The 57671-nt window shown below is 54.9% G+C and carries 44 protein-coding genes (1 of these 44 running past the window's edge); 19 read left to right on the forward strand and 25 right to left on the reverse strand.

Features of this window, described 5'->3' with window-relative positions:
• Positions 1 to 283: 283 nt before the first annotated feature.
• From TH25_RS21420 to TH25_RS21435, 4 genes are read left to right on the forward strand one after another with little or no spacing between them, the layout of a single operon-like run.
• Positions 284 to 1702: an FAD-binding oxidoreductase gene (locus TH25_RS21420; protein WP_220151476.1), complete on the forward strand. Its 1419-nt coding sequence runs from the start codon at positions 284 to 286 to the stop codon at positions 1700 to 1702.
• The gene (locus TH25_RS21425; RefSeq protein WP_114090314.1) at positions 1699 to 2223 is read left to right on the forward strand and encodes a TRAP transporter small permease; all 525 of its coding nucleotides are present in this window, start codon (positions 1699 to 1701) and stop codon (positions 2221 to 2223) included. Before TH25_RS21420 ends, TH25_RS21425 begins: the two co-directional genes overlap by 4 nt.
• A 9-nt stretch (positions 2224 to 2232) precedes the next feature.
• Positions 2233 to 3510, forward strand: a complete 1278-nt coding sequence (locus TH25_RS21430; RefSeq protein ID WP_114090315.1) for a TRAP transporter large permease — start codon at positions 2233 to 2235, stop codon at positions 3508 to 3510.
• A gap of 37 nt (positions 3511 to 3547) precedes the next feature.
• Positions 3548 to 4552: a TRAP transporter substrate-binding protein gene (locus TH25_RS21435; RefSeq protein ID WP_114090316.1), complete on the forward strand. Its 1005-nt coding sequence runs from the start codon at positions 3548 to 3550 to the stop codon at positions 4550 to 4552.
• A 278-nt stretch (positions 4553 to 4830) separates the two neighbouring features.
• On the opposite strand, the gene TH25_RS25145 is transcribed toward TH25_RS21435, so the two are convergent.
• Positions 4831 to 6756 carry a DUF2207 domain-containing protein gene (locus TH25_RS25145; RefSeq protein ID WP_181847759.1) on the reverse strand — a complete coding sequence of 642 codons (1926 nt, stop codon included), beginning with the start codon at positions 6754 to 6756 and terminating at the stop codon, positions 4831 to 4833.
• Positions 6757 to 7013: 257 nt separating this feature from the next.
• Between TH25_RS25145 and TH25_RS21445 the strand changes: the two genes are divergently transcribed.
• From TH25_RS21445 to TH25_RS21455, 3 genes are read left to right on the forward strand one after another with little or no spacing between them, the layout of a single operon-like run.
• Positions 7014 to 9173, forward strand: coding sequence for a hypothetical protein (locus TH25_RS21445; protein WP_114090317.1), 2160 nt, complete (start codon positions 7014 to 7016; stop codon positions 9171 to 9173).
• Positions 9170 to 10864 (forward strand): toxin-antitoxin system YwqK family antitoxin, encoded by a 1695-nt coding sequence (locus TH25_RS21450; RefSeq protein WP_114090318.1) that lies wholly within the window; start codon positions 9170 to 9172, stop codon positions 10862 to 10864. Before TH25_RS21445 ends, TH25_RS21450 begins: the two co-directional genes overlap by 4 nt.
• Positions 10861 to 11385 carry a DUF805 domain-containing protein gene (locus tag TH25_RS21455; RefSeq protein WP_181847761.1) on the forward strand — a complete coding sequence of 175 codons (525 nt, stop codon included), beginning with the start codon at positions 10861 to 10863 and terminating at the stop codon, positions 11383 to 11385. The genes TH25_RS21450 and TH25_RS21455 overlap by 4 nt, the downstream gene beginning before the upstream one ends.
• Before the next feature lie 143 nt (positions 11386 to 11528).
• On the opposite strand, the gene TH25_RS21460 is transcribed toward TH25_RS21455, so the two are convergent.
• The 3 genes from TH25_RS21460 to phaR all read right to left on the reverse strand — a co-directional run bounded on the left by TH25_RS21460 (position 11529) and on the right by phaR (position 13556).
• On the reverse strand, positions 11529 to 11924 hold the full coding sequence (locus TH25_RS21460; RefSeq protein ID WP_114090320.1) for a helix-turn-helix domain-containing protein: 396 nt from the start codon (positions 11922 to 11924) through the stop codon (positions 11529 to 11531).
• Between the two features lie 172 nt (positions 11925 to 12096).
• Positions 12097 to 12540: a hypothetical protein gene (locus TH25_RS24805; RefSeq protein WP_147253064.1), complete on the reverse strand. Its 444-nt coding sequence runs from the start codon at positions 12538 to 12540 to the stop codon at positions 12097 to 12099.
• Positions 12541 to 12923: 383 nt separating this feature from the next.
• The gene (phaR, locus tag TH25_RS21470) at positions 12924 to 13556 is read right to left on the reverse strand and encodes a polyhydroxyalkanoate synthesis repressor PhaR (RefSeq protein WP_114090322.1); all 633 of its coding nucleotides are present in this window, start codon (positions 13554 to 13556) and stop codon (positions 12924 to 12926) included.
• A 320-nt stretch (positions 13557 to 13876) separates the two neighbouring features.
• Between phaR and TH25_RS25540 the strand changes: the two genes are divergently transcribed.
• Entirely contained in the window at positions 13877 to 14902 is a 1026-nt protein-coding gene (locus tag TH25_RS25540) for a hypothetical protein (RefSeq protein ID WP_258549264.1), read from the forward strand.
• Positions 14832 to 15947 (forward strand): alpha/beta fold hydrolase, encoded by a 1116-nt coding sequence (locus TH25_RS21475; protein WP_258549265.1) that lies wholly within the window; start codon positions 14832 to 14834, stop codon positions 15945 to 15947. The genes TH25_RS25540 and TH25_RS21475 overlap by 71 nt, the downstream gene beginning before the upstream one ends.
• A 6-nt stretch (positions 15948 to 15953) precedes the next feature.
• Here the strand turns inward: TH25_RS21475 and TH25_RS21480 are convergent, their stop codons facing one another.
• Positions 15954 to 16937: a nucleoside recognition domain-containing protein gene (locus TH25_RS21480; RefSeq protein ID WP_114090324.1), complete on the reverse strand. Its 984-nt coding sequence runs from the start codon at positions 16935 to 16937 to the stop codon at positions 15954 to 15956.
• Between the two features lie 229 nt (positions 16938 to 17166).
• On the opposite strand from TH25_RS21480, the gene TH25_RS21485 reads away from it, so the two are divergent.
• The 5 genes from TH25_RS21485 to TH25_RS21505 all read left to right on the forward strand — a co-directional run bounded on the left by TH25_RS21485 (position 17167) and on the right by TH25_RS21505 (position 21933).
• Positions 17167 to 17625 carry an Lrp/AsnC family transcriptional regulator gene (locus tag TH25_RS21485; RefSeq protein ID WP_114090325.1) on the forward strand — a complete coding sequence of 153 codons (459 nt, stop codon included), beginning with the start codon at positions 17167 to 17169 and terminating at the stop codon, positions 17623 to 17625.
• A gap of 192 nt (positions 17626 to 17817) precedes the next feature.
• Positions 17818 to 18990 (forward strand): acetyl-CoA C-acetyltransferase, encoded by a 1173-nt coding sequence (locus TH25_RS21490; protein WP_114090326.1) that lies wholly within the window; start codon positions 17818 to 17820, stop codon positions 18988 to 18990.
• A 248-nt stretch (positions 18991 to 19238) separates the two neighbouring features.
• A complete protein-coding gene (gene phbB / locus TH25_RS21495; RefSeq protein WP_114090327.1) occupies positions 19239 to 19961 on the forward strand; it encodes an acetoacetyl-CoA reductase in 723 nt (240 codons plus the stop codon).
• Between the two features lie 161 nt (positions 19962 to 20122).
• Positions 20123 to 21295, forward strand: coding sequence for an AI-2E family transporter (locus tag TH25_RS21500; protein ID WP_220151477.1), 1173 nt, complete (start codon positions 20123 to 20125; stop codon positions 21293 to 21295).
• Between the two features lie 98 nt (positions 21296 to 21393).
• Complete coding sequence (locus tag TH25_RS21505) at positions 21394 to 21933, forward strand: DUF2478 domain-containing protein (RefSeq protein WP_114090328.1); 540 nt, start codon at positions 21394 to 21396, stop codon at positions 21931 to 21933.
• Here TH25_RS21505 and mobA read toward each other — a convergent pair.
• A complete protein-coding gene (gene mobA / locus TH25_RS21510; RefSeq protein WP_181847763.1) occupies positions 21909 to 22616 on the reverse strand; it encodes a molybdenum cofactor guanylyltransferase in 708 nt (235 codons plus the stop codon). The two genes, TH25_RS21505 and mobA, sit on opposite strands and share 25 nt — an antisense overlap.
• A gap of 74 nt (positions 22617 to 22690) precedes the next feature.
• Complete coding sequence (locus TH25_RS21515) at positions 22691 to 23641, reverse strand: NAD-dependent epimerase/dehydratase family protein (RefSeq protein ID WP_114090330.1); 951 nt, start codon at positions 23639 to 23641, stop codon at positions 22691 to 22693.
• Positions 23642 to 23900: 259 nt separating this feature from the next.
• Between TH25_RS21515 and TH25_RS21520 the strand changes: the two genes are divergently transcribed.
• The 4 genes from TH25_RS21520 (at position 23901) to TH25_RS21535 (ending at position 29758) form a co-directional block, all read left to right on the forward strand.
• A complete protein-coding gene (locus TH25_RS21520; RefSeq protein ID WP_147253065.1) occupies positions 23901 to 27239 on the forward strand; it encodes a response regulator in 3339 nt (1112 codons plus the stop codon).
• 9 nt (positions 27240 to 27248) lie between these two features.
• The gene (locus TH25_RS21525; protein ID WP_114090332.1) at positions 27249 to 28175 is read left to right on the forward strand and encodes a diguanylate cyclase; all 927 of its coding nucleotides are present in this window, start codon (positions 27249 to 27251) and stop codon (positions 28173 to 28175) included.
• 131 nt (positions 28176 to 28306) lie between these two features.
• Positions 28307 to 28714 (forward strand): response regulator, encoded by a 408-nt coding sequence (locus tag TH25_RS21530; RefSeq protein ID WP_114090333.1) that lies wholly within the window; start codon positions 28307 to 28309, stop codon positions 28712 to 28714.
• Between the two features lie 258 nt (positions 28715 to 28972).
• Positions 28973 to 29758: an endo alpha-1,4 polygalactosaminidase gene (locus tag TH25_RS21535; protein ID WP_114090334.1), complete on the forward strand. Its 786-nt coding sequence runs from the start codon at positions 28973 to 28975 to the stop codon at positions 29756 to 29758.
• 18 nt (positions 29759 to 29776) lie between these two features.
• Here the strand turns inward: TH25_RS21535 and pelG are convergent, their stop codons facing one another.
• The 14 genes from pelG to gstA all read right to left on the reverse strand — a co-directional run bounded on the left by pelG (position 29777) and on the right by gstA (position 50993).
• Positions 29777 to 31153, reverse strand: a complete 1377-nt coding sequence (gene pelG / locus TH25_RS21540; protein ID WP_114090335.1) for an exopolysaccharide Pel transporter PelG — start codon at positions 31151 to 31153, stop codon at positions 29777 to 29779.
• The gene (pelF, locus tag TH25_RS21545) at positions 31153 to 32676 is read right to left on the reverse strand and encodes a GT4 family glycosyltransferase PelF (RefSeq protein ID WP_114090336.1); all 1524 of its coding nucleotides are present in this window, start codon (positions 32674 to 32676) and stop codon (positions 31153 to 31155) included. The genes pelG and pelF overlap by 1 nt, the downstream gene beginning before the upstream one ends.
• Positions 32673 to 33791 (reverse strand): tetratricopeptide repeat protein, encoded by a 1119-nt coding sequence (locus TH25_RS21550; protein WP_114090337.1) that lies wholly within the window; start codon positions 33789 to 33791, stop codon positions 32673 to 32675. Before TH25_RS21550 ends, pelF begins: the two co-directional genes overlap by 4 nt.
• A complete protein-coding gene (locus TH25_RS21555) occupies positions 33788 to 35194 on the reverse strand; it encodes a hypothetical protein (RefSeq protein ID WP_114090338.1) in 1407 nt (468 codons plus the stop codon). Before TH25_RS21555 ends, TH25_RS21550 begins: the two co-directional genes overlap by 4 nt.
• Before the next feature lie 24 nt (positions 35195 to 35218).
• Positions 35219 to 35821, reverse strand: a complete 603-nt coding sequence (locus TH25_RS21560) for a GNA1162 family protein (RefSeq protein ID WP_181847765.1) — start codon at positions 35819 to 35821, stop codon at positions 35219 to 35221.
• 16 nt (positions 35822 to 35837) lie between these two features.
• Complete coding sequence (locus tag TH25_RS21565; protein WP_114090340.1) at positions 35838 to 37391, reverse strand: porin family protein; 1554 nt, start codon at positions 37389 to 37391, stop codon at positions 35838 to 35840.
• 94 nt (positions 37392 to 37485) lie between these two features.
• Positions 37486 to 41433, reverse strand: coding sequence for a tetratricopeptide repeat protein (locus TH25_RS21570; protein WP_147253066.1), 3948 nt, complete (start codon positions 41431 to 41433; stop codon positions 37486 to 37488).
• Positions 41434 to 41491: 58 nt separating this feature from the next.
• Positions 41492 to 43744, reverse strand: a complete 2253-nt coding sequence (locus tag TH25_RS21575) for a polysaccharide deacetylase family protein (protein ID WP_114090342.1) — start codon at positions 43742 to 43744, stop codon at positions 41492 to 41494.
• A 266-nt stretch (positions 43745 to 44010) separates the two neighbouring features.
• Positions 44011 to 44832: a formate dehydrogenase accessory sulfurtransferase FdhD gene (gene fdhD / locus TH25_RS21580; protein WP_114090343.1), complete on the reverse strand. Its 822-nt coding sequence runs from the start codon at positions 44830 to 44832 to the stop codon at positions 44011 to 44013.
• A 26-nt stretch (positions 44833 to 44858) separates the two neighbouring features.
• Positions 44859 to 45083 carry a formate dehydrogenase subunit delta gene (locus TH25_RS21585; protein ID WP_114090344.1) on the reverse strand — a complete coding sequence of 75 codons (225 nt, stop codon included), beginning with the start codon at positions 45081 to 45083 and terminating at the stop codon, positions 44859 to 44861.
• A gap of 157 nt (positions 45084 to 45240) precedes the next feature.
• On the reverse strand, positions 45241 to 48120 hold the full coding sequence (gene fdhF / locus TH25_RS21590) for a formate dehydrogenase subunit alpha (protein WP_114090345.1): 2880 nt from the start codon (positions 48118 to 48120) through the stop codon (positions 45241 to 45243).
• Between the two features lie 4 nt (positions 48121 to 48124).
• Entirely contained in the window at positions 48125 to 49681 is a 1557-nt protein-coding gene (locus tag TH25_RS21595) for a formate dehydrogenase beta subunit (RefSeq protein WP_114090346.1), read from the reverse strand.
• Positions 49678 to 50157 carry a formate dehydrogenase subunit gamma gene (locus tag TH25_RS21600; protein WP_114090347.1) on the reverse strand — a complete coding sequence of 160 codons (480 nt, stop codon included), beginning with the start codon at positions 50155 to 50157 and terminating at the stop codon, positions 49678 to 49680. Before TH25_RS21600 ends, TH25_RS21595 begins: the two co-directional genes overlap by 4 nt.
• A gap of 221 nt (positions 50158 to 50378) precedes the next feature.
• Entirely contained in the window at positions 50379 to 50993 is a 615-nt protein-coding gene (gstA, locus tag TH25_RS21605; protein ID WP_114090348.1) for a glutathione transferase GstA, read from the reverse strand.
• Positions 50994 to 51094: 101 nt separating this feature from the next.
• Between gstA and TH25_RS21610 the strand changes: the two genes are divergently transcribed.
• Positions 51095 to 51976 carry a LysR family transcriptional regulator gene (locus TH25_RS21610; protein ID WP_114090349.1) on the forward strand — a complete coding sequence of 294 codons (882 nt, stop codon included), beginning with the start codon at positions 51095 to 51097 and terminating at the stop codon, positions 51974 to 51976.
• A gap of 22 nt (positions 51977 to 51998) precedes the next feature.
• Here TH25_RS21610 and TH25_RS21615 read toward each other — a convergent pair whose 3' ends face one another.
• The 4 genes from TH25_RS21615 to TH25_RS21630 all read right to left on the reverse strand — a co-directional run.
• On the reverse strand, positions 51999 to 52886 hold the full coding sequence (locus TH25_RS21615) for a LysR family transcriptional regulator (RefSeq protein ID WP_114090350.1): 888 nt from the start codon (positions 52884 to 52886) through the stop codon (positions 51999 to 52001).
• A gap of 186 nt (positions 52887 to 53072) precedes the next feature.
• Positions 53073 to 54803 carry an OFA family MFS transporter gene (locus TH25_RS21620; RefSeq protein WP_114090351.1) on the reverse strand — a complete coding sequence of 577 codons (1731 nt, stop codon included), beginning with the start codon at positions 54801 to 54803 and terminating at the stop codon, positions 53073 to 53075.
• Positions 54804 to 55177: 374 nt separating this feature from the next.
• Positions 55178 to 57208, reverse strand: coding sequence for a sensor histidine kinase (locus TH25_RS21625; protein ID WP_114090352.1), 2031 nt, complete (start codon positions 57206 to 57208; stop codon positions 55178 to 55180).
• Positions 57201 to 57671, reverse strand: partial view of a sigma-54-dependent transcriptional regulator gene (locus TH25_RS21630; RefSeq protein WP_114090353.1) — the 3' portion only. The gene runs 1050 nt beyond the window's last position; the window shows 471 of its 1521 coding nt (coding positions 1051-1521); its start codon lies beyond the right edge, outside the window; its stop codon occupies positions 57201 to 57203. The genes TH25_RS21625 and TH25_RS21630 overlap by 8 nt, the downstream gene beginning before the upstream one ends.

Below are 57671 nucleotides of genomic sequence, written 5' to 3' on the forward strand. Positions count from 1 at the left end.
TTTGCGCAGGCTCAGCAAGGGCAAAGCCCGCTGCAAAATCTGGCCCCCGCAACCAATAAAAAGCCCTGCCATCTTTTGATGGCGGGGTTTTTTATTTATTCCGGTGTTTGCTTTAAACTGATGATCTTCCTGCGTTATGAGGCTGTTCCGGGGGAAGGTCAAAAGACGTAAAGATGTGCTTCTCTGGAGCTGGATGCATGCCTGACATGTTAGTTCGTTGACATTAATATGACAAGCTGCAACTATCGGGCAAAACTAATGTATTAGAGGAGGAATACGGCGCATGGACGGAGGAGTCCCCAATCCTGCATGTCAGTCAAAGGTGCTGGCCGCGATGCTATCTGGACTGCCCGAGATCGCGCGCGCCGCGCTGGTCGATCCGGTGCCGCCACGTAACTGGAACGATTGGTCAGCCCTCGCGCCGGAAGCGCCTGCCGCGTTGTTTTGCCCGCGTTCTGTCGAGCAGGTTTCGGCGATCCTTGCCGCCGCGAATGCCGCACGGGTACCGGTGGTGCCGCAGGGCGGTCTGACCGGCCTATGCGGCGGGGCACGGCCGATTGCGGGCGGCATCGCATTGTCGCTCGAAAAAATGGTTGGCATCGAGGAAATCGATGAAGCGTCGGCCACGATGACTGTGCTGGCCGGGACACCGCTCGAGACCATCCAGAAGGCTGCCGCCGAGCGCGGGATGTTCTTCTCGCTGGACCTTGGCGCACGTGGGTCCTGTGCTATCGGCGGCAATGCCGGGACCAATGCGGGCGGTAATCGGGTGATCCGCTATGGGATGATGCGCGACCTCGTCCTTGGTGCCGAGGTGGTGTTGCCTGATGGCACCGTCGTTAACGCGCTGTCCAAGCTCATCAAGAACAACACTGGCTACGACGTGCGTCAGCTTTTTATCGGGTCGGAGGGCACGCTTGGGGTGATCACGCGATTGGTGCTTCGCCTGCACCCGGCGCCCGGCTGTACCCATGCGGCGATTTGCGGCCTGCGCGATTATGGCAAGGTTGTTGATCTGCTGCGCGGCGCGCGGCGCCAGCTGGGACCGATGCTCTCGGCCTTCGAGGCGATGTGGCCCGACTATTGGCAGGTGGCCTGCGCCGTCCCGGGAGTGCGCGACCCGCTTGATGGGACCCACGCCCACACCGTACTGATCGAGGCACAGGGCACTGACGAAAATATCGACGGCCCGCGCTTCATGGCTTTTCTCGAATCAATGTTTGATGAGGGGATCATCGACGACGCGGCGATTTCGCAGAGTCTCTCGGATGTGCAGTCCTTCTGGGGCGTACGCGACGCCTGTGCCGAGTTCAAGACCACGCTGGGCCCGCACCATGCCTATGATGTCGGTCTGCCCACGGGCCAGATGGACGCCTTCGCCGACGCCTGCCGGGCCGCCGTGGCAAAAGCCGTGCCGGGAGGGCGCTCCGTCTATTACGGGCATATCGGTGATGGAAACCTGCACCTTCTGGCCTGGGTGCCAGGGGCAGATCCGCAACCCGGCGAGATGCTGGACGAGGCGGTCTATGCCACCGTACGCGCCTTTGGCGGATCGGTCTCGGCCGAGCACGGGATCGGCACGACCAAGAAGAAATACCTTGAATTCTCTCGCACTCCCGAAGAGCTCGATGTGATGCGGCGGGTCAAACACGCGCTTGATCCCAACGGCATCCTGAACCCAGGCAAGGTGATCGACACATGAAGCTGCTTCGCTTGCTGGAAGCGCATTTCGAGCGCGCGATCCTTGCCACCATCCTCTTTGCACTGGTCACGATCCTCGCGGCACAGGTGGTGTTTCGCTACGTCCTTGGGTCACCGCTGGTCTGGTCCGAGGAACTGGCCCGCTACCTGTTGGTCTGGTGCACCTTCATCGGGGTGAGCCTCGCCGTTCGCGAAGGCCGCAATATCTCGGTCGATCTGCTTCCGGTGCTCTGCGGACCGCGCTTTCTGCGCGTCTTTGCTGTGTTGGCACTACTTGGCGCGGGCCTCTTCTTCGCCCTGATGGTCTGGTATTCGGTGCCGCTCACCGAACGGATCGCAAGGATCGGACAGGCCTCACCGGGGCTGGGGATTCAGATGTGGCTGGTTTACCTCGCGGTGCCGGTGGGCATGGGGATGGCTTTTCTGCGCGCCCTGCAAGCCCTTTGTCTGCTGATCCGTAACGGCGCTGTTCCCGGCCATGAGCAGACGGATAACCATACCGTCATCAACGAAGACGTTTAGGGGACCCTGATGCTTGCCGCTTATTCTCTTGGTTTCTTTATCGTCGTCTTGCTGCTGAGCATTCCGGTCGCCTTTGCGCTCGGCTATGCGGCACTGCTGCCTGGCTGGTTTGGGGCTCCGGCCAATCCGGGGCAAGTGGTGCGCTCGATTGTGACCGCGCTTGACAGCTTCCCGCTTCTGGCCGTACCGCTGTTCATTTTGGCGGGCGAGATCATGACGCAAGGCGGGTTGGCCCGTCGTCTGTTCAGCTTTGCCGATGCGGTCTTCGGCCGCTTTCGTGGTGGCTTGGCAATGTCTACCGTGGCGGCATGTATGCTGTTCGGAGCCATCTCCGGCAGCTCGCCAGCGACGGTGGCCGCGATTGGCTCTATGGCCGTGCCGTTGCTGGTGGCGCGCGGCTATGATCTTCGGTTCGCGACCGCGCTGATCACGGCGGCAGGCACGCTAGGTGTCATTGTTCCGCCCTCGATTCCGATGATCATCTATGGCATGTCCGCGCAGGTCTCGGTCTCGGCACTGTTCATTGGTGGCATTGGCCCCGCCCTGGTGATTGGCTCGCTGCTGATGCTCTATGCTCATTTTTATGGTCGCAAGCACGCCGCGCGTATCACCTCTGATGCGGGAACGGTGAGTACAGTGAAGGCCTTCCGCGAAAGCTTCTGGGCCCTCGTTGCGCCGGTTTTTGTGCTTGGCGGAATCTATGCAGGAGCCTTCACCCCAACCGAGGCAGCAGCCATCGCCTGTGTGTATGGCGGCTTTGTTTCGATGGTGATTTTCCGCGAACTCTCGCCTTCCGATCTGGGGCGCGTGCTGGTCAATACAGGTCTTACCATCGCACCGATCTTGATCATTGCAGGGACGGGGGCAGCACTCGGTCGCGTGCTGACACTTCTCCAGGTGCCCGCTGCCATTGGCGAATTCATTGGCGGCGCGATTGACGAGCGGATCATTCTGCTGCTGCTGATCAACCTGATCCTGCTTGGCGTTGGTATGGTCATGGAAACGCTTTCGGCAATCATCGTGTTGACCCCGATCCTGCTGCCTGTGCTTGCGCCTTACGGCGTTGATCCAGTGCATTTCGGGCTGATCATGGTGGTCAATCTCGCGATTGGCTTTGCCACACCGCCGGTGGGGGTGAACATCTATGTCGCGAGCGGCATCACCAAGCTTTCGGTGATCCAGATATGCCGTGGTCTCGTGATCCCCATCGCCTTGCTCATCGTCGGCCTTCTGGTCGTCACCTATTGGCCGGGGCTGACGCTCTGGCTGCCAAGTCTCGCCGGCTGATCGCCGACGCGTAAAAACCTACAGGGAGGAACCAACAATGAACCTGAAGAAGCTTTCCATATCGGCACTGTTCGTGCTTGGCACGTCGATGTCCGCCTCGGCGGCGGATTATACGATGATCCTCGCTCACACGCTGAACGACAAATCGCATCCGCTCTATCAGGCGTTTGACAAAATCGAGAAGGATATCGAGGAAAAATCCGGCGGCCGTATCGACGTGCAGCAGCAGGGCGGCGGCGCATTGGGCGGCGACCGCGAGCTGATGGAATCCCTTATGCTCGGCGACATACAGTTCGTGCCGATTTCGACCTCGGGTGCGGTCCAGTTCGTGCCGGAATTCGCAGCCTTCGAAATTCCTTATGTCTTCCCGACCGACACAGCGAAGCTCCGCAAGATCCTCAATGACAGCGAGTTTTCGGCCTTTATCGATAACAAGCTGGCAGAGAAAGGTATCAAGTTCGGTTTGTTCTATAATGCCGGCTTCCGGCAGCTTACGACCTCCGAAGTCGCGGTGCATACGCCAGAGGACATCAAGTCGAACAATCTGCGTATCCGCGTGCCCGAGAATCCCTATTCGGTCGCGACCTGGAAAGCGATTGGCGCCGCCCCGACCCCGATTGCCTTTCCCGAGCTTTATGGTGCGCTGCAGCAGAATGTGGTGGACGGCCAGGAAAACCCCTTTGGGCACATCCTCTCGCAGCGTTTCTACGAGGTGCAGAAATACCTGACCACAACCAGCCACATCCTGCTGGCTAACGTGAACCTCATCAACAAGGAGTGGTATGACAGCCTGCCCGAGGACCTGCAGCAGGTGGTCGACCAGGTGCTGGTGGATGCTGCCAACTTTGAATGGGACGTGCAGGACGAAATGCTGAGCAAGCAGCGCGCACAGATCGCCGAACATATGGAGATTATCGACCTTAACGAGGACGAACTGCAGCAGTTCCGCGACGCGACTGCGCCGCTGCAGGACATGGTGCGTGACAAAATCGGTGACGAGGCCGTGGACTCGCTGCTCAGTGCGATCAATGCCAACAGCTAAAAAGACACAGGTGTGGGGCGGCACGTTTGGCCGCCCCACACCGTCGCCCGCTCCGCGCTTAATTTCAGGTTGGGAAAAGGGGCGGAAGGTATGAAACCGCTGGATTTTTCGGATGCATAAAAGGCGTTCATTCTGAAGTACGGCAAGGGCGGAGCCCGCAGCAAAATGTGACCTCGGACATGAAAAAAGCCCTGCCATTTTTTTGATGGCGGGGCTTTTTGCGGGCTTTTGGGGGGCAGATATTGTTGGACCCGTTGGGGGAAATTACGGGGGCTGCATTACCAGCCGCCGCCACCACCACCGCCGCCCCCACCGCCGGAGAAGCCGCCGCCGCCGGAAAATCCGCCGCCACTGCCAGACCCGGTGGTGGAAATGCAGCTCGTCAGATTGGTGGAAAGGGACTGGCAGGCATCGAAAATCTGGCTGCCGCTGTCACCTGTAGAATAGAAGGAAGAATGTAGTCCCAGCGGGATGGTATTTCTGAATCTGTAGAGATCATCGGATCTTAAAACGCGATCAAATGCGGTGCTCCATTCAGAGTCCATCTTAAGGGCGACAGCAAACGGAAGCAGCCCTGGCAGGGCTTCTCTTTCGCTGCGATTGGCGTGACGGGCCTTGCCCATGCGCTCAAGATAGCGTTTCAGTCCCTTGATCTCTGCCTCACGCGCCTGCCCTTCTGGCGTGGGATGACCGATGCGCAACGCAAATACCCAGAACAGGATGGGGGTTGCAACAAGCCCGATGGCAGCAAGCCATCCCAGCGCACCTTCCACCAGGCCGACAAAAAGCCACATCAGGCAGCCGGGGATCAGCCCGGCGCCCAAGCCACTACCGAGAGAATTGCATAATGTTTCAGATGATCCTTTGGCCCCAAGGGCCCCCATCAACAGACCAAGCCATATCACCGCAAGCGGCGTATAGCGCAAGAGTTCCGCGCCGTCATGAAGGCTGGTCAAGGCTATTGCCGAGGCGAGAGCGGTACACAAAATGGCAGCGGCAAGTTTCCATTTGCCATGCCAGATGTAGTATTTCCGACCGTGTTCCTCGCGCAGGGCGTTGCTGAAATTGTCAAAAACACGCCGGAGCTTTTTCCGGTTTTTACGCTCGACAAGGATATCTCCCCCTTCTGCCTGCAGGCCTGAGATAAGGGCTTCTTCTTCGGGGGCCAGGGTGAGGGTGTCCGGTTTGGGGGCATCCTTGTTTAAAATAATCCGCCAGGCTTTTCCGACGGGTTCGATGGTCATCAGGCCGCGTAGCCCGAGATTGAGGATGGTTGCAATCATGGCGGAATGACCAACCATGCGTTTTTGCGCAATATACTGGACCTGTGCGGGTGTTACGCCTTGGGGGGGATTCCGGCGCTCGATGACACGTGGTTCTTCGCCATGCGTGTGCGATGTGTGTTTGATCCACCGGGCGCTTAGGAACAAAAACCCGCCGAGAATGATCAGGCCGACGACAGAAATTGTCCCGCCCAGGCTCCCGCGCAGCGTCCACCAGAGCCGTTGCTGCCAGCCTGGTTCGCTGATGAAGCCCTGGGGAAAGGTAACAGCAACGGTCAACCCCTCTTTGGGCGCAAGGAACTGGTAGGTTGATATGTCAACTGTGCCGTCGCCAGAACTGGAACTGCGGATGGCATTGGAGTTTGTTGAACCATATGGACCGGTAAATCCCTGTAGACTGGTTGCTGCCGCACCTTCTGGCAGGTGAATGGTGGCCGATGCCCGGTCAATCGGTAAGGCCCAATAGGAACCTGTAACGTTCCAGTACAGTTTGTCCTGATTTTCAAGCTGTCTGATTTGTGGGCCTGTGCGATAGGTCAGCTCAAAGCTGTGGCGGCCCCTCGGGATACTGGTTTGGGAATCGCCCAGATAAATCCGGATATAGCCATCGCGGCGTGCCACGTGCATTGGCACCGGTTTGTCGTCCAGTTTGGCGGACAGCACTTCCAGGGCACCGGCATTGATGCCGCCTTCCGGTGTTTCTCCGGCGATGGGCAGGTCGCGATAGATACCGTGATTTATCCGGTATCCTTCCGACTGAACTTGCAGAGTTTCGGTAATGGTCAGGCGTCCTGTGGCGCCGACGACGATGTCGCTGTGAAACTGCTGGATTTTTTCGCGTGCGGATGCAGGTGTGATACAGGCAAGAAGCAGCAGGAAGCCTAGCAGTGACGCCGTCGTACCATGACTGAGATATTTCAAAATTCGATCTATTTTAAGTTTATTGGAAGAATGAATTTTTTGAAAAATTGCCCAAGATCCCATGATGAATTACCGACAGTTTTTTAAGACGATTTGTTCCATATGTACTGTTAAGACGATATTATATAACGAAAATTATTCATAAACAAATTTTCCGGTCAAGATGACATGTTCCGGGAAGATTTCCGTAAAAACAACTTAGGGTACTTGTCTCTGCGTGCTGCTTCCTTCATGTTTCGATGATTAAAGGAGATAGCATGATTAAAAGATGTTTCTGCTGGTCGGCCCTGTTTGTCACCGCCATGTCCGGGATGGCCCAGGCCGAGACCATTGTATTCAATCCGCCCGCCGGGAGCGAGCGAACCTATCATTTTGAAGTTTCCATGAGCTCCGGGATCGTGAAACCCGACGGGTATGTTGATCACGAATCCTTTTCGACGCTGACACGGTTCAAGGTTGCGGGGCGTGAGGGCGATAATCGCGTCAGTCTTGAGACCTTCCCGTTATATTTTTCCTATAGCGATGGACCACGGACAGTGAGCAGCGCGTTGGGGGATTTTCCCGACGATCTTGCCAAATTGATGCGCGAAGGGTTTGTCGTTTCGCTGGATACGGAAAGCCACCAGATTACGTCGTTTGCGCCGCGCGGGGATGGAGAAATGCCTGGTGCTATGCGCAATATGATTAGTAATCAGCTTGCCCAGCCGATGACGCCGGTTGCGATCACGGTAGAGGAAAACTGGCACACAACCGGTAAAATGTCGGGCATCGACAATGTTGATATTACCGTGAGCAAAGTGACGCCGGACAAGGTTTATATTCGTTACGAAGGTCATGCGGATGACTTGAAAATGTCGGGGCTCTCGGTTGTTGCGCGCAAGACCGGCTGGGTTGAAAGTGCGGTTCTGACTGTTGAAAACCGTTCGCCGAGAGGAAAAGACAAAGAGCGTTTTCTGCGGCAAACCATTGTGATGACGACAGCAGAATCGCCCTATCCATTGCCTGATGCCCGTTTTAAAAGAGACCAGAAATGGAGTGACATGAAAACCGGGCCGCTGCCGTCGATTTTGGCGCAACCGGACCCTGATCTGGTTTTCCCGGATGCGCCGGGGACTGTCGATAAATATAACGACATTCTGGTAGCGGAGTTTGATCACGATGTTGGCGGCGGCTTTCATATTGGCCGTTTTGCCGTTCACGATTTGCAACTTTTTGATCAGAAGACGGCATTGGATACGGCCTTTATCGCCGATTACCCCGGGACATATGCAGTTTCGGATAACGTTTCCAGAACGATGTTCCAGGCGCGTCCGATCGGTATTGGTGATGCGCGTGATAACCTGCGCAAGGCAACCGAAATGCGGGCCAAGGTGGACTGGTTCCCTGCCAGCCCCTTTACCATGACATTGCATCCGAACAAGGACGGCACGGCCCATGTTGCGCAAAATGGTGCGTCGGTCCGGCTCACGCCAACCGATGACGGATATGAATTGCTGGCATCTGGCAAGCCCTGGGATTATTTCGCGTTTTCTTTTCCGGAAGGAAGCAAGGTTAAGGCGCGCTTTTATGCCGATGATCGTGGGCCAGACTGGCTCTCATCGGAGGAAAGCCTGGCCCGTCGACTGGCACAACCCAATTACAGCGCCGTCAGGATTCCGCTAAAGACCGATAAAGTTCCGGCGAAAATTGATATCCGCGTTTTCCGCTATACTGAAGACCCGAAGGTCAGCAAAGAAGTGGTTTTTCTGACCAAGCGCGGCGCGCGCCTGGACCCTGAGATCGAACCCAAATTACAGCCGCTTTTTGCCGAAGGTGCACCGCCGGCACTGGGCGATGTGACGCCCGATGGCCTGGATCTTGCGTCTCTTCGTTTTTCGCTCGCGACAGAACAGGCGCAGTATTGCCGTGCGGCGCTTGAAAAACCTGCATCGCTGGCGAGGCATGATCTGGTTTTCAAAAAGACACAGCCCGACAGTCAGCCCGGCGTCACCGTGTGGGAAATGCAAACCGATGATGGTATTCGCCAGCATTTTTATGGTCACGACCCGGTTACGGTTGTGCTGAACTGCGATGCGAAGATTGAATGGCAGGAAACCGCTGTGAAACCGGACCCAGAACGGCCCTGGCAGATTGATCTCGAGGCTTTGGGTACTGCATCAAGCATGACAATCGCGGAATTTAACAGGCGTTTTCGCATTGTTGATGCCGATGGCACGGCACTGGCACTGGTATCCCCCGGGGAGGCGCCTTTGTCGCCGACCGACACACTGGCGTCCGCCCTGTTTGAAGATGGGCATATTCGCGCGGCAGGAAGACCGGCCCGTATTTTGAAGGCAGTTGAAAAAGACCAGCAGGTCAGCCGCCGCATCGAGGCCCGTTTCCCTGATTTGCCCGAACCGTGGGAGGACGCACAATGAAACGCATACTGGCACTTCTTTTTGTTCTTGCGGCGAGCGGCGCACAGGCAGCGACTGTCAATTATGATCTGGAACCGGCGAAAGACGGTGACTATCGCTATACACCGCCCAAGCAGGAAAAAAAGGACGGCGTTTATGTCATCGAGATTTATGACGCGAATGATGATCTGTATGCCCGTGTCTGGAACACGGCCCCGACGCTTGATAAGGGGCACAAGGTTGACAAATACGAGATTTATTATCCCTCGGGTGCGCTGAAAAGCCGAACGCCGCTAAATGATGCCGGGCAGCCGGACGGCGAGGAACGCACCTTTGATAAAGAGGGGAATCTTGCCGCCGTCACGCCCTATAAAAATGGCAAAAAAGACGGTACCGAAACCTGGTACTGGATTGATGGCAAAAAGCGGGCTGTTAAGACCTGGAAGGATGGTGTGCTGAACGGTCCGTGGCAGGAATATTATAAAAACGGCCAGTTGGAAGTTGAATCCACCAATGTTGCGGGCGGTAGCGACGGTGTCGAACGCAAATATTATGAAAACGGCCAGCTTTCTGCCGAGGTCCACTGGTCCGAGGGCAAACGTGACGGCCCCTATATGGATTATGACAAGGACGGCAACCTTCTGGAGAAAGGAAATTATGTGAATGGCGTGGCCGATGGCGATGTCATTGAATATTTCCCGTCTGGCGAGCGTCGTGCCGAACGTCACTATGTCATGGGGCGGCCGACCGGCAGCGCAAAGCGTTGGATGAAATCGGGGCAACTGGTGTCCCAGACCGATTATGCCGATGACGGAAGCGTTTTGAAAAAACGGAACTGGTCGGCGGAAGGCGAACTCACCTGGCTGGAAGAACCGGTTGAGGTCGAGGGGCAGGGCCCGGCGCATAAAACGGTCGAGTATAGCGGGAACATGGTGGATACCGAGATCAGGGCGGATGGATATATGCTGCGGACGGTTTATGTCGGTGACACCCTGTGGGACCGGGTTGAAATGGTCGATGGCAAGTATCAGGGGCTGTATGTTTCGACCACCCGGATTGACCAGATCAAAACCCGGGTTCACTTTATTGATGGCGAGGAAGATGGCCTTTATACGCGTTCCTGGCGCGGTAGAGAGCTTGACCGAGGGTATTATGATCATGGCAAGCGTGTAGGTGAATGGCGTCGTACCGAACAATCGACCTACATCATCAAGGAAACCTATAATGATGATGGAAAACTGACCGGTGAACAGCGTTCATTCCGGAAGCCGGATGGCAAGCTGATGAAAATTGCCACCTATAAGGATGGCACGCTGGATGGCCCTTATAAAGAGTTCAAAGACGACCGGATGGTCGCTGGCGGGCTTTATGTGGATGGTGTGAAGGAAGGGAAATGGCTTGAAAAGATTCCCTTTCGCGAAACCAGCCGCGGGGGAACATATGACAAGGGACGCAGGCAGGGCCGCTGGACGCTGTATGACGGCAATGGTTATCCTATCGCGATAACAACGTTTAAAGACGACCGTAAAGACGGACCCGCCTATATCCTGGCCGATAATGGTGCGCTTGAAGAAGTGCAGATGTGGAAGGACAACAAGCGCGAAGGTTATGTCACCTATTATGATGATAAAGGGCCGGTTTCGCGCAAACTCTTTCGTGACGGGCGGCTGGTGAAAAGCTTCATCCCCATCGAAGGGGCAGAATCGCGGTGACGGACCATGCTGCAAAGCAGGTTTATGTGCGGAAGCTCGTGCGGTTTGACGGGCGGGCTTCCCGGTCGGAATACTGGCGGTTTGTACTGGTTTTTCTGATCGCGGTGTTGATGGCCGGAATTGCGGATAATCTGTTTTTTCCGGCCGATCCGGCCCGTAACCTGCCAGACCGTCATCCGGTTACGGTTTTTGTTATTGTCAGCATGTTATGGTCGCTATGTGCCTTTGGTGTCCGTCGTCTTCATGATGTGAACCGGTCCGGATGGTGGATGCTGTTCCCTGTTGCCTTGCCGCTGGTGGTTACGGCCATTGGTAGCGTGCCAGTATGGTTTTTTACCAATGCCTTTGAACATATCGGGAAAGAGGGCAGGATTGGCGTGCCGGTCAGTCTGGTGGCCTTTGCCGGGGTCTTGGCGTGGCTGGCAGCCGCACTTTGCCTTGTTGTGTTTCTGGCACGGCCGGGGGACCGGCTGCCCAACCGTTTTGGACCACCCGCAAAGGGCGGAAATAGTGGTTCGTGAGGTTTGTAAATCAATCATCCGTCACCGCTGTAACACCAGGCAGGGGTGATTGATGGTTGTTGCCGGCGTGCTTGTCGGGCGTATTAAAAAAGGCTGCCGTGGGAGGGCAGCCTTTTTTAGAACGGCATTTTTGCCAGATATGATCAGGCTGCCTGGTCGGCAAGGGCACGGGCCATTTGGCTCAGTGCTTCCTGATGTTTTTCGTGTTTGATGCTGGCAAAATTGCGGGCCAGTTCAAGGCACATGCGCTGACGCGCGTTCAATTCGGTTTCCTGATTGCCTTCCAGCCCTTCGTAGAAGTAGCTGACAGGCACGCCAAGAACCTGGGAGATTTCATAAAGACGACCGGCAGAAATGCGGTTAATGCCGCGTTCGTATTTATGGGCCTGCTGATAGGTGACACCGATCAGGTCCGCCATCTGTTGCTGGCTGAAGCCAAGCATGATGCGGCGTTCGCGAATGCGTTGACCGACATAACGATCGGTATCGGTCGCACGATTGGCACGTTTGGGTTCATCGTTGGGGGAAATTGCATTCATCGCATTTTTATCCGTTATCAACCGCCAGTTATAAAGGTTCCCACCCCGGGTCGTTGTTTGGCGTCATAAATGCACCATCCTGCCATATCTGTTGGTCTTGATTTAACGAGGATTCTGATGTGGCGGGAGTCTGACTGGGAGTCAGATATCGTTCTCAACGATCCGAAGGAAGCTAGGTATATAGGTCAATTGGCGTGTCGTTGTCTAGTCCGAAGGGCGAAAAAAACACGGATGTTTCTGACCCATAGGGTGTGAAAAAAGCTGCATAGCTGACATGCGCCTTTTGAATGATCGCAGGTTGGGTTGGGGTTTCGCCGGGCAATAACTGACCCAAAAGTTGGGCCCAAAAGGCACTGCTGCCACCGGGGAAATGATTGTCCAGCCACGGCGCTGCGCCTTGATTTATCGCCAGATTTTTATGCGGCGGTGCAGCATGCTCGACCCTGATTCCACGCATGCTCCCGGTCCCGGCGCTGCTGGCTGCCGAGGGACGAACAGAGGAGGCAAGTGGAGCGGAAAGAACCATTTTTTTTGTCTTGTCTTGCCGGTTTATATCACAATTTTTTGAAGCCTTTGAGTTGCGTATCTTCCCTTTTTCATAGGCACCAAAGGGCAATTTTGACCAAAATCCGGTTTTTCAGGTGCAAATTCTGCCCGCGTCGCGCAATCGCAAAGGGGGTATTTGCGGCACACAGGGCAAATTTTGCCGGTCGAATCGCCAGGTTTTGATAAATCGTCCTTTGGTGGAAAATCCATGCAGGATTAATGCCGAATCAGATAGGGCCTTTCGTTTTATGAAGCCTGCCTATTGCGGTGCCGCACGGTGCCATTTGCACAGGTGTCTTTGGATATGAAGGATGGCGTAACCCCGAAGGGACGTGCAGGCATGGTAAAACAACGCCCCGGGAACGGTGGGAACCCCGGGGCGATTTGAAAGCGTACAATACCGATAGGGAAGACAGGCCGGTCAGTCGGCCCATCCGTTTTCCGGCGGGCTGCCTATTTGCGGGTCTTGTTTTCAACCAGGCTGTTAAGCTGGGCCTGCATCGCTTCCAGCTGGGATTTCAACTCGTCAAGCGAGGCATCGCGCTGGGCGTTTTCTGCCTCTGTCTTGCGGGGCGTCGCGCTGGGCGCGGTGCCATTATTCTGGGCCCGTTCCTGTTCCTTGGCCAGGAAGGGCGAGAACATTTTCATCGTCTGTTCAAACAGGGCCATATTCTGTTTGTTCATTTCCTCGAACTGGCCAAACGGGAACATGCCATTCATGGTGTCCTGCATGTAGTCGCGCATTTGTTCCTGATTATGGGCAAAGGAGCGCATGGCCTGTTCAAGATAGCTGGGCAGGAGGCCTTGCAGGCTGTCGCCATAAAAGCCGATCAACTGACGCAGAAAACTGATGGGCAAGAGGTTTTGCCCTTTGTTTTCTTCCTCGACAATGATTTGCGTGAGGACGGGACGGGTGATGTCGTCCCCGGTTTTGGCATCGTAAACGACAAAATCGGTATTGTCCTTGACCATCTGGGCGAGATGATCGAGCGTGACATAGGAACTGGTTGCGGTGTTATACAGGCGCCGGTTGGCATATTTCTTAATGACGACGCGATCCTGGTCATTGGTGTTTTTCGTGGTCATGGCGTGTTCCCTGCTTCCCTGTTACCCCGACGTGCGGTTTGCAAACCGGCTTTTTGTCGTAATCATCTATGCGCTCAAGATGTCTTGTGGCGCAGCATATTGCCTGCTGCAATTGCTAATGCCAACTGCAAGAGTGCCGCTTAATTGCATAGCTGTCCAGTACTCAACGTCCCGTGCGTTGCAAAACCGGCTGTGTTTTGATCGTGTTGCTGCGCAATACGGGATTTGATTTTCTCGTAAAGGGTATCGTCCTATAGTGGAAGGCGGTGCACAGACGTGCGGTGACACCGCGCAGGAGATAACGGGGTTGGTAAAAGGCCATGACGGATCAGGGCAATAGCAAAGGGACAGGCCCGCGCAGCCGAAAAACGGCGACATCGGCCAGTAAAGGCAAAAAACAGCGCAAAAAGCAGGCCCAAAAGCAGGCTGCAAGTGACCAGACCAATGCAGACCAGCGCGCCAAGACAGAGTCACCGGAAAATGCGGCTGATGAGAAAATGGCAGGTGCGCAAGGAGGGGACGGCAAAAATGCGCAGGACGGACCAGTTGACCCCGACGCACTGGCAGAACGGTTTTTGGACTTATGGCGCGCCCAGGCCGCCGCGACAGCCGGTGGCAGTGATGCCGCCAGTGCCATTGGCCGGTTATATGCCGGTTTGGGGGCAGATACATCCCGCCTTGCCGAGGGGTTTGAAGCCTGGGGCCGGTTGATCGGACAATTGGCGACCGGACAGGCGCCCGTGCAAAATCCCTTTGCCCCGGATGCGGGAGCGGCGGATGCCGAACATAAAGGGCCTGCCAGTCCCGGCGCGACGACTCCGTTTGGGGCTAACTTTACCAAGATGGCGATGCCGCCGGCCTTTGATCCGACGGCAATGATGCACAAATTCGCTGCCCCGTTTTTAAAACCTGCACCACACCCCCGCCCGGGTCCGGGCAAAGCCGATGCCCCGGCAGAAAGCCCGCCCGCCACACCGGGCGAGGAAAAGGGGGAACAGGCAATGGCATCGGATCTGGCGAAAACTGGCGGTTTAGGTGACACAAAGACCGACACAAATTTGAACCTGGACACAGATGCCGCCCGGAACCGGGCGACGTATGACCATAACGGGGCGCAAGCCAGCACTGGGGACAAGAATGGGCGAGAACGACAAAAGCCAGATCAAAACACAGACCCGTCGCGCCGGGCCACGGCCCCTGGCGATGCACCTGGCGGTCGAGATGACGAGCTGGCTGAGCTCGCGCGCCGCATTGCCGCTCTTTCGGAAACAATTGATGCCCTGGAAGCCGGAATTGACGATGGCAGCGGAGAGCCTGCGCCAGGAGATGACCCCGCACAGCAATGACGTGATGGGCCAGGCGGTTGACCGGGCGGCTTTTGCCCAGCATTCCGCCCTGCAGGATGGCATTCGGCGCTATCAGGCCCATCCCTACCAGCGCGAGGCGGATGATATGCCCGTCATCTGGCAGGAAGGTTCAAGCCGGATTTATGATTACGGTGCCCTTGCCGCTAATTGTCCCAAAGGGGCCATTTTGCTTGTACCTTCGCTGATCAATCGCGGTTACATCCTGGATTTGAACCGTAAAAGAAGTTTTGCCCGGTTTTTGGCGACACAGGGATACCGTCCGTTATTGCTGGACTGGGGCTATCCCGGTGCGGATGAGCGGGATTTTGGCCTGGATGATTTTATTGCCGGGCGGCTGGTGATGGCCGTGCAGGATATGGCGGAGATGTATGGCGGTCCCCTGCCGGTGGTGGGCTATTGTATGGGTGGTGTGCTGGCAATGGCCGCATGCCTTTTGGAACCTGCCCTGGTGTCAAGGCTGGTTTTGCTGGCAACCCCGTGGGATTTCATGGCCGCCGGTCCGACCCAGGCCCGGATCGCCGCCGCCTTTGCCCCGACCTTGCCGCATATGCTTTCGGTGCATGACGAATTGCCGGTCGATGTGTTGCAAACCCTGTTTGCCAGTCTTGATCCCTTTAATATTGGCGAAAAATTTCGTCGCTTTGCCGCAATGAAACCGGACTCGCCAAAAGCCGAAGATTTTGTCGCCCTGGAGGATTGGCTTAATGACGGTGTGCCATTGACGCGTAATGTGGCTGTTGATTGCCTGATTGGCTGGTATGTGGAAAACCGCCCGGCCAGGGGGCAGTGGGCAATTGATGACATGACCATTGATCCGGCCGCAATCAGGTGCCCGACGCTGGTGGTGATCCCGTCAAATGACCGTATTGTGCCCCCCGAAAGCGCGCTGGCCCTGTATGATAAACTGAATGTCGATATCCGCACGGCGCACCGACCGGCAGCCGGGCATATTGGCATGATGGTGGGGTCGCGGGCGCAATCCTCGACCTGGCAGCCTGTGGTGGACTGGCTGGCTGAAAGCTGAGGGGGGTTAGTCGGCCCCCTGCGGTTGCTGGTTAAAGGATTGGGGCTTGGCCGTTTGCCAACGGCGGGTGAAGCGGGCGAGCAGGATCATGATGATCAGGGTCAGCACCACGCGCCCCACCAGAACCACCCATATATTCGCCCCAAGGGCCAGCATGATCACGGTATCCTCGATCAGGGAATGCGATAGGGACAGCCAGGAAAGCGCAAGAAACAGGGTGCGCGGCGGGAAGTTTTTTTGCCGGGCTTCATCAATGATCAGTGCCCCCCCATAAGTTAGCCCCAGCAATATGCCGATAGTGGTGACAGGCGCGGCCGCGCGCGACAGGCCCGATATGCGCAAAACGGGCAAAAGGGCCGTGGTAAAGCGTTCGGTGATGCCGGTTTTTTCGAGAATATCGAGCAAGACCAGAAGCCCGGCAATGATGGCAAAACTGGCAAGCAGGGAATAAAATGTGCCTTCCGCCCAGGCGAACCAGCCAGCCCAGCCGGTTTGGCTGATGGCATCGCTGCCATTGGCGGCCATCCAGGACAGATCGATTTTTTCGCCAAGCAAGCCGGTATGGCGGCTGATCCAGGTGATGAAGGCGGCATAAAACAGGGCGGTAAAAATACGCAAGGCTGCCGTTGCCCAGAAACTGGCCCCGGCCTTTTTCACCACGGCCTGTTCTACGGGAATGCCATGAGCAAACAGCATCATGGCGCATAGCGCGCTAAGCTGGGCCGATGTCATATCAAGGTGCGGGGCCAGCCCGGCAATGACAGCAACCGCGCCGTAAATATTGATGAAAAGGCAACTTGCCCAGATCAACCCGGCTTCTGGCGGCATGCCAATCAGCGCCATGACCGGGGTTAAAACACTCGATGCCATCTCGACAAGGCCCAATTGCTCGGCAATTCGTACGGCCAGCATGATGGGAACCATCACCTTTGCCAGGGTAATGAAAAGGCGGCGACTGCGGGTTAAAAGCGAAATCAGATAGGGCGGCATGAAAAATCCCGTTGATAGACAAATTGTCGGAAGGGCAGTCTTGGCAACAGTCAACGCGGCCAAGGACCTGTGCGGTGCGATCCCGGTTAATTGCCTGCCAGATTATCGGGAAATTCTGTTTTGGGGCGGCGTTTTAAGGCGTTTAACTGCGTGAATTCGGCGTATATTGGCGAAATTGCGCTTCAATGATGCACGTATGTGTGCCGCCTTCTGATGAAAGGAAACCGGGATGGAGCTTGATCAAATTGATTGTCGTATTTTGCGGCAATTGCAGGTCGATGCCGATATTTCGACCCCCAGGCTGGCGGATATGGTGGGTCTTTCGCCCTCTGCCTGCTTGCGCCGGGTGACGAAACTGCGCCGGGATGGCGTAATTGCGCGCACGGTGGCAATCATTGATCCGGCCCTGGTGGGGCGCCCGTTAAGTGCTGTGATCACGCTGGAATTTGTCCGGCATGGACCGCAGCATCGTCAGAACTTTATCGAAAAAGTCCGCAAACTTTCGGCAGTGCGGCAGTGCTTTATGGTGACGGGCGAAGTGTCCTGCGTGCTGACTTTATATATGCGCGACATGGATGAATATTTGGCCCTGAGTGACGAGCTGTTTAACGCAGATCCCAATGTCGCATGGTTTCGCACCTATATTGCGGTTCAAACGGTAAAGGATGATCCGGGCGTAGCGTTTTGACCTTTGGCTGCCTATGTCAGTTCAGGGTTTCCGTATGGTCTTGCGGCGGGAACGAATGGCGCTGCGTCCTGTACTAAAGAGTCATGTATCAATGCTTGGCTTTTCACTGTGGCGCGATAAGATCAAAACTGGTTCGGTCGACTGAGCGAACGGGCCGGAGGTAAACGCAAAACAAATGTTTCGGAGGGTTTGATGACCGAGGTCGTAATTGTTGGTGCCGCGCGCACACCAATTGGTGCATTCAATGGCACGCTTTCTGGTACCCCGGCCCACGAGCTGGGAACCATCGCGATCAAGGCGGCCCTGGAGCGCGCGGGCGTTGAAGCCGATGCCGTGGATGAAGTTATACTGGGGCAGGTTCTGACTGCTGGCGAAGGGCAGAATCCGGCCCGCCAGGCGGCACTGGGTGCCGGTGTTTCCGAAGGGGCGACTGCGTTTTTGATCAATCAGGTTTGTGGCTCGGGCCTGCGGACCGTGGCATTGGGTGCCCAGCAGATCATGGCGGGTGATGCCACCATTGTTGTTGCAGGCGGCCAGGAAAATATGAGCCTTTCGGGTCATGTGGCGCATTTGCGCGATGGTCACAAGATGGGCGATGTCAAGTTCATTGATACCATGATCAAGGATGGCCTGTGGTGCGCCTTTAACGGCTATCACATGGGCAATACTGCCGAAAATGTTGCGACAAAATGGGGCATTAGCCGCGAAGAGCAGGATGCCTTTGCCGTTGCTTCGCAAAACAAGGCTGAAGCCGCCCAGAAAGCCGGTCGTTTTAATGATGAAATCGCACCTGTGACCATTAAGCACCGCAAGGGTGAAACCGTTTTTGATGCCGATGAATATCCGCGTCATGGAGCATCGGTTGACGCGATGGCAAAGCTGCGCCCGGCCTTTGACAAGGAAGGCACGGTAACGGCCGGTAACGCTTCAGGCATTAATGACGGGGCCGCCGCCCTGGTTTTGATGTCGGCCGAGGAAGCCAAACGGCGCGGCCTGACGCCGCTTGCGACAATCAAAAGCTGGGCCACGGCGGGCGTTGATCCGTCGATTATGGGCAGCGGGCCGATTCCGGCATCGCGCAAGGCGCTGGAAAAGGCCGGCTGGAGCGCATCGGACCTTGACCTGATCGAGGCAAACGAAGCCTTTGCCGCCCAGGCCATTGCCGTGAACCGCGACATGGGCTGGGATACCGACAAGGTAAACGTGAATGGCGGGGCCATTGCACTGGGCCATCCGATTGGCGCATCGGGGGCGCGTGTGTTTGTGACCCTGCTTCATGAAATGCAGAAACGCGATGCCAAAAAGGGCCTTGCCACCCTTTGCATTGGCGGTGGCATGGGCATTGCCCTGTGTGTTGAACGATAAGGAACAGGGGCGGGATCGGGCAAGGACCCTTTTCCGCCCCGGTATTCTGAGCGCGCAATAAAAGGGATCATAACCCGTGTGCGGATAAGGCCGGTAGGGTGTTGCTGGCAGAGGCTCTGATTGAAATCAAGGAATTCTGTGAAATCCAGGGTTATATCAACGGGGCCTGATTGGATAAAAAACTTGGTACTGACGCGGTTTTGTAAAAACAGGACCGATTTTAGAAACTGTTTTTAGGGAGGTCTGCAATGACCCAGATTGCACTGGTTACTGGTGGTACCCGTGGTATTGGCAAGGCGATTAGCCTTGCGCTGAAAAATGCGGGTTTCAGTGTGGCGGCAAACTATGCCGGAAATGATGAGGCTGCTCATAAATTTACCGAAGAAACGGGTATTGCGACCTTTAAATGGAGCGTTGCGGACCCGGAGGCCTGTGCCCAGGGTATCAAGCAGGTGGAGTCCGAACTGGGGCCGGTGGATGTCCTGGTCAATAATGCCGGGATTACGCGCGACGGCTTTATGCACAAAATGTCGGTCGAAGGTTGGCAGGCCGTCATTGAAACCAATCTGAGTTCGCTTTTTTACATGACCCAGCCCGTGCTTGAAAGCATGCGTTCACGCGGGTATGGCCGGGTGATCAATATTTCCTCGATCAATGGTCAGGCAGGGCAAATGGGCCAGACCAACTATTCGGCTGCGAAGGCCGGTGTGCATGGCTTTACCAAGGCCCTGGCACAGGAAGTGGCACGCAAGGGCATTACGGTGAACACCATTGCACCGGGTTATATCAATACCGACATGGTGGCGGCTGTGCCTGAAAAGGTATTGGAAGGTATTATTGCCAAAATTCCCGTCGGTCGTCTTGGCGAAGCCGATGAAATTGCCCAGGCCGTGTTGTATCTGTCCGGGCCGAATTCGGGCTTTATTACCGGGTCCTGCCTGTCGATCAATGGCGGGCAGCATATGGGGTGACGGCCCTGACCGCAGTTTCTTTATATCGTGAGATCTTCAGCACCCCGGCTTGTCCGGGGTGTTGCTGTTTGGGGGTGTCGGGTGCTGGGGGAACAAGTAAGGGGGCCTGTCGTTAAGCTGGTCATGCGAAATTCCGGTATCCAGGCAGGCGGGCGACCAAAATGACCAAAAAGGTACGATTTTATTTGCGGGGTGCTGCTGTGAGCGCACCGGAAGACCAAACGGAAGACCAGGCATCGGGCACGGCGATGAGCACATTAAGCGCCCATCGTATGGTGATCGTGTCGATTGTTGGTCTGTTTGTTATTTCCGTGTGCGGGGTTTTGTATTTTGCCCAGAGCCTGTTGTTGCCGGTGGTGCTGGCCGGGTTGTTTTCGCTGATTTTATCGCCGGTTGTGCGCTGGTTTTTCCGCCGCGGCATTCCCGAACCGGTAACGGCCCTGGTGTTGGTCTTGTCCATGACGGCCTGTGTCTTTGCCGGAGGATACTGGTTAAGCGCGCCGATCTCGCACTGGATTGATGATGCCCCGCGCATTGAAAAACAGTTGCAGCTCAAGCTGGCGGAAATGGCCGGGACGATTGAAAATATTCAGGAAGCCCAGCGCAAGGTTGAAAAGGCAACCCGGCAGGATCCCAAGTCCAATGTGCAGGAAGTTGTAGTGAAGGAACCCAACCTTCTCAATCAGGCTGCTCGGGGCGCGCCGGAAATTTTTGGCGGTATTGGCCTTACGGTCGTATTATTGCTGTTAATGTTGGCGTCGGGCGATATGTTTTACGAAAAGCTGATCAAGGCCCTGCCGACATTCAAGGATAAAAAACGCGGCCTGCGCATCGCCAAGGATATTGAGCGCGAAATTTCGCGCTATTTGCTGACGGTTTTTGTCATCAATGTTTGCCTGGGCATATGTGTGGCGGCGGGTCTTTCCTTTACCGATATGCCCAATCCGGTGTTGTGGGGGCTGGCGGCAGCCCTGCTGAATTTTGTGCCCTATCTTGGCGCGCTGGTGGGGATTGGCATTGTTGCCATTGTGTCGCTGGTATCCCTGCCGACCCTGGGGGCAGCACTGGTGCCGCCAGCCATTTATATGGCTTGCACCGTCATTGAAGGTCAGTTTGTAACACCGTCTTTGGTCGGACGACGCTTGCAGATCAATTCGGTGGCGGTGTTTCTGGCGATTGCCTTTTGGGGCTGGCTTTGGGGGGCGGTTGGTATTTTTATGGCCGTACCCATGCTGATTATCATCAAGGTTTTGTCGCATCATGTGGACGGGCTGGGATGGTTAAGCGAGTTTCTTGGTGCGCGTGAAAAACACATCCCTGCCGAAAGCGGTTGATTGTGATGTGCCCGTGCGTTTGAAACTGGACAGGATAGGCGGCATCATGCCAATAATTTCCCCGCACAGGGATTGGTCGGATAAACGACGGGGCAAAGATGAAATTTGCATTCATTGCGGTGCAGGAACGCGGGCAGGTTGACCGTTTGCTTGAAAATGTGGCCCGGCGTCTGATCCGCGAGGGGGCCAACCTGGCTGGTGTGGTGCAAATCAATGCGGAACGTGAAGGTGCGCGTCACTGCGATATGCTGGTGCAGGTTTTGCCCGCTGGCGCACAATTTGATATTTCCCAAAAGCTGGGCAATGAGTTCCGCGGCTGTCGCCTTGACGTAGCGGCACTCGAAGAGGCGGTTGCCGCTGTCGAGGCCTCGCTGGAAAGCCGACCGGATATTGATTTACTGGTGATTAACAAATTTGGCAAACATGAAGCCCAGGGGCGTGGTTTTCGCGATTTGATCGCGCAAATGCTGATGCGTGATGTACCGGTTCTTTTGGGCGTTAACGCCCTCAATCGCGAGGCGTTCGAGGTTTTTTCCGGCGGTGCGGCCATCGAACTTTCCGCGGATGAAGACAGCGTTTATCGCTGGTGCCGGGAACATTGTTTGCAGAAGGTTCAGACGTCAAAGTCCGGCAACTGATCGGGCAGGTTTTCAGGCAGGGTTTTTTCAAGCCGGACGATGTCGTCATGCTGGTTGATATTGGCAAAAAGCAGATCGGCCATTTTGCTGTTATCGGGTATGGGAACATCAATGGCGCGGGCGTTTCCCGCCAGCAGGGCCAGGCGCACGCGGCGCTGATCCTGCGCCAGCAGGGTGGAAATAACCGGGGCCATGTCCCTGTGCCAAAGCGAGGCCAGATAGTGGTCGCGACCATTATAGCGGGCATGGGCGGCAAGAACCCGGTTTTGTGTCACGGCTGTGTTGGTATCATTTGCCAGACCAATGGCCCGATGCAGCATTTCCGGCAGGCCCACAGGCAAAACGGGACAGTCCACTGCATAAATTGCCAGCCAGTCGCCGCCATCGGCCAGGTGTTTTAACCCTGCCAGTATGCCACCCAATGGCCCCAGCCTTGCACGGGGCTGGTCGGCAATGACCGGGCAGTCATAGGGGGCATAGATTTGCGGGTCTTCATTGCTGCCAATCAGAATGTGTTGGCAATCGCGCCGGGCATTGGCAATGGCATAATCGATCAGTGGTCGTGGCCCGAGCCTGCGAAAGGGCTTGTTGCCCCCCATGCGCGTGCCCGCCCCGCCCGCAAGAACAAGGCCGGTAAAAACCGGGGCTTGGGAATTTGCATTATCTGCTGGGGAACGAGGCATGGAACCGGGCATGGTTTGGATATGTCATGGTTTGAAGTCGGGTGGCAGACTGAGACCCTGATGACGGATATACACTATTTCGCTGTTGCCTTGCGCGTTTCTTCCCAATCCAGCAGCGCACGCAATCCATCCTCCAGCGAAATATCGGCACGATGGCCGATGTCGTTGTGCAGGCGCGACGGGTCGCCTACCGACCGCATAATATCGCCCGGACGTGCGTCATGAAAGGCCGGTTCATCTGTGTTCCCGGCCAGGCGGGTGATTTCGCGGGCAAGGTCCAGAATGGAAACTTCCTGACCACGACAAACATTGGCCGTGATGAAACAGCCTTTTGGGGTGCGGTGCAAATAGGCCATTGCCCGATGCAATGCAGTGGCGACATCGGCGACAAAAACAAAATCGCGCGTTTGTTCGCCTGTCCCGAAAATTTGCAATTGCCGGTTGGCGAGGGCAAGGTTGACAAAAATCGAGATCACGCCGCTATAGGGTGAGGACGGGTCCTGGCGCGGGCCATAAACATTGAAAAACCGCAAACCGGCAAAACGCATGTCATAGGCCGATGCCGCCAGGCCGGCATGCACCTCGTTTGCCCGTTTGTCGGCACCGTAAAAGGAAATTGGCCGGGGTGTTTCCGTTTCCGACAGCGGAATGGCCGCGTTATCGCCATATATTGCCGCTGAGGATGCAAAAACGACCGGGATTTTTCCGGCATTTTTCGCCGCTTCAAAGACATTCACGGCTCCTTGGGAATTGACCTGATGCGTTTCCGCCCAGCAATCGATGCTTTTTTGCACTGATGCCACAGCCGCGAGATGAAAAACACCGTCGCATCCTGCCATACTGTCGCGGATGGCATTCGGGTCACAAATGCTGCCGACAATCAGGTTGGCTTCGGTTGAAAGATTGTCACGGTGGCCGGTTGAAAGATCATCAAGAACGCGGACCTGATCGCCATTGGCAAGTAATCTGTCTGCCAGATGTGAGCCAATAAACCCGGCGCCGCCGGTAATAAGGTATGTCGCCATTGGTCCCCCAAAGCCTGCCTGTTATGCCTTATGGCGCTATCTTAACATGTTAATAGACGGAATTTGCATGTTGTTTGCCAATTTCGCGTGATAAAGCATTGGAGCTTTTCGAGAATTAAACGTATCCTTGGGTATAGGGGATGGGAAAGCGGAACCGGATGAATGGCCGGGACCCCGAAAAAACAGGGTAGGAAAAGTGACGCCTGAGAGCTCGACACCAGATTTGGCCAAAGCTGATCGTGACAAGACCAGACTGAAAATGAACAAGCGTCTGTTCATCGCGGTATTTCTGATTCTGGTTGCGGGGCTGTTGATCGGCTTTAATTTTTATGTCCGGGTAGAGCTGGATGCCCAGGCCAAGCGGACGGCGTTTTCCGACCTGAATGCCATGCTCAAAAGCTATTCTGACCAGTTCGAGCAACGCACCCGATTGTCGGCGACGGTTTTGGATGGTTTGGCTGACAAAATCGGTAGCGGACAGTTTTCCCAGCGCGAAGGATATATTTTGCTGCGTCAGGCAGCCGAGAGCCTGGAATTGATTAGCATTCTGGGGGTTGCAGACCAGGATGGCAATCTTGTTTTGTCGTCTCGCGGGCCGGTGCCGCCGTCTGTGAATGTAAAAGACAATCCCAACATTGCCTATTTTTTGAAGGGCGGCAAAGCACCCTGGTATTTTGATGGCCCGTCCAAAAGCCGGATTGACGGCCAATGGCAGGTTCTGGTTTCGGCACCGATTTATGATTCCTATGGCAAGGTAAGCGAAGTCATTGGCGCGGTGATACGGCCAGAGGCGATTCTGGAGCCTTTGCATCGGGTGATGCTGCCCGATGATGGTCTGATCTTGATGAATGAGCGTGGCGAATTGATCGGTAACGCACCGTTTGCCGAGGATATGATTGGTCAAAGGGCTGCTTTTGGTGATCTGGGCGCGCGGAGCATCGCCACCAATTCGATTGTTTCCGATATTCGCAAGGATGGGGACGGGAATCTTTTGCTGGTGTCGGCGCGCCCGGTTTTGGGCGGAAAGGTTAGCGTTGTTCTGACACGGCCCGTAGAGAAAGCCCTGCAAGGCTGGAGCTTGTTTGAGCTGGCCTCCCTGATTGCCTCGATCGTGCTGTTTTTACTGGCGCTATTGGGCTGTGTGGCTTTTGTTTATTACGATATTTTGCAAAAGCGCAATTTTGACCAGCTTTCACGTCTGAATGGCAAAATTCGCGAGGAAGCGGCCAAGGTTGAAGAACTGGCCCAGGTCAAAACCAATTTTCTGGCAAATATGAGCCACGAAATCAGAACGCCGATGAATGCGATTATCGGTCTGTTGCATTTGCTGGGTTATACTAACCTGACCCGAGAGCAGAAGGATTATGTGCGCAAGATTTCGGATTCCGGCAAGTTTTTGCTGGGTATTATTGACGATATTCTCACCTATTCCAAAATCGAGGCCGGAAAGGTCCGGATTGAGACGACGGTTTTCTCGCTTCAGGAAATCATGAATTCGTTATCAACGATCATGTCGGTCAATGCGGCGGGCAAGGATATCGAAGTGCTGATTTCGGTGGGCGAAAGTGTGCCGCGTCATATTTTGGGCGACCCGTTTCGCCTGCAACAGATTTTGATCAATCTGGCAGGGAATGCCATCAAATTCACCAATCGTGGCGAAGTGCTGATTTCGGTTGATTTATTGCGCAAGAATGAAGACCGGATCGACCTTGCATTTGAAGTGCGTGATACCGGTATTGGTATGGATGACGATCAGGTTGCCAATCTTTTCAAACCCTTTGAGCAGGCCGATAGTTCTACCAGTCGCAAATATGGGGGCACCGGGCTTGGCCTGTCGATTTGCCATCGTTTGACCGAACTGATGGGGGGCGAGATTTCGGTGCAAAGCAAACGGGGCGTGGGCAGTACGTTTCGCGTTGTGCTGCCTTTTGCAATTGCGACCCGCGATGATGTCGCATTTGGTGAAAAACACGATAAACTGCGGGTGCTGATTGTGGATGACAACCCGCTGGCGCGCGAGGTTTTGGCAAAAACCAGCCAGAATTTGGGCTGGGAAACGACAGTTGTGCATTCCGGCGAGGAAGCCGTGACCATGATCGAGGAAAAGCACCTTGAGGGGCGTTATTTCGATCTGGTGTTGATGGATTGGCGGATGCCGGGCCTTGATGGTGTTCATGCCAGCGAGGAAATCCGGGCGCGTTTGTCGCAAGCCGCGATGCCGATTATCGTGATGGTCACGGCTGGCGAAAAAGACGAGTTGCTGCGTCATTCCTCGATCAGCAGTGTTGACGGGATTATTTTAAAACCTGTGACGGAATCTGCCCTGTTTAATGCGGTGGTCACGGCGCAAACCCGCCCGGCCCGTTTGCAAAAAGCCGATGTCAACGTGGTCGAGGAAAATACCCGTCAGGCAATTGGCGCCGAGATTCTCAAGGGACTTAGCCTGTTGGTGGTGGACGACAATTTCATCAATCAGGAAGTGGCAAAACACATTCTCGAACGTGAAGGAGCGGTGGTTGCACTGGCCGGTGACGGGCAGGAAGCGGTCGATGTGATGCGCGATCGGGGTCGTGATTTTGATCTGGTCTTGATGGATCTTCAGATGCCCAACAAGGACGGGCTGGAGGCCACCCGCGAAATTCGCAAAATGCCGTGGAACCAGACAGTGCCGATTGTTGCCCTGACAGCAGGGGTATTTGAATCCGATCGCGAGAAATGCTTTGCTGCGGGCATGAATGGTTTCATCAGCAAACCGTTCAAGGCGGAAAATATGATCCGTCGTATTCGCGACCTGGCCATGTACCATCGTGAAGCAAACATGGCCGACACGCCCGCCGACCTGCCGCAGGAGAGTGCATTTATACCCATTGAAGGGGACGATGGAAAAGCCGGGGCAAACCTGGCTGATGCCGGTACCTTTGATGGGGGTGCTGGCCGGGACGGGCAATCACCGCAACCTTTCACCCCTGATGAAACCTCTGCCTTTGGGGCAAGTGATGGACACGAGCCGATGATGAACACTGATAAACCGGTTGTGGATCGCGACCAGGCAATTGATATGCTGGGCGGCAGCGAGGAACTTTATGATTCGTTATCGACCCAGTTCCGCGCCCTTTATGCCAATATTGATGATGAATTCATCACCCTTCAGGACGCGGGCGACCTTGATGCTCTGAAGGTGCGTGCCCATAGCCTGAAGGGGGCGGCGGGAACAGTCGGGGCGGTGCGACTGGCCGAAACCTGCGCAACCATTGAAACCCTTTCCGGGCAGCGTGATAAGGAACGTATTGCGGCTCTTTTCCCAAAATTTCTAAAAGATTTGCAGGCAACATTGTCGGCCTTTGGCAAAATGTTGCCAGAAAATGCAGACGAGGAGGAAAACGGATTTACGGCTCATGCGACGTCGGGCAACGAGGCGCTGAACCGTCTGAAAGAGGCATTGGCAACGAATAACCTTGCGGCATTACGCATCATCGACAAAGATCGCGATGAATTGACGGGATATTTTTCGGCCGAGGACTATGCCGCAATCAAAACGCATATCGAGGCGCTGGATTTTGACAAGGCTGTCGCGCTGATTGAGAAAATCGCGAAATAGAGTTTTTATATGTATAATGCTGAAGGTGGCCGCATTCTGATTGTGGATGATGATCCGATCATTATCCGCGTTCTGGCCTCCGCACTGGAACATTGTGATGTTGTGATGTTCGCCAAAACGGGCGCAGAAGCCTTTAAAATGGTCCGTCAGCATGAATTTGACGTGATCTTGCTGGATGTGACGCTGCCAGACATGAGCGGTTTTGATATTTGTCGGCAGATACAATTGCGTTCCCCGGAATCTGCGGCGCGGATTATTTTCATTACCGGGCGGATCAGTGCCGATGACGAGGCCCTGGGCCTTAATGCCGGCGCGGTTGATTTTATTCGCAAGCCACTGCATGTCGATGTTATCAAGGCACGTGTGCGGACACATTTGTCGCTGAAGCAGGCGACAGACAAGTTAAACCGTCAATCGCGGCTCGATGGGTTGACCGGTATTTCCAACCGCCTGGAATTTGAAACCGTTTTGCGTCGCGAATGGCAAACGGCCCGGCGGTTGCAACGGCCAGTGTCGCTGGTGTTTCTTGACGTCGATTTTTTTAAAAAACTTAATGATTCCCAGGGGCATCGTGTGGGAGACCAGTATTTGCAAACAGTGGCAAAACTGTTGTCAACGGCTGTGAAACGGGGCAGTGACCTTGTCGCGCGTTACGGTGGCGAGGAATTTGTTTTGTTATTGCCGGGGGCTCCGATGCAGTGGGCAGCATCGGTTGCGGAAAATTTGTTGGCCGAATTGCGTGAAATGAAGTTAACCCACCCGGAAAGCCCATATGGTTTTTTGACCATGAGTGCCGGTGTTTCTTGCCAAATTCCCGTTGATGCCCATTATGAACGGCTTGTCGAGCAGGCCGATCAGGCGCTGTATCGCGCCAAAAAAGACCGGCGCAACATGGTCGTGAAATTTGACAGGCAGGATTTTAATTCAAATTTTTAAAAGAGCCGTTGGTTTTTACTGTCAGAGCAACCATCTAACACCTATTGATAAATGTGTGAAAAACACTTTTGGGATAACCCCATAAAGACAAGCCCGGAAGGGCTGGATCGCGTTGTGGAGTGGATGGTTTAATGAGTGGTGGTAAAAAGATTCTGGTTCTGGAAAATGAACCGATCACCCAGTCGCTGTTGAAGGCTATATTGCGCAAGGAAGGATTTCAGGTAACAATTACAGCAAGTTATGACGAGGCTGAACGGGCATGGCAGCGTGAAACCTTTGATCTTGTCATTGCGGATTATTATCTGGAAGGTGCCCTGACGGGGGCGGATTTTGTTGGACATATGCGCAAAGTCCAGGGGGCTAACAGGTTTCCGGCAATTGCGCTGTCGATTGCCGATGAAGGCGAAAATCAGGATGCGATTGATCAGGCCGGGTTTGATGCGTTTCTGCCCAAACCGATTGATGTGCGTGTTCTGACCGGCACAATCGCAAAACTGTTGTCGTCGTCCCCGGAAATGGATGGGGGCGAGATCATGTGACGTCTGCTGGCAGGTATTTGGTGTCATCGTCTCGTCCGTTTCCTTGATTGCAGGGTTATCAGGCATATGCGGTATTTTACAGCCAGGATTTTACACTGGCCCTTGAGGGGCGTTTTTAAAATATCCGCGCCAAAGGCCGTTTGTCGCGCCGGTGCAATGATGGTCGTTATGGCTGCCATAACATGCGTAACCGGCTTGCAGGTCGCAGGTGCTGCGGCGTTGGCTGACATTGCTCCTTACAGCAGTTTGGGGGATATAATGTCGCAAAATAATCAGCCCCAGCATGATTTTGTGACGCTTGTATCTGTGCAGGCGCAGGCTGCCGCGAAACCGGTGAATGTGCCCAATGCCCGCTTTTTCCTGCAATTGCAGGGCGATGTTCGCGTGCCGAAGGGAACCCGTGTGATTGATGTTGACCTGTTTGATGTCGATGCCGAACAGGTTGCCCGCTGGCGCGATGAAGGCATTTATCCGATTTGTTATATGAGTGCCGGTTCCTATGAGGACTGGCGACCGGATGCAGCGCAATATCCCAAATCCGTCCTGGGTCATGATTACGAGGGCTGGCCTGGGGAAAAGTGGCTTGATATTCGCCAGATTGCCCGCCTTGCGCCGATTATTACCGCCCGGCTGGATTTATGCCGGGCCAAGGGTTTTATGGGGGTGGACCCCGATAACATTGACGGCTATCTGACCAAAACCGGGTTTAACCTATCGCGCGAGGATGCGTTGCGCTTTGTCCGCTGGATGGCAAGCGAAGCCCATAAGCGCGGTTTGACCATTGGCCAGAAAAATGCGCCCGATCTGGTACGTGATTTGGTGGGCGTGCTGGATTTTGCCGTAACCGAAAGCCCGGCAACCTATGATCACGGGCCTTATTTTGCGCCTTATGTTGCGCAACAAAAACCGGTATTTGCCATTGAATATCTAACCGATAAAACGGCAATTGCCGCCTTTTGCCGGCAGATGCGTGACCTGGGTTTCCAGGGTATCAATGCCGGCCAGGCACTGGATGGCAAAAACTATTATTATTGCGCCCCCTGATCGCTGATAGTTGCAGGGTCAAATTGACGGGTTGTTGGTGATAAAGGCTCCATATGCCAGACGTTTGAGGTAATATACCAGAAACCCCATTGCCAGGCTGAAGGTCAGTACGGCAGCCAGAAAATACCCCATTCCGTGCAGGGCAAAATGGCTGGCGGTCAGCCAGGTAAAGGTGCAGTTGGCGACCATGAAGATGATATTGAGCAGCATGACCGGTTTGCGAAAATCGAAATAGGATAAAAATACCATCGCAAACATCGCCAGAATATGCAGGCAGGCCCCCAGCGCGCCAAAGCGGAAAACGCCAATTTCCTTGAACGGGATTTTCATGGTTTCAAGGATGAAGGGGGCGGAAAGCACAATCAGGATGGCAAGAAGCCCGGTCAAAACCGCAAGATTTCGCAAACTGAGCAGGGTGAAATTGACAATTTCACGCTGATAGCTGTCGATGGTCATATAGGTGGCGTGTTTCTGGAACGATTTGTAGAACCGGTTATATTTTTCAAAGAACGATGTTTCGATATTGACGAAAAACACCGCGAAAACCGGAATGGTGAACAGATAGGACAGAAACATCGCGGAATCGTAATAAGGTGCTGTGCGCAAAATGCCTGCAACGACATCGACATTGCCGTCGCGCAGCCACATCACCCATTTATCCACCCAGATGGCGATATTGTAGCTAAGGCCGCTGATGGCAAGGACCCAGTAATGTCGTCCCTGGCGGGGCAATATGGCCAGGTCGCGGGGCAGGGCGGGATATTCGACAAAAATCCAGCCTAAAAGACCAAACAGAATAAGTGCCAGCCCGGCATTGAACCCCCACATCAGCCCGGTTGCGCCATAATCCCCCAGAAGATAGCCACAGGCCACAAGGGCCAGCATCATCCCGGCAAAGAAAATTCCGGAAACGAAGGCGTAGTTTTTAAGCGCACTGACAAAAACCACGACGGTCCAGATCAGGCCAATCAGATAGCCTCCAGCGATGGCGGCCGCACGTTGTGCTGCTGACATATCGGTCGCATAGCTATAAAGCCAGATCATGGGGGCCGTTACCACCAGCACATAGGCCAGCATCATGGAAAACAGCAGCGATGGCGCGCGATGCAGCGTATCCTCGTGGATCTGATCGGCGAGAAGCCGGGTTCCAACCATCACGATGGGACCACAGAAAACCAGCGAGAACGAGAAATTATAGGTGATAATGGTGCGAAACAGCAAAAGGTCGTCCCATGTCACCAAATACCGCGCCAGAAAGGTAATGCCAACCAGGGCAAGAATGGTAAACAGCCACGGCCCCGATGACAGGATGGCGGAATAGGAATAGGCCTGCATGATCCCCCAAAGATCGCCCCGGCCCGTCATTTTGCGCAGGGTAAAGCCAATGCCCGCCATCAGTTGTTTCCTTCGGTGCCAAGAAGTGTGCCGTTGAAGCCATCAGGGGCGTCACGACCGGTTTTGTAGAGTGTGTCATACAGGCCCAGCACGGTTTTCTTGTTATACTGGGTTGCCACCCGCTTGCGGATGGTTTCACCCAGCCTGTCCCGGGTGGCAGGGGAGGTAATGATCTGTGCCAGCGCCTTTGCCATTTCGCTGGGATTGGCGACCGGCACGACGATGCCGCCCTGTCCCAAGGGCGGGTTTTCATCGGACTGTCCATAGAGCATTTCACGACACGCGCCGACATCGGTTGCCACAGTCGGGATACCTGCCGCCCCGCCTTCCAGGATGACCAAGGGCTGGGCTTCGCTGACACTGCTTAAGACCAGGACGTCGATTTTTCCCAGATATTGCGCAATATTGACCCGTCCGCCAAAAGTCACCACATCGTCCAGTCCCAGATGTTCAACCATCTGCTGGCATTCCTCGAAATAGATCTTGTCTTCGTCGGTCGGACCCAAAATTTGGGCTTCAAAATTGCGGGTTTCGCGGGTCAGGATGTGAATGGCGCGAATGAAGGATTTGATATCCTTGATCGGCACGACGCGACCAATCAGGGCGATAACCGCCTTGTCCTGTTTTTCGCGTTTGATGGTGGAAAACTTTTCGTAATCAATGCCATTGGGGATCACCCGTACTTTTTCCGGGGCGGCACCATCGCGCAATTGCAACACCTGGTTGCCTTCATAAAGGGTGATGATTTCATTACACGCGGCATAGCAGGTTTTCGACAGGGCCGAAAACCCCCTGAGCCATAACGAGCGAACGTCCTTTTCAAGGCTTTTGATGTCGTAATCGGGGATCGGGTTTTGATAAAGCCAGTCGGCCATTGCAATTTCGATGCGCCGTTCATTGGTATAAATGCCGTGTTCCGTCAGCATGACCGGGCGCTGATATTCGAGTTTTGCCCGCGCCGCGAGCAGGCCAGCATAGCCGGTTGATACGGCATGATAACAGCGCGCCCTGGGCAGTTTGAAACGCGTGCTTGCCAAAATGCCGCCAATCAGAATCCGCCAGCTCCAGAAAAAATCAAGAAACGAGGTTGTGGCGAAATTTTCGTTATAGAAGGTGCGCAGGAACCGCCAGCCGGGATAACTGTTGAGCAGGATTTTCTTGCCAAGTTCCAGCTCGCTTGCCCCCTGATTGAAGCTGGCGAAATCATCGATATCGCCGGAGTTCAGAAAATCGAGCAGCGCGCGGGTGGTCGTGCGCAGTTTGCGTTTTTTCCAGATGAATCTCCGTCCCTCGGGCAGTTCATGCAAATAGAGATGGCGAATGCCAATGACATTGTCGGGCACCTCGTATTTGTGGACAAATTCGCCCGTGTTTTGGGCGAGAATAGCCACGATTTCAAAGGTGATGTCGGGCATGGCGCTGACAATGTCATGCACCCAGCTTGACACACCGCCCGCCACATAGGGGTAGGTTCCCTCCAGCAGCAGGCAAATATCGGCTTCGTGATTTTTGTCGGACATCATTCGCCAGACCCTTTCTGCCACATTGCCATGCTTTCAAGCCGATAGGGGCTGACAACCGGGTTTTTGTCCGCTGTTGTTTCGGGGAAATGGCGGGCAATCAATTCGTGAACGCGGTCATAGTTTTTGGCGTTGTAATTGGCCTCGATCAGCCAACTGGCAATCGCCTGTTTGTTGCTGGCGCGTTCAAGCGCGATTTCAAACATGTTGGCTGCGGCGACAAAATCGCGCTGACGGTTCAAAAGGCGGCCGATGCGATAGGGTGGTGTGGCGTCGTCGGGGCGTTCGCTCCGGCATTGTTCATAGGTTTCAAGGGCCAGCTTACGGTTTTCAATTTCGCGTTCGCGATCCAGAAGGCTGGTAAAGGCATAATCGTCATACAGGGTTGCCAATGCCATTTTGGCATCGAAATTATCGGGTTTTTTGCGGATGGTATCCTGGATTTTCAGCACATTTGCCAAAAAACGGTTTTCAATGCGTGCCTTTGCCGAGGCCGCCAGAACACGTACTGTCGGGTCGTCATCATTCATCGCCATGATAATGACATTGGCAAAGTCAGGCCGGAAATAGCGTGAAACCAGGGTAACAATTGCCAGTTTTTCTTCGGTATCGGCTTCCTGCATCAGGTCGGTATAAACGGTGACGCTGTGTTCGGGGCCGACGGTGCGGCTGCCGGAAATAAGCTGGCTATAAAGGTTTTCAGCCGTGCTGGCATGATCGGCGGGAAAAAGTGCCATGTACCATTCGCGAAATCGCCAGGTATCGTTGCGGGTCAGAATGGAAATGATGACCAGAAGTAGACCACCCGCCGCGCCCAGAAATCCGCACAACAAATACCCCGCCGCGAGCACGCAATATTCGCGAATGAAATACCCTTTCCGGGCCCGCCAGTAACACAATACTACCACGAGGATTGCCGATGCCACATGCAGCCCCGCCAGGGTTGGCCAGGGATAGCGTGACGAGGCAAAGGCAAATACAATGGCGAGTGACATTGCCAGCGCCAGAAGCGTGATGATCAGCACCCAGATATGCGCCGACAAAGGCCTGGCACGGTAAATCGGGGCGTTATCATCGTCAAAGGCGGCATTGTCGGAGGCGGGCGCAGGAGTGTTCATGACGCCGTTTTTTCCTCTGCCGGGTCGAAAATCGGTCGTTGCGTGATGGTCAGGTCGCGGATGGTTGGATCACTGTTGCCCCGCAGGATATTTTCCAGCTTGCCACTGACAATTTCAATGCCCTTCCGGTCGGTCCCCAGCAGCAAAATGGAAATAATGGTACCGCTATCGCGGCCATCACGCTGAAAAACCAGGTCGGTATTGCGTAATTCGCGCGAAAAGCCCCGTGCAACCTGATCGGTGACATGCAGGGCATCTTCGGTGCGAACGCTGCCTTCCTGATTTCCGACGTCAAGCTGCCACAGTGAAAGTTTGTTACGGCGACAGACCTGAAACAGCCATTCGGAAAGCGATGGCCAAAGCTGGCTGGAGACCACAGAGCGCCTGTCACCATCTTCGGTGATCCAGGCAGAGTTTTCATAGGTTTCGGCCTTTGCGAAGGCATTGCTCAGCCATTGTCGCACCAGATTGGCATTGATCAGCAGTGAACTGTTGAGTTTGTCAAAGTCGATTTCCTCGATCCGAATGACGGCGAGGACTTCGTTGGTCGTGCTGTTCTGCACCGGGATGATGACGATGGCATCTTTCCCCAAAAGGGCCGCGTCATCCTGGCGTGTGACCATCAAAATGCGTTGCTCGGTCATCAGCGACGCATAAAGGTTGCTGTCACCTGTGATTTGCCGGGAAAATTCATTGGGTTTTTCCCAGCCATGCGATACCAGCGCATCAAGATTATTGCGGCTGGGCACGAATACCGAAAATTTCGCTGGTGCCAGGACTTCTGTGACCAGGCTTTCGATGCCGGTAATCACATCGCCGACTTCCAGGCGTTCGACATTTTGTGCCGCGCGAAAAACTGTCAGGACGGTCTGGGCCTGGGTCGCAATTTGCCGTTCCAGAAAATTGACCCGCTCCATTGTCGAGGCATAGGCCTTGGCAAGGGTTTCTTCGCGCAGTTCGGTTTCTGCAACCTGGGCTTTTAATTCGGCATTTTGCACCAGTTGGCGGCGGCGCAATTCGCCCAGAAACAATCCGGTCAGCATCCATAAAATGGGCCGCCACCCCAGAAACAGCAGATAATCGTAATAATCCTGATCGACATTCTGTTGCGGCAAGTGTCCGCTAAAAAGCGCGATGCTGCACGCAATTGCGGCTAGAAGCCCGGCACTGGTCCCGTATTGGACTGACAGCACAATAACCACAGCCCACAACGGGTGCGGGGCAATATCCCAAAAACGGTTGCCCGCGCCAAAGGCATAATCAGCCAGTACGAAAATACCCACCAGCACAGCCAGTTCGATCAGCGCCGACAAACGCAGATCCGACCCGGCGCTGCTTGCGCTTTGCCGGGCGGCTTCGACGTTTTTGCGTTCCTGCTCGTCAATAATGCCGGTACGGGCCATTGTATATCTTACCGATCAGAAAGGTTAATTTGTGGATTGGATCATATTGGCAACCATCTGGTTGACCAGACGCTGCGCAATGATGCTGACGCTGTCACGGGCAAAGGTGCCCTGACCGACAATACCCGAACTTGCACTCCAGACAACGGTGCCGGTGGCAATATCGATCAGGCGCATATTGATGCTGACCGATGGTTCTTCGCGCAGGCCATATTGATAGCCATATTCCGAGACGCTGCCGGTCAGAACATATTTGACACCCAGTATTTCGCCAAGCTGACGGGCCGAAACGGCATTGTGGGTTCCGACTGCGGTGGTGGCCGTACTTTGGGAATTTAGCGAATCATAGGTTTGCGCCACATTGCTTTCGGACTGAACGGCAAGGCTGGAATTTGTGCGCAATGCACTGACCGCCAGATAGGAGGCAACCTGCCCGGCTTCCTCGCTGTTGGTCAGGTTTTCAAAAGGCATGACCGCAATGCTGGTTCCCTGGGTAAAGGAAACCGGGGTTGTTGCCGTCATGATCTGGCGGTCGCCGGTGCTGCACGCTGCGACAAACAGGCCAAGCATGGCTGTTGCTATCGCCTTGCCCAGGCTGTGCCAGCCGGTATGTTGATATGTCATCATGCTGTCCTTTTCCGTCCTAGAAATATTGTTTGATGGTAATGCCGATAAAGGTGGAGCCGCTGCTGCCGACACTGTTTGACGCATTTGCCGTGTGGCCGAATGACAGTGTTGTTTCATACTGATCGGCAAGGTTGCCGATCAGGGCGCCGGAAAAACCGAATCCCTGTTCGCCAAAGCGGTCATAGCTATAGGCAATGCCGCCAGAAAGGGTCAGATAATCGGCCAGTTGAATGTCGTGTCCGATCGAAAATTCGTGCACTTCGCGCCGGGTAATATCAAGCGGGCGAAAATCCGCCCCGGTCTGGTCGGTTTTGCTGGTCTGGTTCAGCGGATATTCGGCATCAAGGCGGTAGCCGGCAAAAACCGGGAAATTGTAAATGTCGAAATTGTCGCGGATATACCCTTCAAGTCGCCAGGTGCGCGCCAGATCCTGATCCCCATCCAGACCATACCGATTGAGCGATGCGCCAATGCCAAAGTCCCAACTGTCGGTTTGTGTCACGTCGTACTGGGCCAAAACGGCATCGCGGGTCCCATATTGCACCACGGCACTGGTCTGGTCCCAATAGGGCTGATGATAATCCGCGCCGAGCGATACCGTGCCAGGCAGGATGTTATATTGCCATTCCGCCCCCATACCGGGGGATTTTTGGGTGGCATAACCGCGATATTGCACGACGGTGCGCGATGATATTTCCTGATCCAGCCGCAGGGCGATTTTTTGCCGCTCGCCGGTAAAGGCCCTGTTGCGGCCATCACGCTGTATAAACGGATCAGCGTCGATATGGCGGTTTTCAATATCCATTGCCAGCAACAGATCATCGCGGATAAACGCCCGCCCATTCAGGGTACCGACAATTTGTGTATTGCTGCTGCCATTGCTTTGATATTGCGCCCCACCGCCGATGAAGGCCCCGTTCTGTTTTAAAATGTCCTGACGCGCACGCACGATGGCCGGATCATGATTTTTTGCAATGACACGGCCATATTGCCGGGCCGCTTCGCGCCAGTTGCCACTGCGAAATTCCACCTCGGCCAGGGCATTTCGGGCTTCGATGTTTTCGGGGGCGCTTTTGATGACATGTGCCAGAATTTCACGGGCATGGCCATATTGGCCCAGCTCCATGCGGGCACGGGCTTCGATGATGTTCCGGCGCATTTCGGCGGCACGGGTTTCGGCGGTGCTTAAGGGGGTGCGCACCGTCGGCGCTGTTGTACGTTCTTTGGGTTTTTCCGGCCTGGCATATTCCACCACAAGGCGGTCCTTGCTTTGTGACACCTCGAATTTGCCGTCAAAGGCCATTTGCATCAGCAAAACGTCATAACTGGTTTGAACGGTTAAAATCTGTTCGGGATATTTGCCCAGCAGGCCGTTCAGGTCAAAATCGCCGATCGGGGCAGAAAAACGGATAATCAGTTCGCGGTCATTGATTGTGACGCTGTTGTCGGGCGAGTTGCGCAGATCAAGCACCATCCTGAACCGACCGGCATCACTGGCGGTTATGTTGGCATTCGTGACATCGGCGCGGGCGTGGGGCATCAGGCCGGTTATCCCGGCAACCATCGCCATGCCCCATATCCCGCTTCGTGAAATTGCCTTGCCCAAACTGTTCCCCTTTTTCACCCCTGAATGTAAAATATGCCCGGTTTTCCTTAAGAAACGGCTATTGCCGACGGACCTGCTGCAACGCCCGCTGGGGCGATTGTTGTAACAGCCGCGTTTCGGCAATATCGGCAATCACCCCGTCATCCCCCGGATTTTCGCGCAGCAATTGTTCAAAAATGGCGATGGCCTCGTCATAGCGTTGCAGGCGTTGCAACAACAACCCTTCCAGGTGCCGCATATAGAATGTCGGGTTTTGCTGGTCTTTGAGCAAATCCAGCGATATCCGGTAGTTTTGGCGGGCTGCCTTTTGCCGTCCCAGTCGCTCATCTGATTCGCCAAGCTGGTAATAGGTTTCAAAATCGCCGGACGGGACCAGGGCCAGATAGCGTTCCAGATAGGCCCGTGCACGGTCAAACTGTTCGCGGCCAAAGGCAAATTGCCCCATGACCCGGAAGGGCTCCGGCGTGGTCGGGTCGATAACGGTTAACCGTTCGGCAATTTGCTGTGCCAGATTTTCAAAATTGTTGGTCTGGGCCGCACTTAGCAGAATTTTAAGGCGTGCAGGATCACCGTTTGCCAGTTTGCGCTGTTTATCAAGCAGGCCAAGCAAAGCAGCACGATTGCCGTTTTTCTGATAGGTCGCGATCAGTTGCGAGACAAATTCCGGGTTGGTTTCATACTGATCGGCATATTGCGACAGGATTTTTTCCGCCCGCACCGGCGCAAAAGTGTTACCCGCAATTTCCAGCCATGCCAGCCTGGTTTTGCCGCTGCTTTTGGCGATGCGTTCGCTTATCCAGTCTGCTTGCGGGTCGGTCAGGCGCGGCCCCCACAGATAAAGCAGGTTTTGGGTCGCATCACTGCCCGGCCCGGCCTGTGCAGCGAGTTTCTGGAAAATGTGTGCCGCCGGTTTTTTCTCGCCAGCGGCAAGCAGGCGAAACGCGATTTCCTGGCGTTCGCCATTGGTTAACCCCGGGGCGTCGGCCCGCCGCGCCAGATAGGCCAGCGCATCCTGTTTCCGGCCCACGGCAGTCAGTGCGTCAATGTAGTAATTGCTCCATTCGCTGGACTGATTCGCCCGCTCTGCCAGGGTGGGCAGAACGGCGTCATAGGCCTTAAGTCCGATCAGATCATACAACAACTGGGTTTTGGCAGGTTCGGTGCTGTCTTTAAGGTCCTGTGTCAGCAATGTAACCAGTTCGGTGCGACCAGGCCCGCCTGCAGCAACACTTTGACGCAGGGCTTCGGTATAGAGGCTGCGATAATCGGGGTTTGACAGCGGCAGGTCCTTTGCCAGCGCGATGGCCGCACTGACATTGCCACTGCGCAACTGGGTATCGGCCAGGGCAAAGCGGAAGGCCGGGTTGTCCGGCACGAGATCAAACTGTTTTTGCGCGGTTAATCGTTCGGTGGTGACATCGCCATACTGATTGGCAAGGCTTTGCAATGTTGCCAGATCGCCAATCTGGTCTTGCTGCCAGCCATAATTTGCAATCCAGTTACGGGTTTTTTGCGGTGTATCAGATGTGATTGCCAAAATCGCGTCCGCCAGCGCGCTATTGTAAGTTTGCACTTCGGGCGCAACCCGGTTGATGAAGGCCTGACCATCCGCACGACGGCCAAGATTGCGAAACAGCAGGGCGGTTTCCGGCAGGCTGCCGTCATCAAGGGTTTTGGTCTTTTGCAGGGCATCAAGGATTTTATCGAGGGCGGTCGTTATTGTGGCATTCTGCCCGTTATCGGTTGCTTTTGCCGCGTTTTCTGGGGCTGCTGCTGCAATATCTCCGGTGTCTTCAGCCGGAGATGTGTCAATTATTTGCCAGAGACGCGCCATTTGCAGCAGCGATTGCGGTGTACTGTCATCAAGGTGTTGTTGGGCTTTTAACAGCATATCGCGGGCCTGATCGAACTTTTTCTCGGCAACAGCGGCCCGTGCGCTGGCCAGATAGAACCAGAATTCGCCATCGCGCAGGGTTTGTTCGCGTTGCAAATAGGCTTGTGCGAAAACGGTATCACCCCGGTCCAGGGCTCGATCGATCAGCAGGGAACGCAACCAGTCGGGCAATGCGTCATAGCGGGCAAGAATGTCTTCATGAAGCGGGGCTGTTTTGCCAAGATTTGATGCCGCCTCGATATAGGCGGTAAAGGTGGCAAGTGACAGTTTGCCAGCCGGAATGTCCAGTGCGGAAACGGTATCGTAAAGCTCTTGCAAATGCCCGGTGGCAAGGGCTGCGGACACCCAGAGATCGGCAAGGTCGGGATGATGGGCAAAATCTGCTTTGAAGGCACCCGCCACATCATAGACGCGGGCCGGGCGGGAAATATCGCTCAGGAACTGGGCCAGTCGGGTGGCATCGGCGACCGACAGGTTTTTGGCCGGGGGCAGTTCACTTAGCGCGCTATCCAGACGGGCCATATCCTTTTGTTGCCAAATCGCCTCAAGCACCAGCAAACGGTTTTCCAGGCTGGGCTGGCGACGCGCAATTTCGCGGGCCACCAATTCGGCAAATCCATAGGCTTTGCCCTGGGTCGCGGCATCATAAAGGGTGGAAAGAAGGTCGTCATCAAGGGCGCTGTCATTGGCCGATGCCAGCCATTTTTGCGCCAGATCGCCGTGTCCTGTGGCCGCATTAAGCAAGGCCAGGGCTGCCTGATTGCGTATGACCGGGTTGCCCGTAAGGACAGGGCGTAATTTATCCAGTCCATGTTGCGCCTGACCCAGCGCGACATAGAGGCTGGCAATGCTGAAAATATCACCATCGGCGGGCGTGGTGCGGGCCAGGTCATCAAGAACAGGTAACAGGTCGGCGGTGCGGCCCAACTGGTTTAGCAGCATCGCCAGATCATAGCGTTTGGCAAAGGCCATGTTTTTTTGTGCCAGGGCCTGTTTGATCCATGTGTCGAGTGCCGGCTGGTCTTTGCGCAATAGCGCATAGCGGGCCCATAATACCGGAGAGTTCTGGCGAATATCGTCGGGAATATGCGCGGCAAATATCGCCGCACTTTTGGTATCGCCCTGCGATACAGCGATTTCAAGACCATAGGCCATCACGTCTGGTACAACGGCATCGGGATGATGATTGACATAGCCCACCGCGTCCTGAAGGTTTCCCGAGGCAATGGCGATCCGCATGGCAACGCTCCAGCCCCTGTCGCTCAGGCTGTTGCTGGCGATATAGGATGCCAGAATGCTCCGGGCGTCGGTAATGCGTCCGGCATCAAGCAGGGCGGCGGCATATATGACTTCCAGCGGTTCGATTTTTTGCGGTGCAATGCCACGCAATGTTTCGAGCATCGCCAGATATTGCGGCGTTTTGGCCCGCGCCTGATACAGATTGGCAATTGTGCGGGCGGTGGCAAAGACCGGGTCCTGGCGCATCCATTCTGCTGCGAATGCGTCGGTCTTTTGCCGGTCTTTGGTATCAAAAAGCAACCGGAGCTTCAATTCAGCCAAAGTCGGCGTGAAACCGTTTGGCCGTGACATGAGCTCGTTAATGAAATCGAGCGATTTTTGCGGTTCGCCGATACTGGCATAGAGATACACAATCGAGATCAGGTCGTTGGTCGTGGACCAACCGCGATTGACCAGTTCCCGCAAAACACCGATTTGATCGCGATAGCGGCCATTGAAGTTGTAAATGTTTGAAAGGTCGCGCAGGACTTTTTCCGTCGGGGCCAGGACGCGCCGTTCTTCGAGTGTTCTGGTATAGTCATCGGGGCGCTGGGCATATTGGTACATTGTACCGAGATCGGTCAAAATCCGGATGGAATCCGGTTTGCGTTTGTGCAGTTCTTCAAACAGTGTGATGGCGCGATCTATTTCGCCATTTTGCAGATAGATCCGCGATAGTGCACCGTACACATCGATATTGCGGTCGCCATCTTTGTATTCTTCTTCATAAAAAGTGCGGGCTTTGACGAAATCCTTGTCACGGAAATAGATATTGGCGAGTTCGCGTTTGGACGGCACCATCAGAATGCCCGATGCAATAACGGCACCTGTCATCGTGATGATGATTCCCAGACTGGTTAAATTGATCGTCCCCAAACGCACAGTGGATAGCCTAACGGGTTACAGGTTCCAGGGTCAGTTCCGCCCCGGCAATCGCATCAAGCGGAATGACATAATCAAGAATACCTTTGGCATCTGCCGTCACGGTTTCCGACCATTCGGGCTGATCCTTGCGGGCGGGGGCCGTTAATTTGTAGGTCGCCGAGGGCGCCACACGCCATTGCATCTGACCTTTGCCAAATCCCTGTATTTTCATCTGAAGTGTGCCATCCGAATCTTGTACGTCCCATGCCCGCCAGCGACTGGAAACAATGTAGGGCCGGCTGGCAACAGGATAGCGTGTTTCGGTTGTGCCGGATTTGACCGAAATCACCGGTTTGTTAATGGCCTCGTCCAGCGAGACATAAAGGCTGCCCTGATAATGGGTTTGGCCGATGACGCCATAGGAATTGTCAAAATCGACCGACAGGAATTTGCCATTGTCAAAGCGGACAGTTCCCAGGTCGCCCCGATTGCGGATTTGCCAGTTGCCGTCTTTGGTTTTTTCAATTTCGGCGGTGAAAAAACCTTTGCCGATACGGGCATAGCGGCTTGCGGCAATTGGGATGATAACGGATTTACGGGCCAGTTCCAGGTTGGAAAGCACGGCATTGCGGCTGGCAACCTTTTCGCCCGAATACATGTGATAATAAATGTTAAACGGGCGCAGCCGGCGGGGGCTTTCGGTATTTTCAACCGTATTGGCAAGATAGCGAAAGCCAAAAAAGCGATCCGACCACAGCTTTGTATAGGTGTTTTCATTGCTGTTGGAGGCATATACCTGGATATGTTTTCCAACCCTCATGCCAACCGGGGCGACCCAGGCCAGCGAGGGGTAGTCCGGGTCCCAGCGGCTGTCGCCGCCGTTTATATTGGGCAATCCGGCTTTGTCTGCCATCGCAATGGCTGCTTCAAAGGGCGAGGTGTCGCCCGACCATTGAAGCAGTTCCACCTTTTTGCCTGGCGGGCAGAATGTGGAAATATAATTCGCCGCATCGACAATTTCCTGGTGCAGGTCAAATGGCCGCTTGAGATAGGCGCGCGGCAGGTCATAGCTTTTTTCCAGACCGGTTTCCGCAGGATCAACGTCTTTGGCGACACCCAGAAGCTCCATCACCTTGCTGGAAAGACCGCCTACTTTGTTGCCAAATTGGCGTTCTTCGCGTTTGGCGGAGTAGTTTTTGTAATAACTCCACTGAAAGGGATGGGTGTAGGTATGCGAGGCGGCCTCGACCTGGGGCAGGGCAAAAAGTTTACGCGCGATTTCCTGGGTCCGTTTGGTGCCGTACCAGGCCGGATCCAGGTCGGCGGCAATCGGGGCGACGGAAACCGGCAAATCCGGATAGGGTTTGATCAGGTCACGATAGACAACTTCGGTATCAAGCAGCGGCTGGTCGTCATCCCCGCGAATTTCGCTGATATTACGCCAGCCGTCACCGTCGATATGGGAATAGTAAATGCGCCGTCCCATCAGGGTTGTGGTATCGACTTTGGGAAATTCCTCCAGGTCGAAGACTTTTGAGAAGAACTTGAACGGATTGAGGATCCATTTCCTGTCATGTTCGTTTCGTCCGGTGCGAACGGCATAACCATCCTGAACAAATCCGCCCGATGCGCCAAAGGCACCGAGCAGAAATTCCTGGTCTGAATGCGGTGGCAAGGCAATAACAAAGGGCTTTGACCCGCTTTCAGCCTTTGTAACCCCGTAAAATGGCGGAAAAGGTTTGATGATTTCGCTTTCATATCCGGTCATGTCCGGATCAAGATGCTTGATGCTGTAGTCAAACGTAAACTGTTCCCAGTCGCCGTCAAACTGGCCGCCCAGACGATTTAGAACCCGGTTGACCAGAGGGAGGGGAACATTTTTGCCCTTGAGGTCCAACAGAAATGACCAGTCCCCCATGATGGCAACTTTGGTACCCGCATCCATTTGCGTATCCAGCCACTTTAAAAACCCTTCCGGGTCGGGCAGGCGGTCAATCTCCATCCAGACCAGGATGCCGCGAAATTCATGGGGGTTGTTAAATTTCGGCAGTCCCTGTCCCAGGTCAAAATGGGTCACGGTCAGGCCAAGAAAATTCAGGACAGTTTCCGCCAGCGAATGGCCAGGGGTATAAAAGGGATTGGGGTCTTCTGGCGAATAGTAAACCGATGCAATTTCGCGCGAAACAGGGCGTGCCTGAGCCGACCAAAGCGGGGCAAGAACAAAAAGACAGACAAAAAAATATCGGAGAAATTTTAAAAATGAAGCCAACAGCATACCCATATATTGTGTTTTGTCCTTCCCGAAAAAGGACTAAACTTGGAGTCTAATCTTGTACGCGTATTGTATAGGTTTTTACAGGAAAATTGGTATTTTTGGTCGAAACACAGGCCAGACCCAGCGTTCTTTTTTATGTTCGGTTTATTTTATTACGCTGTGTTCGCCATTAAAGTTCCGCTATTGACGTAAATTATTTCCGGTTTTGGCGAGCGAGACAGAATCGGCGATACAGAATTGCCGATTGCATCGCAGCGGATCAGGCTATTTCCTTAAGCAAACCGGCGGAAAAGACCGCGTTTTTCACGGCAGATCAGGGTTAAGCCGGCCTGCCGTGCCAGATTGACCGCGGTTAATGTGGGGCCGGAAAGTGTGACCAGACCGCCAATACCGCATTGCACGGTTTTGGTCACGATTTCATAGGAACACCGGCTGGTCATCAGGACAAATCCCCCGGCGGGATCAATGCTCTGGCGGGCAACGGCCCCCAAAACCTTGTCCAGGGCGTTGTGACGGCCAATATCCTCGCGGGCGAGCAGGATTTTGCCGCTGGCATCGGCAAAGGCGCTGGCATGAAGTAATCCACCACCGGCCCTGTTGCGGCTTTGATAGTTTGGCAAATCATCAATTGCAGCCAAAACCACCTTTTGTGGCATGTTACCAGGTGCAACCTGGCGCGGGGCTTCGGCGGGGATGGCGTCAAGGGACTGCACCCCGCATAACCCGCAGCCGGACCGCCCTTCAAGGGTGCGTTGCCGGTCGTTTAGGGCATCGATGCAGTCCTCGTCGAGTTGCGCCTCGATCACGTAACCGCGCAGGGTCGCGCGAACATCCTGAATCCGGATTTGAGATATATCGGCGATGATGCCTTCGCTTAAGCAAAAGCCGGTAACAAAATCCTCCAGATCATAGGGGGATGTCATCATCACGGCATGGGATTTGCCGTTAAATACCAGTGCTGCCGGAACTTCGGGCTGCAGAAAAAGGGCACCTTCACCGACATTCTGGTCGGTAACGGCAACCGCAGGATCGGCGCTGCAATTGTCAAATACGTCATTGCTGCCGTTGGGGGGAGATGCCGGGTTGGATGCCATTTCAGGGTGCGCCAGTTTCGGTGTGATCAGGCGTGTTCCTTGACCTTGCGGATATGCGGTGCCGCATCCAGAACAAGTTGGTCAAGGCCTTCGCCACCTTTGTCGATATGGTCAAACAGCGCGCTTCGCATGCGCGGTTCCCAAAAATCATTGATATGCCCTGCAACCCCCGGCACTGCCGTATCGGCCGGCTGGGACTTGAAAAAGGTGGCAATCTGGTTGGCCATGTAAACGAGTTTTTCGGACTTCATGGGTGGTTTCTCCGGCCAGAAAACTGGTTCATCACATAGAATGCTGTCGCGTGTTTTCAAAGGCATTACGTATATTTTGCGCTATGGCAAGCTATGCCTGTAATTAAACGGTTTTGGCGGGCATCGGGGTGACGCCCGCCAAAACAACCGTTATGTTTTATTCGGCAGCATCCGGCGCGGGCAGGATACGGCGGGACTGTTTGGCCTGCTCGTCATATTCTACCTGCCATTCGGTCGGTCCGTTGGAGGCCGAAACCTGCACCGCCGTAACCTTGTATTCCGGGCAATTGGTGGCCCAGTCGGTAAAGTCGGTGGTGATCACATTGGCCTGGGTGCCGGGATGGTGGAAGGTGGTGTAAACCACCCCTGGTGCCACGCGATCGGTGATTTTGGTACGTAACGTGGTTTCGCCGGATCGTGATGCCAGGCGGATCCAGTCCCCATCGCGAATGCCGCGCTGTTCGGCGTCATGCGGATGGATTTCCAGAAGGTCTTCCTCGTGCCAGACGCTGTTTTGCGTGCGACGTGTTTGTGCGCCAACATTATACTGGCTGAGGATGCGCCCGGTGGTCAGCAGCAGCGGGAAACGCGGCCCGGTTTTTTCATCGGTGGCGACATATTCGGTGACAACGAATTTGCCTTTGCCACGGACAAAGCCGCCAATGTGCATCACCGGGGTACCCGTTGGGGCCTTTTCATTACACGGCCACTGAACCGACCCTTCGCGTTCCAGCAGGTCGTAGCTGACCCCGGCAAAGCTGGGTGTGGTGGCGGCAATTTCATCCATGATCTGGGATGGATGGGTATAGTTCCAGTCCAGCCCCATTGCCCTGGCAAGGTTTTGCGTCACTTCCCAGTCGGCATAGCCGTTTTTCGGCTTCATCACCCGGCGAACGCGGTTAATGCGGCGTTCGGCATTGGTGAATGTGCCATCTTTTTCGAGGAAGGTTGAACCGGGCAAAAACACATGCGCGTAATTGGCCGTTTCGTTCAAAAACAGGTCGTGCACCACCACGCATTCCATTGCGGCCAGCCCGGCGGCGACATGTTTGGTGTCCGGGTCGGACTGCAAAATGTCTTCGCCCTGAATGTAAATACCCCGGAAAGTGCCATCAACAGCGGCATCGAGCATATTGGGAATGCGCAAACCCGGTTCGTCATTAAGCTTGACGCCCCACAGTTTTTCAAAAATGTCGCGGGTGCCATCATCGCTGATATGGCGGTAGCCGGGCAGTTCGTGCGGGAAGGACCCCATATCGCACGACCCCTGCACATTGTTCTGACCGCGCAGCGGGTTAACCCCCACACCCGGACGGCCGATATTGCCCGTTGCCATTGCAAGGTTGGCAATCGCCATCACGGTGGTGGAGCCCTGGCTGTGTTCGGTTACACCCAGGCCGTAATAAATCGCGCCATTGCCACCGGTGGCAAAAATGCGTGCAGCCTTGCGAATTTCATCTGCCGGAACACCGGAAATCTTTTCAACTTCCTCCGGGCTGTTTTTGGCATCGGCGACAAAGGCTGCCCAGTCTTCAAATTCAGACCAGTCGCATTTTTCGCGAATGAAGGCCTCGTCATATAAATCTTCGGTGACAATGACGTGGGCCAGGGCGGTCAGCACCGCGACGTTGCTGCCGGGGCGCAGCGGCAGGTGTGCGGCCGCCTCGATATGCGGGGAGCGCACAAGGTCAATCCGGCGCGGGTCAATCACAATCAGCTTGGCCCCGGCGCGCAGGCGTTTTTTCAGGCGCGATGCAAAAACCGGATGGCCGTCTGTCGGGTTGGCACCAATCACAATGACAACATCGGTCTGTTCAACACTGTCAAAATCCTGGGTACCGGCCGAGGTGCCAAAGGTGGTTTTCAGGCCATAGCCGGTAGGTGAATGGCAAACACGGGCACAGGTATCGACATTGTTATTGCCAAAACCGGCACGGATCAGTTTTTGCACCAAAAAGGTTTCTTCGTTGGTGCAACGTGATGACGTGATGCCGCCAATCGATTCCCTGCCATATTTTTCCTGCAGGCTGCGGAACTTGTTGGCGGTATAGGTCAGGGCCTCTTCCCACGATACTTCGCGCCACGGATCGTTCACGTTTTCGCGGATCATCGGGTTAAGGATGCGGTCCTGGTGGCTGGCATAGCCATAGGCAAACCGGCCCTTAACGCAGCTATGGCCCCGGTTGGCCTTGCCATCCTTGTAGGGCACCATGCGCACCAGTTCATCGCCACGCATTTCCGCCTTGAACGAACAGCCGACCCCGCAATAGGCGCAGGTGGTGACAACCGAATGTTCCGGCTGACCAATGTCGATAATGGATTTTTCCTGAAGGGTCGCCGTCGGGCAGGCCTGCACACAGGCCCCGCAGGATACACATTCCGATGACAGGAAATCTTCGTGCATGCCGGGCGATACACGCGATTCAAAGCCACGGCCTTCAATCGTTAAGGCAAAGGTGCCCTGGACTTCCTCGCACGCCCGCACGCAGCGCGAACAGACAATACATTTGCTGGGGTCATAGGTGAAATACGGGTTGCTTTCATCCTTGGCCATATAGCGGGGGTTTTCCTCGCCATTCTGGCGGGTTTTGACGTGGTTCTCACCCTCATACCCATAGCGCACATCACGCAGGCCAACGGCCCCGGCCATGTCCTGCAATTCGCAATCGCCATTGGCGGCACAGGTCAAACAATCCAGCGGGTGGTCGGAAATATAAAGTTCCATCACCCCGCGACGCAGCTTTTTCAGCCGGTCGTTCTGGGTATGCACCACCATGCCTTCACTTACCGGTGTGGTGCAGGAGGATGGTGTGCCACGGCGGCCTTCAATTTCCACCAGGCACAGGCGGCACGACCCAAAGGCATCCACCATGTCGGTTGCGCACAGTTTGGGAATTTCAATGCCGGCCTCCATTGAGGCGCGCATGACAGATGTACCTTCGGGCACGGTCACGTCAAAACCGTCAATATTCAGCGTAACGGTCTTTTCGGACTTAACGGCAGGCGTTCCGTAGTCAATCTCTGTAACCAGGGACATTTTCTTACTCCGCTGCAATATCAAGCCCGTGGGGCTTGAAATCTTCGGGGAAGTGGGTCAGTGCGCTTAAAACCGGATAGGGGGTAAACCCGCCCAGGGCACAAAGGGAGCCGAATTTCATCGTGTCGCACAAATCATGCAACAGCTCGATCTGGGCTTCGGGTTCTTCGCCCTTGGCAATTTTATCAACGGTTTCAACGCCACGAACGGCACCAATGCGGCACGGCGTACATTTGCCGCAGCTTTCGATGGCGCAAAATTCCATCGCAAAGCGGGCCTGTTTCATCAAATCCACGCTATCGTCAAACACGACAATACCGGCATGGCCGATCAGGCCGTCACGCTTGGCAAATTCTTCGTAATCAAACGGCGTATCAAACAGGCTGCGCGGGAAATAGGCCCCAAGTGGCCCGCCAACCTGTACCGCCCTGACCGGGCGGCCACTGGCGGTGCCGCCGCCAATCTGATCGACGATTTCACCCAGCGTCAGGCCAAAGGCGGTTTCATAAAGTCCGCCATGTTTGACATTGCCCGCAATCTGGATGGGAATAGTACCACGCGACCGCCCCATGCCGAAATCACGATAATATTCCGCGCCTTTTTCCAGGATAACCGGCACCGAACATAACGAAATCACATTATTGACGACCGTGGGCCGGGCCATGAAGCCCTCAAGGGCGGGAAGCGGTGGCTTGGCACGCACAACGCCACGTTTGCCTTCCATGCTGTTCAGCAGCGATGTTTCCTCGCCGCACACATAGGCCCCCGCACCCATACGGACTTCCATATCGAACGTTTTGCCCGAACCCAGAATATTATCGCCCAGCACACCGGCGGCACGGGCAACCTCCATCGCCTCGTTCATGACGTCTATGGCGGTGGGATATTCCGAGCGGGTATAAACATATCCCTTGGTCGCCCCGGTCGCCAAACCGGCAATGATCATGCCTTCGATCAGGACAAACGGTTCGCCTTCCATGATCATGCGATCGGCGAAGGTGCCGCTGTCGCCCTCATCGGCATTACAGACGATATATTTCTGCTCACCCTTGGCTTCGCGCACCGTATTCCATTTAATGCCGGTCGGGAAACCGGCACCCCCACGCCCGCGCAGGCCGGAATCGGTAACGGCCTTCACAATTTCTGCGTCGGTCATTTTCAGGGCATTTTCCAGCCCCTTTAACCCGTCATTGGCGCGGTAATCCTCCAGCGATACCGGGTCAATAATGCCGCAACGCTGAAATGTCAGGCGGGTTTGCCCTTTCAGGAAGGGAATATCCTGGGTATGTCCAAGATAGCGTTTATGTTCGCCCCCTTTCAGGAAACCGGCATCAAACAGGCTGTTCACATCCTCCGGGGCGACCGGGCCATAGGCAAGGCGTCCGCGCGGGGTTTCAACCTCGATCATCGGTTCGAGCCAATACATGCCAAACGACCCGTTACGGATGATTTTAATATCCTCGTCGCGTTTGATGGCTTCGGCGGCAATCGCTTTTGCCACATCGTCCGCCCCCAGGGCGACGGAACCGGAATCCAGCGGAACATAAATTTTAATGGTCATGATTCCACCTCGTTCAAAATGTGGTCAAGGCGGTCTTTGCTGACCCGGCCAACAACCTTGCCATCCACCATTGCGGCAGGTGCGCAGGCACACAGGCCAAGACAAAATACCGGCTCCAGCGTCACATTGTGGTTGGCGGTGGTTTCCGACCAGTCCACTTTCAGCTTGCGCTTTGCATGGTTGCCCAGTTCATCCGCGCCCATTGCCTGGCAGGCCTCGGCCCGGCAGATTTTAATCACATGCCTGCCGGGTTTTTCCGTGCGGAAATCATGATAAAAACTGGCAACCCCGTGGACTTCCGCCCGGCTGAGATTGAGTTTTTTGGCAATGGTTTGCAGGGCCCCTTCGGGAATAAAGCCGAATTCTTCCTGCACTTCATGCAGGATCGGCAAAAGCGGGCCTTCAAGCCCGGCCAGACCATCACAAATGGCACCGACCCGGGTGGTTACTTCCTCGGACGTCACAGATAAAGACATGCAGCCTCTCTCACAAAGCAGTCTTTGTTTATTTTTTCCAGTTTCGGCAAATCTGCCGCCTGGTTCAATAGGGCTTTCCCGTTACGCGATAGCAAAATCCTATCATAACCCTACTGTGACTAATGTTATTATCTGCGGGCACGCCAGATACATATCAGCGTCATATACCGCTTTGGGCATATGACGCTGATTTTTCGGGTGGTTTGTGGTGCTTTGCGTTATTAAACGGTCGGGAATTGTGCTTCGCGCCTGCGTGCGGTGACAACAGTGGGCCGCGCCGCAATTTTATCCCTATAGGCCGCTATTTTGGGCCATGTTCCCAGCTCGATTTCAAAAAAGCGCATCCAGTCCAGCACAGTAAACAAATAGGCATCCGCGACCGTGAAGTCTGCGCCCATCAGATAGCTACGTTCTGCGAGATGATTTTCAACGAAATCAAACCGGGCGAACAGCCGCGTTTTGAAATGGGATTTTACGTCCTCGGGCAGGGTTTTGTTAAATAGCGGGGCGGAACCGGCGTGAATTTCACCGGTGATGAAGTTCAGCCATTCCTGCAAACGAACCCGTTCAAATGTGCCTGCTTTGGGTGCCAGCCTTGTGTCGGGGGCCTGATCCGCCAGATATTGCACAATTGCTGCCCCTTCGGTCAGCACAGTGTCATTATCGAGCATCAGGGCCGCGACATATCCCTTGGGATTAATCTTTCGATAATCGCCCCCATCTGACATTTTTTTGCTTTGCATGTCCACACGCACAAGCTCGTGGGGCAATCCTGTTTCCAGCAGCACGATATGGGGCGAGAGCGAACAGGTATTGGGGGCGAAATAGAGTTTCATGACAGAACCTTTGTCGTGTTTGAATAGATCTCCCGATATTGACGGTCACGATAATATAAGACAAATTACTTTAAAATTTTAACTTCATTAGTTTTACTAATATGAATATCACACAAATCAGAAGCCTCATTGCCATTGCGGAAACGCGCAGCTTCACGGTTGCCGCACAGCGCATTGGCATCACCCAGTCTGCCATGAGCCAGGCCATTGCCGGACTGGAGGAAAACCTGGCGGTAAAATTGCTTGTTCGGCAACCCGATGGTGTGTTTTTGACGGCCTTTGGCGAAAGGGCACTTGAACACGCGCAACGTGCCATGAAACATCTTGCCGCCATTCAAACAGAAGCCGCGATCGAGGCCGGGCAACCGCTTATGTCCCTTCGACTGGCGGCATTCGCCAGTGTTTATGCCACCATATTACCGCGTCTGATTGCGCGGTTTCGGGTGCTTTATCCTGATATTCATCTTACCTTGCTGGAAAGTGACGATAGTGAAATTGAAAATCTGCTGGCGGCGGGGCATGTGGATTTAGGGGTGGTTTTGAACCCGGCGCCACAGGATAACGCGCTCTTGCTGGGGCAGGATGAATGGATGGCTATTTTCCCGCGTTCTCATCATTTGGCGCGGCGCAAAAACGTGTCTCTTGCCGATCTGGCCGGGCAGCCCTTTGTTCTGGCAACAGGCGGGTGCCGCATTCATGCGCAAAGCTTGTTGGCAGATGCCGGGCTGACATTGTCCGATATTCGCATTCGTGTCCGGGACTGGAGCAGTGCAATCGCCCTGGTGGGGGCGGGCGAGGGTATTTCTCTTGTCCCGGAATCGGCCCTTCAGGGGCACGACAGGATGGCTGGGCAGAAAAGTCTGGCAACAGCGCGGCTTAAACCGGGGCTTTTTCGCCAATTCGGCTTGCGGGCATCCCTGGCGGATAAAAAATCACATGCCGCGCGATTGTTCTGGGAGATGGCGAAACGTCGTATGGCCTGACCACGGACCAGGGCAAATTGTTTTAAACCAGGGTGGATATTCTGGCGGCTTCTTTCAGCAGGGCCGACACTACAGGCGTTGCCGGTTCGCGGTTAACCGCAATCAGGCCGATTTGATGGGTGGCATCGGGATCCGTGATGGGGATGGCGCGAATGCGGTCGGGCAGGCCAAAGGCTTCGATCATTTTTTCCGGCATGATGCTGGCCCAGTTGCCAGTTTGTACATGCGAAAACAGCGCAATCATGGAATCGGATACCAGGGTTGGTTTGGCTTCCGCCCCGGCCTCGGCCAGGTGGCCATCAATGATGCGGCGGTTTTGCATGTCGGGCGTTAACAGGCACAGGGGCAGTTTGCTGGCCTCATGCCATGTGATGCGGTCCTTATGGCCGTAATCGGCATGGATGGATGTGACCAGCAAATACCGTTCGTCATAAAGCGGTACTTTTGTCACCCTTCCCACCGGCTCATTATCCAGATAGGTGATGCCGGCATCGACCTCCAGATTTTCCAGCAATGTGCGAATTTCGCCCGATGTCCGCGACAGGATGGAAAAGGTGATGTCGGGGTGTTTTTCGCGAAAGGGAGTTGTCAGTTCCTGCACCATTGCAAGGGCGGTGGGGATGACAGCAATTTTGACCTTGCCGGTCAGGCCCAGGCGCATGGCACGCATTTCATCGCGCATGGACCGCGCACTGCCCACAATATGCCGTGCCCAATCCAACACCCGTTCACCTTCCAGGGTTAACCCCTGAAACCGCGATCCACGTCGCACCAGCATCACGCCCAACTGTTCTTCAAGCTGGCGAATGGCGCTTGAAAGGGTGGGTTGGGTGACGCCACAGGCTTCGGCGGCATGGCCGAAATGCTGCTCGCGGGCGAGCACCATAAACATTTCCAGTTTGTCGATCATTCTTGCCCCGTCCCGGTCATGGCAACCATGCCGGTGCGTTTAAGGTGGTTTTGTTGCAGGCAGGTTAACCGATTTGGGACGCAAACCTGCAACAAAACCTTATCCGTCATACGGGTATTTTCGGAAAACCCGGCAGAATAAACGCGATGATCCAGGTCAGGATCACCGCGTTCCTTTAACTAACGGTCAGGCCTTTGATGCTGCCGGGGCGGCATTGGCCTCGTCTGCTTCGGTTTCCATGTAATGCTTGTCATGGATCGGTTTGACCAGGGCATTGGCGATCAGACCAATCACCAGCAAACCCGCCATCGCATACATGGTGGTGTTATAGAGGCTGGGTGTCGGGTCAACCGTTCCCGCCGGGGCAATTTCCATTAGATGCCCGATGGTGACGGTTTTGGCGGCCACCAGTTGGTCAAGCTGGTCCATTCCGGCACCAAATTTGGCCTGGAAGGCTGCCGGATCAACATGGCTTGCCAGATCCTTGATCGAATTTGTCACCGAGGTTTGGCGCAATTGGGTAATTGCAAGCGGCCCCAGCACGCCAGCCGTGCTCCAGGCGGTAAGCAAACGGCCATGAATACCCCCGACATATTTGGTGCCAAACACATCGGCCAGATAAGCCGGAATGGTGGCAAAGCCGCCGCCATACATGGTGAAAATCACCATCGTCGCGGCATAGAACATGATCAGCCATGTCACGACCGGGTTCACACTGACCTGGCTTGCCGCATAGGGGATCGACAGATACAGGACAATGCCCAGGATAAAGAAGCAGTAATAGGTGTTCTTGCGGCCGATATAATCGGAAATCGAGGCCCAGAAGAACCGGCCACACATGTTAAAGACCGAAATCATGAACACATAGGTGGCGGCAAAACTGGAATTGACAATGACCGGCAAGGTGCTGCCGAAAATTTCCGACATCATGGTCTTGGCAACGCCAATCACCCCGATGCCTGCGGTGACGTTAAAGCACAGCACAATCCACATCAGGTAAAATTGCGGGGTTTTCAGCGCCTGGTCGATATGAACGTTTTTATGCGTGATCATGCGTTTGGTGGCGGTATCGGCACTGGGCGGGGTCCAGCCAGCCGGCAGCCAGCCTTCACGCGGCACACGATAGGAAAAAGACGCAATCATCATGACGATGAAATAGGCGACACCCAGTGTAAAGAAGGTGGCGGCCGCCCCGGTATTGCCGGTGCCGACCACATAAACACCTTCCTGCAAGGGCACCGGGGCCGCGGCAACCTGTGCGGCACCGGCCACAACAACTTCCACCATCTGACCGCCCACTTCGGCCATGCGCTTGCCGCCTTCGGTGACAAGGTTGACGGTGCCTTCCGCGCCCAGAAATTGCGGGGCCTTGTAGAAAAAGGCCAGCAGCGATTCCTTGATCGGCGTTGCGATCATTGCCCCGCCGCCAAAACCCATAATCGCCATGCCGGTTGCCATGCCGCGCCGGTCCGGGAACCAGCGGATCAGGGTGGAAACCGGTGAAACATATCCCAGACCAAGCCCGCAGCCGCCAATGGCGCCATACCCCAGATAAACCAGCCAAAGCTGGTGCGTCATAATGCCGATGCCGCCAATGATGAAACCGCCGCCCCAGCAGAATGCGGCAACAACACCCACCATACGTGGGCCGACTTCCTCAAGCCATTTGCCGCCAAAGGCGGCCGCCAGGCCCAAAAACACGATGGCAACCGAGAAAATCCAGACAACGGATTTCAGGCCCCAGTCCCCCGACGAGGCCGCAACCACGCCAAATTCCTTGATCAGGGGCGGGTTAAAAATGCTCCATGCGTAGACGGAGCCAATACACAAATGAATGGCGATGGATGCTGGCGGCACCTTCCAGCGGTTAAAATCGTCACTGGCGACGATATGTTCCTTCTTAAGGCTATCAAACATTCCGTTTTTTCCTCCCGGTATTCTGCTTTTTTCCGGCCTTGATGGGCCGCGTCCGTCATTGTTCGGCATCATACCTCCGCAATTCCTGTGCCATTTGTTGTAATGGTGCGGATTTGGGGGAATTTCTGGAAAGGTTCTGATTGTATTTGCCTATCGCCCGATTGCGAACGGGACAAAATGTCCAACTATTTTTGAAATATCATCGGCAGAAGGGACATTTTGTCCATATTGGCGGCGTGCGGGAAAAATGCTGCGCAGCATTTATTGAGATGCCATTGATCAGAGATGTCAAAAATGAGTATGACAGTCGTGGGTTTTGTCTTGTCGGCAGTTACGCCATCCCTCTGGCTTTGTTGCACACATTGCCAGGCGGATTAGTTCGCTTCGGGCAGCCAGATATAAAATGTCGTGCCGTCATCGGGCGTGCTCTCTACATCAAGGCTGCCCCCTTGCCGGTCGATCAGGGTTTTGCTGATTGAAAGACCAAGCCCCGTGCCCTCGCGCCGTTTGGTGGTAAAGAACGGATCAAAAATGCGTTCCATCACATCGGCACTCATGCCGGTGCCGGTATCGGCGATGGTAATCAGGATACCCGGTTCATCGTCGCGGGCCATGTCCTGGTCTGTCAGGCTCAGGGTGCCGCCGCCTGGCATCGCATGGATGGCATTGACCAGCAGATTGACAATCACCTGCTGTAATTCGGTCCGGTTCATTACAATCAGGCGGGTTGCGGTATGGGTCAGTTTGACCTCGATGGCGGCGCGGTTCAGCAAGTGCTGCACCAGCGGCAGGCAGTCATCGATCACCGATCCGGCATCGTGGCGTTCGACAAAACCGGCATATTCCTCCGGTTTGGCGAATTGCAAAAGTTTGGTGACGATCTGGTTGATGCGGCCCACCTGTTCATCCATCAGGCGGATTTCGGTTCTGGCAATATCGGCCCGGTCGCCCAGCAGGCTGCGCATCACATCCAGGTTGCCCTGCAACACGGCGACGGGATTGTTGATCTCGTGGGCAACACCTGCGGTAATTTCGCCAATGGCCGCCAGTTTTTCGGACATGATCAATTGTTTGGTGGTGGCCTCAAGCTGCTGGTTGGCTTTTTGCAGTTCGGCCGTGCGTTTATCCACCCGCGCATTCAACGCGTCATTCCAGTTGCGAAGCTGGCGGTCGCGCTCCTGAACCTGATCGAGCAAATCATCAAGGTGCATGGCAACGTGCGCTATTTCATCACGGGCGGCGGGCAGGTTTGTCCGTGCGCCCAAATCGCCATTCTCCACCCGGGCGATGGTTCGTGTCATGCGTTCCAGGGGTTTAAAAATGCCCCGGGCCCAGCGCAAAAACACTGGTACGGTAATGGTCGCCACCGCCAAAAAGGCAACAATAATCAGGATCAGGCTTTCATGTTTCGTGCGTGCAAAGGGTTGCTCGAGAAAGCCGACATAAAGCATGCCCACCCTTTTGCCGAAGCTGTCGGTAATCGGTTCATAGGCGGAAATATACCAGTCATTGACGACAAAGGCGCGGTCCAGCCACACTTTGCCATCGCCCAGTACGGCGGATCGCACCGCTTTTGAAACCCGTGTACCCAGGGCACGCCGTTTTTCAAACAGCCGAACATTGGTTGAAATGCGGACATCATCCAAAAACAGGGTCGCGGTGCCTTGGCTGCCGTCAGGCAGGCTGCTGGTGCGGTAAACCAGATCATTGATGGTATCGATAAAAACCAGATTTTGATTCAGCAAGATCCCGCCGACAAGCGCACCTTGTCTTCCATTGCCCATATCAACATGGCTTGCCGAGTGTATGACCATGCCCCGGTTTTCAACATTGCGGCTGGTTGGCGCGGCGTTGGGTGTATCGATCAAATCGAGGCGGGCGCGCTGTGCCATTCCAGGCGAAAGGGCGGCAAGGTCGCTGTTTTGGAAAATATCAACTGCCGTGCGGGACCCTCCAGCCAGTGCAGTCTGGATTACGGGCCAGTTCAGGTTGATCGTCGGGCGAACCGTTGCCGGGGAAGCACCGTCCAGCTTGCCATCGGTCGTGACAAAATAAAGAAAGTCCAACCCCATTTCTGTGCGTTTCTGATCCAAAAGATAGGATATGTGTTGCGATGGATTGGGTGTCGATAGCGCCTTGAAGAAGGCAACGGACTGACCCAGCGCCTCGATCTGTTTTCCGTTATTTTCCAGAATATGGCTGAAATATTGATGTGCGATGGTCAGATCGCCATGAACCTTGGCGGTCAGCAGGGCATCAAATTTGCCATTCCAGCGCGCCATCATAAAGCCGAGCAGGAGCGGCAAGATGACCAGGGTGGGCAATAGCGCAATCGCCAGCAGCCGAAACCGGACAGACCGGCCGCCGGTTTTGATGGGTATGGAAGGTGCGGTGGTTTTATTCATTCCAGACGGCGCATTTGCGGTCGATGGTTTTGCGCGAAACGCCCAGACGGCGCGCCGCCTCGTTGCGATTACCTCCGGTTTTATGCAGCATCGTCAGGATGTGACGGCGTTCCAGCTCGTCGAGTGTTTCATCTTCGCCCGTATCGGTTTGCGGTAAGTCATTATTGCGAAATTCCGCCGGGAAACGCCCCAATATCAGCGACCTTTCAATCAGGTTGCGCAATTCGCGCACATTGCCTGGCCAGTTGTAACGGGTGAGCCCTGCGCGCACCGCGCCATCAATGGCAACCGGAGGCATGCCCAATTGCTTGCCCAGCTTGTTCATGAACAGGGCGGCCAGTTCCAGCACATCATCGCCGCGCTGGCGCAAGGGCGGCATGTGCATCTGCATAACATTGATGCGGTAAAACAGATCGGCCCGGAAACGCCCGGCCTCTACCTCGGCCTCCAGGTCGGCATTGGT

This window comes from Thalassospira profundimaris (genome assembly GCF_003326755.1).
In the GTDB taxonomy this organism is placed as follows: domain Bacteria; phylum Pseudomonadota; class Alphaproteobacteria; order Rhodospirillales; family Thalassospiraceae; genus Thalassospira; species Thalassospira profundimaris_B.

Excerpts from the sequence above, each read along its gene's own strand:
- TH25_RS21570 (WP_147253066.1), bottom strand. The coding sequence starts at position 41,433 with ATGACAGGTGCCGTTATTGCATCGGGCATTCTGATGGTGCCGTCCAAA.
- mobA (WP_181847763.1), bottom strand. The coding sequence starts at position 22,616 with ATGCCTCGTTCCCCAGCAGATAATGCAAATTCCCAAGCCCCGGTTTTT.
- TH25_RS25540 (WP_258549264.1), top strand. The coding sequence starts at position 13,877 with ATGACGGATCAGGGCAATAGCAAAGGGACAGGCCCGCGCAGCCGAAAA.
- TH25_RS21480 (WP_114090324.1), bottom strand. The coding sequence starts at position 16,937 with ATGCCGCCCTATCTGATTTCGCTTTTAACCCGCAGTCGCCGCCTTTTC.
- TH25_RS21565 (WP_114090340.1), bottom strand. The coding sequence starts at position 37,391 with ATGGCGATGGTTGCCGGGATAACCGGCCTGATGCCCCACGCCCGCGCC.
- TH25_RS21460 (WP_114090320.1), bottom strand. The coding sequence starts at position 11,924 with ATGAATGCAATTTCCCCCAACGATGAACCCAAACGTGCCAATCGTGCG.
- TH25_RS21535 (WP_114090334.1), top strand. The coding sequence starts at position 28,973 with ATGTCGCAAAATAATCAGCCCCAGCATGATTTTGTGACGCTTGTATCT.
- TH25_RS21585 (WP_114090344.1), bottom strand. The coding sequence starts at position 45,083 with ATGAAGTCCGAAAAACTCGTTTACATGGCCAACCAGATTGCCACCTTT.
- TH25_RS21515 (WP_114090330.1), bottom strand. The coding sequence starts at position 23,641 with ATGGCGACATACCTTATTACCGGCGGCGCCGGGTTTATTGGCTCACAT.
- TH25_RS21425 (WP_114090314.1), top strand. The coding sequence starts at position 1,699 with ATGAAGCTGCTTCGCTTGCTGGAAGCGCATTTCGAGCGCGCGATCCTT.
- TH25_RS21435 (WP_114090316.1), top strand. The coding sequence starts at position 3,548 with ATGAACCTGAAGAAGCTTTCCATATCGGCACTGTTCGTGCTTGGCACG.
- TH25_RS21420 (WP_220151476.1), top strand. The coding sequence starts at position 284 with ATGGACGGAGGAGTCCCCAATCCTGCATGTCAGTCAAAGGTGCTGGCC.
- TH25_RS21500 (WP_220151477.1), top strand. The coding sequence starts at position 20,123 with ATGACCAAAAAGGTACGATTTTATTTGCGGGGTGCTGCTGTGAGCGCA.
- TH25_RS21600 (WP_114090347.1), bottom strand. The coding sequence starts at position 50,157 with ATGTCTTTATCTGTGACGTCCGAGGAAGTAACCACCCGGGTCGGTGCC.
- TH25_RS21525 (WP_114090332.1), top strand. The coding sequence starts at position 27,249 with ATGTATAATGCTGAAGGTGGCCGCATTCTGATTGTGGATGATGATCCG.
- fdhF (WP_114090345.1), bottom strand. The coding sequence starts at position 48,120 with ATGTCCCTGGTTACAGAGATTGACTACGGAACGCCTGCCGTTAAGTCC.
- TH25_RS21610 (WP_114090349.1), top strand. The coding sequence starts at position 51,095 with ATGAATATCACACAAATCAGAAGCCTCATTGCCATTGCGGAAACGCGC.
- pelF (WP_114090336.1), bottom strand. The coding sequence starts at position 32,676 with ATGATGTCCGACAAAAATCACGAAGCCGATATTTGCCTGCTGCTGGAG.
- TH25_RS21430 (WP_114090315.1), top strand. The coding sequence starts at position 2,233 with ATGCTTGCCGCTTATTCTCTTGGTTTCTTTATCGTCGTCTTGCTGCTG.
- TH25_RS21475 (WP_258549265.1), top strand. The coding sequence starts at position 14,832 with ATGCCCTGGAAGCCGGAATTGACGATGGCAGCGGAGAGCCTGCGCCAG.
- TH25_RS21550 (WP_114090337.1), bottom strand. The coding sequence starts at position 33,791 with ATGAACACTCCTGCGCCCGCCTCCGACAATGCCGCCTTTGACGATGAT.
- TH25_RS21490 (WP_114090326.1), top strand. The coding sequence starts at position 17,818 with ATGACCGAGGTCGTAATTGTTGGTGCCGCGCGCACACCAATTGGTGCA.
- TH25_RS21555 (WP_114090338.1), bottom strand. The coding sequence starts at position 35,194 with ATGGCCCGTACCGGCATTATTGACGAGCAGGAACGCAAAAACGTCGAA.
- TH25_RS21520 (WP_147253065.1), top strand. The coding sequence starts at position 23,901 with ATGAACAAGCGTCTGTTCATCGCGGTATTTCTGATTCTGGTTGCGGGG.
- phbB (WP_114090327.1), top strand. The coding sequence starts at position 19,239 with ATGACCCAGATTGCACTGGTTACTGGTGGTACCCGTGGTATTGGCAAG.
- TH25_RS21620 (WP_114090351.1), bottom strand. The coding sequence starts at position 54,803 with ATGTTTGATAGCCTTAAGAAGGAACATATCGTCGCCAGTGACGATTTT.
- TH25_RS21560 (WP_181847765.1), bottom strand. The coding sequence starts at position 35,821 with ATGATGACATATCAACATACCGGCTGGCACAGCCTGGGCAAGGCGATA.
- phaR (WP_114090322.1), bottom strand. The coding sequence starts at position 13,556 with ATGACCACGAAAAACACCAATGACCAGGATCGCGTCGTCATTAAGAAA.
- TH25_RS21625 (WP_114090352.1), bottom strand. The coding sequence starts at position 57,208 with ATGAATAAAACCACCGCACCTTCCATACCCATCAAAACCGGCGGCCGG.
- TH25_RS21485 (WP_114090325.1), top strand. The coding sequence starts at position 17,167 with ATGGAGCTTGATCAAATTGATTGTCGTATTTTGCGGCAATTGCAGGTC.
- TH25_RS21575 (WP_114090342.1), bottom strand. The coding sequence starts at position 43,744 with ATGGGTATGCTGTTGGCTTCATTTTTAAAATTTCTCCGATATTTTTTT.
- TH25_RS21595 (WP_114090346.1), bottom strand. The coding sequence starts at position 49,681 with ATGACCATTAAAATTTATGTTCCGCTGGATTCCGGTTCCGTCGCCCTG.
- fdhD (WP_114090343.1), bottom strand. The coding sequence starts at position 44,832 with ATGGCATCCAACCCGGCATCTCCCCCCAACGGCAGCAATGACGTATTT.
- gstA (WP_114090348.1), bottom strand. The coding sequence starts at position 50,993 with ATGAAACTCTATTTCGCCCCCAATACCTGTTCGCTCTCGCCCCATATC.
- TH25_RS21450 (WP_114090318.1), top strand. The coding sequence starts at position 9,170 with ATGAAACGCATACTGGCACTTCTTTTTGTTCTTGCGGCGAGCGGCGCA.
- TH25_RS21615 (WP_114090350.1), bottom strand. The coding sequence starts at position 52,886 with ATGATCGACAAACTGGAAATGTTTATGGTGCTCGCCCGCGAGCAGCAT.
- TH25_RS21505 (WP_114090328.1), top strand. The coding sequence starts at position 21,394 with ATGAAATTTGCATTCATTGCGGTGCAGGAACGCGGGCAGGTTGACCGT.
- TH25_RS21445 (WP_114090317.1), top strand. The coding sequence starts at position 7,014 with ATGATTAAAAGATGTTTCTGCTGGTCGGCCCTGTTTGTCACCGCCATG.
- TH25_RS21530 (WP_114090333.1), top strand. The coding sequence starts at position 28,307 with ATGAGTGGTGGTAAAAAGATTCTGGTTCTGGAAAATGAACCGATCACC.
- pelG (WP_114090335.1), bottom strand. The coding sequence starts at position 31,153 with ATGGCGGGCATTGGCTTTACCCTGCGCAAAATGACGGGCCGGGGCGAT.